We start from the raw sequence: 49314 nt of genomic DNA on the forward strand, positions 1-49314 counted from the left end.
GTAGTATTAAACCATTGTATAGTGAAAATTTATAAATAAAATAATAATTATTTATATTCTACAAATAATACTTATATAGAAATATGGAGGTATTATATGAATAAAGATATATTAGATAAATTAGCAGTTAAAGAAAGTGAAAACTTATCTGAAAAAAATTTCAAACAAAATACTGTTTTGGGAATGAATAGAGATTTACATAAATTAAAGATAAACGATGACTTTTCTAATGAAGATGTAATAAATAGCGAATATACAAGAAAAATTACTAATTCTTACATAGAATTAAAAGATACTATTAAAAAAGATAAATAAAAAAGTAAAGAACTAGAGTAACTAAAAGTCAGTAACTCTAGTTTTTTTATCTTTAATATAAGAAAAAATTATATATGACATATTTTAAGATTAGTTTAAGGTGAAAATGATACTATTTACTCAATAAAATTCTAGGAGGATGTATTATGAGTAAAAAGGTTATAGCAATATTATCTATAGTATCTGTTTTAGCATTTACTACAGGATGTACAAATAAAAACACTTCATTAAATAATAGTAATAATATTGTAGCTAGTGAGAGTGTTGAAAATGTAGATACTAATATTATATTAGGAGATTCAATATCTGTAGAAGGAGATGGAGTAGTAGTTGAAAACAATAAAGTTATTATAAATTCTGCAGGAACATATGGAATAAAAGGTACATTGAATGATGGTCAAATAATAGTAAATGCTGGTGATGAAGACAATGTAAAATTAGTTCTAAATGGTACTAATATATCATGTTCTAATAGTGCACCGATTTATGTTATGAATGCTAAAAATGCTTATATAGTTTTAGCTGATGGAAGTGAAAATGTAGTTACAGATGGTGAAAATTACGTATATGAAGATGAAAGTAGTGATGATCCAAATGCCACAATATTTAGCAAAGATGATTTATTTATTAGTGGAACTGGGAAATTAACAGTTAATTCTAACTTTAATAATGCAATAACTAGTAAAGATGATTTAGAAATAGGGGAAGCTACTATAGAAATAACTTCTGTTTCTGATGGACTTAGAGGAAAAGATTCTATAACTATTGTAAGTGGAAATATCAATATAAATGCAAATGGAGATGGAATGAAGTCTAATAATACTGAAGATACTGAAAAAGGATATGTACTTATTGAAGGGGGAGTTATAAATATAACTTCTGGAGAAGATGGAATACAAGCAGAAACTAAAGCAACTATAACAGATGGAGATATAACAATTAACTCAGGTGGGGGAAGTGAAAATAGTAGTAAATCAAGTAGTACATGGGGGAATTGGGGAAAAACTATTGTGTCAGGAGGTAATACTACAGCTACTACTGAGGATGATACAGCAAGTGCTAAGGCTATAAAAGGTAATGTATTGGTGAAAATAGATGGAGGAAATATTAATATAGATTCTTCTGACGATTCAATACATTCAAATGGAAATGTTGAAATTAATGGAGGAGTTATAAATATTTCTTCAGGAGATGATGGAATTCATGCAGATTCTATTGTAGATATAAATAATGGAGATATTAATATTAGTAAATCTTATGAAGGAATTGAAGGAGAAACAATAAATATAAATGATGGTATTATAAGCGTGGTTGCAAGTGATGATGGAATTAATGCCGCTGGAGGCAATGATGGCTCTTCAATAAATGGTAGACCAGGACAAAATAATTTTGCATCTTCAGGAAATGGAAGTATCAATTTAAATGGTGGTAAATTAGTTGTAGATGCAAGTGGAGATGGTATAGACGCTAATGGTAATATCTATATGAAAGATGGGATTGTTATAGTAAATGGACCAGAGGATAATGGAAATGGATCCTTAGACTATGATGGAACTTTTGAAGTTTCAGGAGGTACTTTAATAGCGGCTGGAAGCTCTGGTATGGCTCAATCCCCAAGTAATTCATCAACTCAAAACTCAGTTAATGTATTTACTTCAGTTTCAGCAGATACGTTAATTCATATTGAAGATGAAAGTGGAAATGAATTAATAACTTTTTCACCAAGTAAAAATGCTCAATCAGTTTTAATATCATCACCAAATATAAAAACAGGAACAACTTATAAGGTATATACTGGTGGAGAATCAACAGGAACATCAGATAATGGACTATACTCAGGAGGAAGTTATTCAGGTGGAACAGAAGGAGATAGTTTTACTGTATCTAGTTCAGTTACTACTGTAGGTCAAAGTACTGGAGGAATGGGAGGTCCTGGCGGCGGAAGAGGAAATCAAGGTAATATGCCAACACAAGGAGCAGGAATGCAACAAGAACAAAGACCAACAAGATAATAATTTATATTTAAATATAAGAAAGAATATTACGGATTATAAATGATTTGTAATATTCTTTTTAAATTGAATTTATATACATTTTTGTTTTTTTAATCACAATAGAATAAGGAGATTACTTTAATATATAGGTAAGATTTATATGCAATATAAAGATAGAATTGAAAATATTTCAAGTTAAACTATTGACAATATTGATACTCGATATTAGTATTATAATATGCAATTAACAATTTTTGTATGAGTATAATATCGATTATCGATATTGGAGGATAATAAATATGCCGAGAGAACAATTTCAAAATTTAACTGAACCTATGTATTATATTTTAATTTCTTTATTAGAAGAAAGATGTGGAGTAGATATAATGGCATCAGTAGAGGAATTATCTAAAGGAAGAGTGAAGGTTGGGCCAGGTACATTATATGCTTTACTTGGTAGATTTGAAAAGGAAGAAATTATTAAGGAAACTGAAGTTGTTGGAAGAAAAAGAAGTTACATAATTACTGAAAAAGGATTGGTAATACTTAGAGATGAGTATGAAAGATTAATTAAATTAGTTAGGGATGGAGAATTTTTTTTGAGGGGGGATAATGATGGTATTTGGAAATAAGAAATGGGTTATATTTAATTTTTTGCCTTATGAATATAAAAGTTTGGAAGAATATTTAGAAAAGATGGCCTTAAAAGGATGGTTTTTAGAATATATAAAAGGATACTGTTTAAAATTTACTAAGAGCGAGGCTAAAAGAATTAAATATTCAGTAGATATAATGGATAGTATATCATTTTTTGATGGCAAGGATACAGATAAGGCTTTAGAGTATAGAGAGTATTGTAAAGAAGCAGGATGGAAATTTGTTTGTGAAAGTGATAAAATACAAATTTATTCTAGTGAATTAGATGATATTAAAATAGATATTCATACTGATGAAACTGAAAAATTTAATACTATTTATAAAGCATCATTAAAATATATTTTTTTGAAATTAATAACAATTATACTGTTATTATATTCTCAATATATAGGAACAGTTGGCAGTTATAATGGACATTTTTTAGCAAGTTCATTAAGTTTAAGTAGTTTGATGTTTGTTAGTCTTCTATCTATTCATGAAATAATAGGTTTAATAATATTTTTTATATTCTTTATAAGAGGTAAGATATCATTAAAAAAGGAAGAAAAAGTTGATTATAACTTTAAAGATGTAGTTTTATTTAAGCGATCAATATATAAAATAGCTACTATTCTAGCTATTATAACTTTTATATATTTATCTATAGAAACAGATATATTTATTTTGAAATTAATGATTGTAATTATTTCTTTAATTTTTGTATTCAATTATATAATTAACTTTATAAAAAATAAGAATTATAAAAATAAAATCATAGTAATTTCAGTTACTTATTTAATGTTAACAATATTAATGATTTTTGCTATTACTAATATATTATTTAGAAATATAGGGAGTAGTAATGGCAATGAAAAAAATATAGATGAAGTTGCTTTAAATCTTGAAGATTTTAATGATATTAATAAGGATGATTCTGAATATTTTAGAGTAGATAAATCACCAATAGCTAAGTATATTTTTTATAGCAATGAAGGTAATAAAATGTATTTGAGCTATGAATTTTTTGAAAGTAAATACAAATGGCCAGTTAAGTATAATTTTAATAAAGAAATTAATTCCTCTAAAGAGTTTGGAATTAGTTATATAGAAAAAGAAACTAAATTACCGCAAAATATAAAAGTATATGTAAATGAAGAGAGGTTTAAGTATATAATTATATCTGAAAATAGAATGATAGAAATATATGAAGCCGATTTTGTAAATGAAGATGAATTAATTAATATTGTTTATGAAAAAGTATTTAAATAAAAACAAAGTAGGTTTGATATTTTAATATAACAAACCTACTTTCCTTCCTTTAGTTTACAAAGAGATAAACATTGTGTGAGGTTGACTTGGAGCGCATGCGACGGAGCAAGGAATATAATGTTTATCTCTTTTGTTATTAACTATAAACTTTTTCTTCAAATCCAGCAAAATTTAATGAAATATTTAAGTTTCCATTTTTACATCTTAATTCATCTATAAATTTCTTTTGATTAGCATCAAGTTTCATTTGTACTATATAATGAATTTCAAAAAGAGAACCAAAGTCTCTAGTTTTAATAGTTTCAATATACCAAGAATTTGTGTATTTATTTAGTATTTCATCAAAAATTCCATCATAATTTAAGTCTTCAGGAATTGTTATTTTAAGCTTTGAAGTTTTAGTTTTTGGCATAGCAAATTTTGTTGCATCTAATACTAATGTTAAAGCACAAAGAACTAATGTGAAGATAAAGGCATAGCCTATATATCCCATACCACAAGTTAAACCAACAGCTAAAGTAAAGAAAACATAAGTTATATCCTTTGGATCTCCAGGAGCACTTCTAAAACGAATAATTGAGAAAGCTCCAGCTAAACTAAAGGCTCTAGCTACATTATTACCTACTAAAAGTATAATAATTGATATTATAACGGGTAGCATAATAAGAGTTATTGTAAAACTTGGGGCATAACCTTCTCTTTTATGAGTTTTGATATATGCAAGGCTAATTATCAAACCTAGAATAATAGCTGATGAAATAATTAATAAGGTATTAAATAAAGTAAAGGACTCTCCATTTGTAGATGTTATTATTGTTTCTAACATATATTTTTCCTCCTATTATCATAAATTTTACTTAAACAATAATTCATATATTCGTTTCCATATTTAGAAAAGTGAGTATTATATATTTCTAAATCAGATAATACTTTTGTAAACCAAACAGGTATGGCACCGAGTATTTTTACTTCCATTAAATAATGATTTTGCTTTAATAAATTATTACCAAAACTACCAAGTTCAAGCTTAAGATTATCACGTCTTGTTAAAATATCAGAATCAAAGGTTATTCTAAAATCATTATCATCTTTAGCAAAAAAAGCTTTTCTACTATAGCTTATATATACAGTTGGATAAACTGAATTATTCTCTAAATGATATTCTATTTCATTAAGAACTTGATTATTTATATAATCATTAGTTTTAGGACGAATACCATGGTCTAAAAAATTGTAAGCTTCTTCTAAAGTTAAGGTTGCTCTACGTTTATTTACAATACCATTAATTTTCTTTTTTAATTCAAGAAAAACTATGTCAGTAGGGTTAGATGGTATAGTATAGCTTCTTAATCTTAATTTTTCTTTATAATAAGGTTTATTAATAGAATGTCTAATTATGTGGCTATCCTTTGTATCATAATAAATATTATAAATACTATAATTTTTTCCATGTTTACAAAACTTATCTGGATTCATATATTTACTTAAAATTGGAATAAGTAAATTATATTGAGCTTCAGTTAACATGAATTTTTTTTCATATCTCTGAAATGATTTTATTGCCATTAAAATACCTCCTGTAAGAATCATATCTTATGAGATAATTATATAAATGTAACCTTAAAGAAATCTTAAAGCTAGAAATAAAATTAATATATTTTAATAGTTTTGTAATGAAAAAGTAATAGGAAAATAGTAAATTAAAGGTAAACTTATATATAGAGTGAAAATATGGTAGGAGGGTTTTTAGGATGAATAAGAGGGGGAATAAAAATAAAATAATTATATTTATAATGGTAGTTTTATTAATAGTAATAGGAGTAATTAGTTTTAAGAGCTTTTATAAAAAGGATAAGTATGAAAATGAAGGAATTAATATGACAGAGGAAGAAATAGAAGTTATAAATAAAGTTATAGCCTTAGCAGAAGAAAAAATAGGATTTCAATATGTTTGGGGTGGAAAAGGAGAGATCATGACAGAAGAAAGACTTGATGAACTTATAGGTTATTATGGTGATAGTTATTATCCATTAAGTAGAGAAACATATGTGGGTAATCAAGCCTTTGATTGCTCAGGATTAACCTATTGGACTTATAGAGAAGTAACAGGAGTTGAAATAGGTTATTCAACCTTTGATCAAGAAGATATACTTCAAGGATATGAGGTAGATAAAGAAGATTTACAACCAGGGGATTTAATATACACTCCAGGGCATGTAGTTTTATATATAGGTAGAGGAGAAATTATTAATGCATATAACAAATATGTTTATCCAATTGGAGGAGTAAAGAAAAGCAATTTATATTTAAGTAAAGATAGTGTTATTTATAGGCCTATTGATTATATTAATTCTTTAAAATAAATTTAAGTTATAGAATATTATGAATATATTGACAGTAAATTAAATAAGTATTATAATGCATATTAATAAATAAGCAAAACTAAGAATTGTTTATATAATTCGGAGTATAAGATAATAAAAAGCTGTGATAAGAAGAAGTAATAATTAGTAAGGCTTACAGAAAGCTACCGGTTGATGAGAGGTGCAAGATAATCTAATTATGAATACATCTTTGAGCTTCACACCAAATGATGCTTAAGCATTTAGTAGGCTGTGACGTATTCCTGCACACGTTATAGTGCTAGAGTATTACCTAGTATAAACTAGAGTACTTGAAAAGGTAGGCAGCGTGAGTTGTCTATGAACTAAGGTGGTAACACGAAGATTTATCTCTCGTCCTTTTTTATATAAGGGGACGGGAGTTTTTTATTTTTTAAAATCACCTAAGGTTCTTATAGTAGCTTAATTTAAATCTTTCATACAGATGTAAAATATACTGTTTTAGATTATAACTTATGGCTTAATGAAAGTCAGTATATTTTATTCTATATTATTCTTATAGAACTTGCTTATATTTAAAAATATAAGAGGAGTGTTTAAAATTATGAAATCATTAGAGGAACAATTAAAAATTATTAAAAAGGGTGTAGATTTAATAGTTAATGAAGAAGACTTAAAGCTAAAGCTTGAAAAATCTATAAAAAATAATAAACCATTAATTATTAAACTAGGTCTTGATCCAAGTGCACCAGATATTCATTTAGGTCATGCTGTAGTTTTAAGAAAGATTAAACAAATGCAAGATTTAGGGCATAAGGCAGTTATTGTAATAGGTGATTTTACAGGGAAAATAGGAGATCCTACAGGAAAAGCAAAAGGTAGAAAAGCACTAACTGAAGAGGAAGTATTAAAAAATGCTGAAACTTACAAAACTCAAATTTTTAAAGTTTTAGATAAGAATAAAACAGAAGTTAAATTTAATAGTACTTGGTTATCTAAATTAAATTTTGATGATGTATTAAAGCTAGCAGCAACAACTACTGTAGCAAGAATGCTAGAAAGAGATGATTTTCAAAAAAGATATAAGAATAATGTTCCAATAGGAATTCATGAATTCTTTTACCCATTAATGCAAGCTTATGATTCCATAGCTCTAGAAGCAGATATAGAACTTGGAGGAACAGACCAAACCTTTAATATTTTAATGGGAAGAACTCTTCAAAAAGCAAGAGGACAAGAACAACAAATTGCAATGTTTATGCCAATATTAGAAGGGTTAGATGGAAAAGAAAAAATGAGTAAAAGTTTAGGAAATTATATTGGAGTTAACGAAGCTGCAAATATAATGTTTAAAAAGGTTATGGAAATTCCAGATGGGTTAATTATAAAATACTTTGAACTCGCAACAGATGAGCATCCAGATAATATAGATAAAATTAAAGAAAGACTTAAAAATGGAGAAAATCCGCGAAATATTAAGTTAGAATTAGCAAATATAATAACAAGTTTATACCATTCAGAAGAAGAGGTAAAAGAAGCTATAGAATTTTATAACATAGCTTTCACTAAAAAAGAAATACCAGATAATATACCAGAATTAAATTTTAATGGAAGTATATTAAAAGAATTAAGTGAAGATTTACTAAAGGAAAAAATAATTCCTAGTAAAAAAGAGTTTAATAGATTGTTAGAACAAGGTGGAATTCAACTTAATAGTGAAAAAATAAAAGATATTAATACAATTATTAAAGATAAAGATGTAATAAAGATTGGAAAGAAAAAATTTATAAAAGTAGTTAAAATTATATAAGAATAATATAGATATAAAAAATATATGAAAATACCCTGAAAATTAAATTTTTAGGGTATTTTTATTGTATTGTTAATTAAAAAATAATAAAATAAAAATATAAATAAAGTGTTAATTTTGTAAATAAAAAGGTAATTATATATAAGGAAATTGCTAAATATATTTGTAAAAAATATATAAAATGAGGAGAAAATAAATTAGTCTAGAAAGTGAAAAATATGGAGAAAGAGAAAAAATTAAAAAGTTGTAAAGTGGCAATTAGGAATATATTAGTTGTAGCTTTGATTTTAATGGCAATAGTTATGTTTCAAAAAATAAACTCTCTACAAGGGACTGCACGTATTATAAATTACGCAGGTGTTCTTCGTGGCGCAACTCAACGTCTTGTTAAATTAGAGATAAATGGCCAAAAAAATGATGAATTATTAAATAGAATAGATGAAGTTTTTTATGGATTAAAACATGGAAGTGAAAAGTATAATTTAATAAAAATAGAATACAATGATTTTCAAGAAAGTTTAAAGATGTGGGAAAATAATTGGATTAAGTTAAAAAATCAAATACAAAAAACAAGAAAAGATGAAATAGATAAATCTAATATAGTAGAGTTAAGTGAAGAAAATTTTGAAATTGCAGATGTTACTGTAAATGAAATAGAAGTTTATACTCAGCATTTAGTAGATCAAATGCATATTATAGAATTTTTAATAATATTAGATGGATTAGGATTTATATATTTATTAATAAATGAATCCATGAAAAGAAAGCAATTAAGTAAAATTAATAGTGAATTGGCTAAAAAAGCAAGCTTAGATTTGCATACTGGTTTAATGAATAAGGGAAAATGTAATGAATTATTTAATAATCAAAAAGTAATTTTAGAAGATTTAGCAGTTATTATGTTTGATTTAAATAATTTAAAAAAAGTAAATGATATGTATGGTCATATAAGAGGAGATAAGTTTATTAGTGATTTTTCTAATATTTTAAAGAAAACAATATCAAAAGGGAATTTTATTGGACGATATGGTGGGGATGAATTTGTTGTTGTGTTATACAATAGTAATGAGTATCAAGTAAAAAAACTTATTGAAAGCTTAGAAGATAGCATTCGTTACTTTAATGAAATAACTGAAAAACCAAATCTAAGCTTTGCATATGGATATGATGGATCTTGGAATTATGAGGAATGCAATATGAAAATGTTATTAGATAATGCAGACAGCAATATGTATTTGAATAAGCAAAATATAAAGTTAAAAGATAACGAAATTTAAAATAAAAAATAGTATAGAAGAGATATGTAAGTTTACTTTAAATTAAAGTTAATAAAAGTAAACTTACATACTCTATTTTTATTTATTATGAGATAATTTTGATCTCTTAGTAAATTTTTTTCCGTTAGAGTGAGAGCCTTTTTTTACTCCATTTTCAATTCCTATTTCAGATCCAGATTCAGAATACATCTTTCTAAGCTCTGCATTTGATTTTGGGCGATCTTTCATCCTATTTTTATTGTTGTCCATAAAAGTACCTCCTAAGTATAAGTTGTCTATATTAGTGTGCCACAATATAAATAAATAATATTATTAAAATATATCATAAAGTAGAATTTATTATTGTTAGAGGAAAACTATGAAGATAAATATAATTTTTGTTATAATATTATATATTTAAAGAAAATGATAATATTTAATTTAATAAATAAAATCTAATGATAAAATCGGAGGTTGAAATTTATGATAATAAGAGAAGAATTGTTAAATGATTATAAAGAAGTTGAGAAGGTAATAGAAGAGAGTTTTAAAACAGCAGAATTTACAGATAATCAAGAACATAACTTAGTAAAAAGACTTAGAAAAAGTGATGAATTTATAAAAGAATTATCTTTAGTTGCAGAGGGAAATAATAAAATAATTGGGCATATACTTTTAACTAAGGCTTTAATAAAAGATAATGATAAGAGTATTGAAACACTAGCTTTAGCTCCACTATCTGTTTTACCAGAGTATCAAAAGTCTGGGATAGGTAAAGCATTAATGAATAAAGCAATAGAATTATCTAAGGAATTAGGATATAAGTCTATAGTTGTATTAGGCCATGAAAATTATTATCCAAAATTTGGATTTGAGAAAGCTAGTACATATGGAGTTAAAGCTCCCTTTGAAGTTCCAGATGAAGCATATATGATTTTAGAATTAATACCTAATGCTCTTAAGGGAGTTAATGGTGTAGTTGAATACTCAAAAGCTTTTTTTGAATAATATATTTGAAAAGTATGTAGTAATTTTTTGTACATACTTTTTTTATACTTTCCATAATTAAGTTTTAAAATATTAAAATACTAAGTAATTTTAGAAAACATATCTTAATGATATAATTAATGTAATAATTTAAAAGAAAGGAAGAGGTATGAGTAAATTTATTAAAAAGGAAATTAACAAATTAAATAAAAAAGAAAATAAGATAATTAATAAGAAGAGAAATACAATCATTAAAAATAAATTAAATCCAATATCAGAAAAAATAGAAGAAAAAATTCCAGATAAGTTAAGAACAACCTTAGAAAGTGCTTTTTATAATGCTTTTAAGATGGTTTTTAAAGGTGGAAGTAAGTATATAGAAAAGTTATATAATAAAGAAAAGATAAAGTTGGATCATGATATTAATAACTATGCTTTTAATAAAAGAACCACAAAAAAAAGCTTGAAGTTAATTGATTTTCAAGGTAAAAGAAGCAAGTTAATTAATTCTACAATTTCAACAGTTGAAGGAGTAGGACTTGGGATTCTAGGGATTGGTATACCTGATATACCAATATTTATTTCAGTTATCTTAAAAACTATATATGAAATTGCTTTAAGTTATGGTTTTAATTATGAAAGTGAAGAAGAGAAAATTTATATTTTAAATTTAATTAATGTTGCATTAACAAGTGAAGAAGAAAAATTATATTATAGTGAAAAAATAAATGAAATAGAAAATAAAATAGATTTAGGAATAGTATTAGAAAATAACTTAGATGATGAAATTAAAGAGACAGCCAAAGTTTTATCCAATACTTTATTAATTGCTAAATTTATTCAAGGACTACCTATTGTTGGAGTATTAGGTGGAGTAGTTAACTATCAGTTTATAAGTAAGGTAAGTAAATATTCAAGCATTAAATATAAAAAGAGATATTTGAAAAAACAATAAATTTTAATTTTTAGAAGGTGACTAAATGAAAAAGACAATAGGAATACTTGCTCATGTAGATGCTGGGAAAACCACATTTTCGGAGCAGGTACTTTATCATACAAAAAGTATTAGAAATAGGGGAAGAGTAGATCATAAAAACTCTTTTTTAGATATAAATAGATTAGAAAAAGAAAGAGGAATTACAATATTTTCAGATCAAGCTATTTTTGAAATAGATGATTCAAAATATTATTTAATTGACACACCAGGGCATATAGATTTTAGTTCTGAAATGGAGAGAGCTTTAAGTATTTTAGACTATGCAATATTAATAATAAGTGGTGTAGAAGGAATACAAGGACATACGGAAACTATATGGAATTTATTAATAAAATATAATATACCAACCTTCTTTTTTATAAATAAGATAGATAGAACAGGTGCTGATTTAGAAAAAGTAATTAATGAAATAAATGAGGATTTAACTTCTAACATATGTTATATAAATACTTTAGAAAATTTAAATGAAGAGGTAATTGAATTTATTTCTGAAAGAGATGATTTGCTTTTAGAAAGATATTTAAATGGAGATTATAATGAAGAGGAGTGGATAATATCTTTAAAAAAGCTTATTAAAGAAAATAAAATTTATCCATGTCTTTCTGGTAGCGCTCTTCAAGATGAAGGAATAGATAATTTTTTAAGAATATTTAATAGTTTAACTTTTAGTAACTATGATGAAAATGAAAGTTTCTCTGGGAGAGTATATAAAATTAGACATGATGATAATGGTACAAGAATTACCTTTATTAAAGCTTTAAGTGGAAGTCTTAAGGTTAGAGATGAAATATCTTATGGAAAAAATAATGAGATAACTGAAAAAATAAGTAGTATAAGGCTATATAATGGCAATAAATTTACTACTGTAGATAAAGTTACTGCTGGAGATGTTTTTGCAGTTACTGGACTAAGTAGCTTAGGAGCAGGAGAAGCTATTGGAAATTTAAATAGTGATATAAGCTTTAATATGGTACCAACTTTAATGTCAAAGGTTATTTTTGACAAAAGTTATAATGTTAAGGATGTTTTAAAATATTTTAGAATATTAGAAAGTGAAGACCCTGCATTAAATGTTATGTGGAATGAAGTATTACAAGAAATACAAGTTTCAATAATGGGAAAAATTCAATTAGAAGTATTAAAGGAAGTTGTAGAAGAAAGATTTAATTTAAAAGTAGAGTTTGGTCCTTGTGAGATTATGTATAAGGAGACTATTGAAAATACAGCCTATGGATATGGACATTTTGAACCATTAAAGCATTATGCAGAAGTTCATTTAAAATTAGAGCCTAATGATAGAGATAAAGGAATAACCTTTGAAAATAAATGTCATGCAGATGATTTAACTACAGGAAATCAAAATTTAATTAAAACACATATATTTGAAAGAAATCATCACGGTATTTTAACTGGAGCATCTATTACAGATATAAAAATTACTTTATTAACAGGTAGGGCTCATAATAAGCATACTGAAGGAGGAGATTTCAGAGAAGCTACCTTTAGAGCAATTAGACAAGGTTTAGAAAAAGTAGAAAATATACTTTTAGAGCCATATTATAAGTTTAAAATAGATGTAGAATTGGATTATATGGGAAGAGTTATATCAGATATTCAAAGATTAAATGGTACTTTTAATCCACCAGACACAAAGCTTAATAAAGTTACTATAACAGGAAGAGGACCTGTATCTACTTTTATGGATTATAGTGCTGAGATACTTACATTTACAAAGGGAAAGGGAAGTATAAATTTGATTTTTGATGGATATGATGTATGTCATAATAGTGAAGAGGTAATAGAAAGAATAGGATATAATAAAAATGCAGATATAGAATATTCCTCTAGTTCTATCTTTTGTTCAAAAGGACAAGGTTTTGTAGTTCCTTGGAATGAAGTAGAAAACTATATTCATTGTGAAAGAAAAGAATAAAAAAATCACCATATTGGGTATGATACAAGAATTTTTAGTCATACAATATGGTGATTTTTTTAAAATAAATGAGCAACTAATTTATTTCCTTCTTCAAAAACTGTAATAGTAAAGTAATTCCAAGGAACCACTGTTGCTCCAACCCTAGATATTGCTACTCTTATTTTAAAGGATGAGCCTGAGTTAGTGTTAGAACTTGGACCTTCATAAGTAACTTTATCTAATCTAACAAGCATTTCAGATCCAGATGGAAGCTCCATTTGACTTCTAAGGGAATTTAAATCTTTAATAAGTTTTTCTTTATCAGCTTCAGTTATTGGAATATAGCCTTTTTCACTATTTTCATCATAGGAAACTAAAAAATCATAAATAGAAGAATCTTCATTTAAATATAAATACAATAAATCATTAGCAAAGTCTAGTTCTTTGTATTCTCCTTTAGTGTAATGAATAGACTGCTGATCATCATAAATATTACTACCTATTTCTATTTGTGATAAATCTTTTGAAGAAATATAAATTTTTTCTAAAGCGCTAAACTCAGTTATTTTTTCTGGTTCTTGAATTTCTTCAATTATTTCTGTTTCTTCAATAGTTATATTTTCTTCATTTACTTCTTTATTAGAAGAGCAGCTCACAAAAGACATAGAAAATACAAGTGAAAATAAAATTAAAAATAGATTTTTTTTCATTACATCCTCCTAAATATTATATAAAATACCATATAGTTTAATTTTATGATAAAAATTAGATAAAGTAAAACAATAGAAGAAAAATTAATAAAAGTTGATTAATTTAGCATAAATAAATATAATGGTTATATAAAAAGATGAAATGGGAGGACAAAATAATGTCAGTTAAAATGTTACATACTTGTATAAGAGTAATGGATTTAGAAAAATCTTTAAAATTTTATAAAGAAGCTTTAGGATTAATTGAAACTAGAAGAAAAGAATTTCCTGAACATAAATTCAGCCTTGTTTATTTATCAAATGAAATAGGTGGATATGAAATAGAATTAACTTATAACTATGATGTGGAAAAGCCATATGAATTAGGAAATGGTTTTAGTCATATTGCAGTAGAAGCAGTAGATTTAGAAGGAATGAGAGAAAAGCATATTTCTTTAGGATATGAAGTAACACCTTTAAAAGGACTTCCTGGAACTAAACCTTCATATTATTTCGTAACAGATCCAGATGGATATAAAGTAGAAGTAATTAGAGCTAAATAATTTATAAAATCTAGTAACTAGAAAAAGTTACTAGATTTTTTTTTAGGAATTTACATAAAATAAAACATAACTATATAATTGATAATTATTATTAATTAGTATATAATGTAAATAGATAAAAAATTCCAAAAAGGATGAAGGTGTATATTTATGAGTAAAATATCAATCATTGGTGCAGGAGCAATTGGAGCTACAACTGCCTTTGCCTTATTACAAAAAGAAATTGCAAGAGAAATAGTTATAAATGATATTAATCAAGAAAAGGCATTAGGAGAAGTTCTTGATTTAATGCATGGTAGTTCTTTGACTAGTCCTTGTAATGTTACTTTAGGAGCTTTAGAGGATACTAAAGATTCAGATATTATAATAATTACTGCTGGAGTTGCTCAAAAGCCAGGAGAAACTAGACTGGATTTAGTTGATAGGAATTATAAGATTTTTAAGAGTTTTGTACCAACATTAGCAAAGCTTAGTCCAAATGCAATACTATTAGTTGTTTCAAATCCTGTAGATATATTATCTTATATGACTTATAAACTTTCAGGATTTCCAAAAGAAAGAGTCATTGGTTCTGGAACAGTTTTAGATACTACTAGACTTAGAAGTTTACTTGGAAAGTATTTTGGTGTTGATGGAAGAATAGTTCAAGGATATGTATTAGGAGAACATGGAGATAGTGAGTTCGTTCCATGGTCATCTTCAACTATAGGAAATATTCCAATTAAAGATTTTTCAGAGCAGTTATCAATTGAATGGGATGAGGAAACAGAAAAGGTTATAGCAGATGATGTAAAGAATGCAGCCTATGAAGTTATTAATAGAAAAGGAGCAACAGAGTTTTCAGTTGCTGCTGTTTTAACAAGAATTGTTGAGGCCTTTTTAAAAGATGAAAAAACTATATTATCAGTTTCAACTTTATTAAATGATTACTATGGTGTAAGTGAAACTTATTTAAGTGTTCCAACAATAGTAGGTAAAAATGGAGTGGAAAAAGTATTAAATATTGAGTTTTCAGAAGAAGAAAAAGAAAAGTTTGTAACCTCAGCTAATTTAATGAAACAGTATATAGATAGAATAAATGAAAATTAATTAAGTGATTATTAAGAAAGTAGATTATATATTTTATAGTCTGCTTTTTTTTATATAGTAAATTATATAAATATTATCTTATCAGTAAATTTTCATAGGTAAATATTATGAAGAATGAGTTTTAAAAAAGTATAAATAAACATATTATACAATAGCTATCATTTTATTGGGGGAGGGAACGAGACATGATCAATAAATTTATAAGTAGAACTATAAAAAAGAAATTTATAGGCGGAACTATTATATTAATATCTTCTTTAATTTTAATATATATACTTTCATCAATGTATTTTATTAATCATTTTTTCTTTAATACTGAAGTTAATGGAGTAAATTTATCTTTAAAGAATTATAAAGATGCAAATGAGATTTTAAAAGATGAGATAAGTAAATACAATATAGAGATTATTGGGAGAGACAAAAGAAATGAAATTATTAAAGGAGAAGATATAAAAATATATTATAAAGAAAAAGATATAGGAGAAGAAATAAAAAAATATCAAAATATATTTAAATGGGGTTTATCTTTAATAAATAAAAAGGATTATTATATTGAAGGAATAATTGATTTTGATGAAGAAATTTTATTAGAAAAAGTAAGTGGTTTAGATATTGTAAATAATAATATAATAGATCCAATAAACGTAGAATTTAAATACATTAATGGAAGTTATGAAATTAATCCAGAAGTATATGGAAATAAAATAAATAAAAATAAATTTATAAAAGTTTTAATTGATAGTATTAAGAGTGGAAGGAAGACTTTGGATCTAGATAATGAGTTGTGTTATGAAAACCCAGAGTATACTATGGATTGTGAAATAGCAATAGAAACTAATGATTTATTAAATAAATACGTAAAAACAAAAATAACTTACTTATTTGGAGAAAATAAGGAAGAATTAAATGGAGATATTATATCTAAATGGATAACAATTAATGATGATTTGAGTGTAACAATTAATGAAAAGTATTTAAAAGAATACATAGCTAGGTTAAGTGAAAAGTATAATACTGTTGGTATAGAAAGAGATTTTAAAACTTCAATAGGAAAGAGTGTCAAAGTAAAAGGAGGATATTACGGTTGGAAAATAAATTCAATAGCTGAGGAAAAAATGCTTCTAGAAAATATTAAATTAGGGGCAGTTTTAGAAAAGGAGCCTATATATACTCAAAAAGCCCTATATAGAGATGGGGATGATATAGGTAATACTTATGTAGAGATAAATATAACAAGACAATATCTTTGGTTTTATAAGAATGGGCAATTAGTGACAGAAGGTTCAATAGTAAGTGGAGATCCGAGAAAAGGATATTCAACAGCTTTAGGAACATATATGCTAAATTATAAACAAAAAGATGCAGTTTTAAATGGACCAGGTTATGAAGCTAAGGTTACTTATTGGATGCCTTTCAATGGGAATATAGGTATCCATGATGCTAGCTGGAGGTATTCATTTGGATCTAATATTTATCAAAATGATGGAACTCATGGATGTGTAAATGCTCCAATAAGTTTAGCTAAAAAGATATTTGATAATATAGATTCAGGCACACCAGTTATATGTTATGAAGAATAAAAAAGGAAAAAGATATTTGTTAATACAAAAATTAAGAAAAAGTGAGTATAAGTGATAAAATAGTAATATATACCCTGGTAAATTATGTTATAATAAAAGCGAAAAGGGGGGATATTTATGAAGGATGAGCGATTAACAATATTAAAAAAATCATTTATTTGGGGATTAGTATGGCTTATCTTAGCAGTGATAATAGGCTTTATAATAACTAAATTTATGAGTTCTAGAAGCTTACAAGATATATTGTTTATTGAAGGATTAGTATTAATTTTTATTGGGATTTTTGCCTCTATATCTGGAGATCCTAGAGCTGTATCCATTCAAGGATTAGGTCAGAATAATGCTCAATATATAAATAATGCTAATTTAGAAGTAGCAAGGTTGGAAAAGGAAAAGGTTCATATAAAAACTGATATTAAATTTGCATTAAGTACTTTTTCACTAGTTATTGGTGGGGTTCTATCTATTATAGTAACCTTTATATTTTAATTATTAATAATAAATAGAAAAGGAGAATACTTATGAAAAATAATAGAATATCTTTAATTCAAAAAATTATAACTGGATCATTAGTATGGTTTGCTTTATCAATAATAGTAGGAATATTAATAACAAAATTTACTCAATTTAATAGTCTTCAAGATGTATTATTTGTAGAAGGATTATTACTAATATTTATAGGGATTTTTTCGTCTATATCAGCAGATTCTATATCATTTTTTTTGAATGGAGGTTTTAGGACCTATAGAAGTAAAATAAATTTACTATTTTCTTTAGGAACATTTTCTTTATTTGTAGCAGGGGTTATGTCTTCAGTAATAACATTTATAATGTAGTATTTTTAATTTATAATATATAGAAAATTAAATAATATATAATTAATGGGTTGGCTATGACAACCCATTTTTATTTTTATAAAATTATAATAGAATAATAAATATTTATTAGTTAATAAGAATTATTAATTAGACTTGATTTATTAGTATTTATTATAGTATTATTTAGTTATTAAATGAGAAATATAAATATATAGATATAGATTATGGAGGGAAAATGTTAAATATAGGATGTCACTTATCAACAACTAAAGGTTTTGAAAATATGGGAAAGGAAGCTTTAGAGATAGGAGCAAATACTTTTCAATTTTTTACTAGAAACCCTAGGGGAGGAAAAGCAAAGGATATAGATATGAAAGATATGGAAGGTCTTTTAAAAATAGCTAGAGAAAATAACTTTGCTACTATTTTAGCTCATGCACCATACACATTAAATGCATGCTCAGCAGATGAAAGAACTAGAGAGTTTGCAAGAGAAATGATGGAAGATGATTTAAGAAGAATGGAATTTATGCCAAATAACTTATATAACTTTCATCCAGGTAGTCACGTTAAACAAGGTGTGGAAATCGGAATAAACTACATAGTTGAGCTTTTAAATAATGTATTAAGAGAAGATCAAACGACAACTGTATTATTAGAAACTATGGCAGGAAAAGGTTCAGAAGTTGGAAGAACCTTTGAAGAGATAGCAGAAATAATATCAAGAGTTGAGCTTAAGGATAAAATGGGAGTATGTTTAGATACTTGTCATATTTATGATGCAGGATATGATATTGTAAATAACTTAGATGGAGTTTTAGAAGAATTTGATAGAGTTATTGGATTAGATAGATTAAAAGCAATTCACTTAAATGATAGTAAAAATCCGTTTAAAAGTCATAAAGATAGACATGAAAAAATCGGAGAAGGATTCTTAGGCTTAGATGCAATAACAAATATAATAAATCATCCAAAGCTTAAGCATTTACCATTTTTCCTTGAAACACCAAATGAATTAGATGGATATGCTAAAGAAATAGAGCTATTAAGAAGCAGATATGAGGAATAATTTACTTTCTTTAGTTTTAAAGTGGACATATTCAAGTTTTCGATAAATTGAATTAAATAAGATGATATATTATTTTATTTTATTAACTTGATATAATTTACTTTCTTGTGTATCATATTTGATAGTTAGAAAGGTGTGTTTTTAATGGAAGAGTTAATAAAGGCAATTAAAGAAATTGTAGCGGAAGAAGTTATAAAAATAGTTATTAGCAATAAGTTAAATAAAGATGTGGAATATAATAAAATTAATGTAGTCTTAAAGATAAATAATAAGGATAAGAAGTATTATCAAGTAGAAAAATTTACTGATAAACAAGTATTTCATGAAAATATTGAAGTTAATGAATTAGAAAAAACTTTAAATAATTTAGTAAATAATAAATATAAACAATTATCTGCATGGTCTAGTAATACTACCTTTGACTTAAAGATATCTAAAAAAGGTAAGGTTTTTCTTGGAAAGAAGAAATCAAATAACGAAAATTTATTTAATAAAAGTCATAATAAAGAGAAGAATTATATCTTAAAGGAAGGCATGATAATAGAACCTTTAATAGACTTAGGTGTATTTACTAAAGAAGGTAAGGTTATAAATTCTAAGTATGATAAGTATAAACAAATAAATAGATTTATTGAAATAATAGATGATGAAATAAAGAAAAATAATTATGAAGAGCTAACTATATTAGATTTTGGATGTGGAAAATCATATTTAACCTTTGTTTTATATTATTACTTTGTAGAAATTAAGAATATTAAAGTTAAAATGATTGGCTTAGATCTTAAGGCCGATGTTATTAAAAAGTGTAACGAAATTGCAAAGAGATATAAATATGATAATTTACATTTTGAATTAGGGGATATAAATGGTTATAAGTATGAAAATAAGGTTGATATGGTAATAACTTTGCATGCTTGTGATACAGCAACAGATTATGCCTTATATAATGCAATAAAGTGGAAGGCGAAAATGATTTTTTCAGTACCATGTTGTCAACATGAATTTAATACTCAAATGAAACCTGAATCATTATCCATTATTTCTAAATACGGTATAATTCAAGAAAGAATATCTGCTTTAATGACAGATTCAGTAAGAGGAAATCTTCTTGAAGCTTCAGGATATAAAACTCAGCTTTTAGAATTTATTGATATAGCTCATTCACCTAAAAATATTTTAATTAGAGCATCAAAAGCTAATATTTCAAAAGATAAGAAAGAAAAGGCTTTAAATGAAGTAGATACATTAATTAGAGAATTTAATTTTAAACCAACATTATTAGACTTATTAAAAAATGATAAATTAATATAACTTACAATGCTGTACTTGATTATTTAAGTACAGCATTTTGATTTATGATTAACTTAGTAAAATTAAGAAGATAATAATATTAAATAAACGTAAATGAATAGGAAAAAGGAGAATAGTATGGAAAATAAAGAAGTGAAATTAAAAATTGAAAAGAAATTGAATAAAGAATTTATAGGGCAAGAAGAGTATTTTAAATACATTACAGAATATTTTGTTGATAAAGTTGAGAAAAAAGAAAAGGGAATAATAATTGTATCAGGACAAAAAAATACTTTCAAAAAGGTAAGTATTAGAACTCTATTTGAAGAATTATATGAAGAAAAGATAATAAATAATAGAAATTTAGATGAAATTGATTTATCAGCTTATAATTTTAATATGGGATATAATGCTTTTTTAACTGATTTATATGAAAAACTTAATAATACATCTGAAGCAATAATGTTTAAAAATACAGAAAAGGCATCAAAAGAAATAATAGAATTGTTATCTAAAATTTATCCTAATTCCTGTATTAGGCTCAAAAATAATTATTCAGTAAAAAATAAATTTTTAATAGAAGCAGAAAAAGAAGAAAAAAATGTAATAAATGAAATGGTGTGTCATAATAAATTTTTTGTTTTTATTTTCAATTATGAAGATAGAAATGAATTAGATGAATTCTTAGAAGAAGCTTTAAAAAATGTAGAGAAGATTTTACATACTAAGGAACTTACAGATAAAGAAAAGAACATTATTATTAAGGATGATTTAGATGATGAAATAGAAAAAGTAAAAAAAGACTTTGGAATACAATTATTATTGGGCTATAAGGAAGGAACTGTAGAAAAAGACAATTATAGTGTATATGAATATTTACAAGAATCATTTAGAAGAAGAGGAAGCTTTAATATTACAGAATATATAAATTATATATTTAGTAATCCAATAAGAAGTTTAATAGTTAAAGAAGGATTAATACAAGGTGAAAAGATACTAATTTACGTTGAAAATAATAATTTAAGATGCCAAATTAATAATGAAATATACAACTTAAATAATTACTCAATACCTACTTTAGAGGAAGTAAAATATAAACTTGAGTCTATTATAGGTGTAAATGAACTAAAGGAATTCTTAGTGAACATAGAAAATAATAATAAGGTTCAAAAAATTAGGGAAAAGCTTGGACTTAAAACATCATATATATCATTAAATATGATATTTGCTGGTAATGCAGGGACAGGAAAAACTAATGCAGCAAGAATTACATACGAATATTTAAATGCTCTTGGACTGCTTTCAAAAGGAGTTTTAGTAGAGGTAAGTAAAGCTGATTTTATAACTGAAAATGCTAATGATACTGCTAAAAGAACAAATGACATTATTAATTCAGCATTAGGAGGTGTTCTATTTATAGATGAAGCTTATTCTTTATGTGAAAGTGAAGATGATAAGATTGGTAAGGAAATAGTAGATGCATTACTAAAAGGGATTGAAGATAATAGAAATAACTTAACAGTAATTTTAGCTGGTTATGAAAAAGATATGGATAAATTCTTAAGTTTAAACCAAGGACTTAAGTCAAGATTTCCTAATGTAATACATTTTGAAGATTATACTCCTAATGAAATGTATGAAATAGCTATTCAAATAGCAAAGTCTAAGGGGTATAGAGTTGCGAATAATGTTAAAAAAGAATTAATTGATTTATTTACTAGGAATCAGCTTACTAGCAAGAATGAACTAGGTAACGCAAGGTTTGTAAGAAATATAATTGAAAATGCAATTATATATTCTTCAAGAAAATATTTAAATAATAATAAAAGTGAAATAGATCTTTTAGAAAGAGAAGATTTTAACTTTAAAGCAAATGCAAAATTTGATTTAGAAGAAAAATTAAAAAATATTATAGGACTTGAAGAAGTTAAAAAATTATTAAGAAGTCAATATAAGTTATTAGTAGCTCAAGAAAAAAGAAAGTCAGTTGGAGTAAATACAGAGATTGAGCAAAATTTAAATATGGTTTTTGCAGGTAATCCTGGTACTGGTAAAACTAGTATTGCAAGGTTAGTAGCAGAAATGTTAAATAGTATGGGCTTTTTAAAGGTTGGACAACTAATTGAAAGTGATAGATCAAGTTTTGTATCGAATATACCAGGAGAAACTGCTAAAAAGACAGAAGAGAAATTTAAAGAAGCTATTGGAGGAGTTTTATTTATAGACGAAGCTTATACATTGGCCACAGATAGTTTAGGAAGAGAGGCAATAGAGACCTTATTAAAGTTAGTTGAAGACTACTCAAGAGAAGTAATAGTTATATTAGCTGGATACGAAGAAGAAATGGAGAATTTTTTCGATGTTAATATAGGTCTAAGATCAAGATTTCCATTATGGACTAACTTTGAAGACTATAATCCAAATGAATTATTGGAAATGGCAATTAGGTTAATTGAAGCTAAAGGATTTAAGCTATCTAAAAATGGATATAATGCTCTTAAGAAAAGTTTTGTGGATATTTATGAGAATTCAGATGCACAATCTGGTAATGGTAGAATGGTAAGAAATTATGTTGAAAACTTAATAAGAGTTCAAAGTATAAGAATAGTAGAAGAAGATACTAGTGTATATGAAATAAATTTAATTACTGCAAAGGATATAGAAAATCTTAATACTTCGCAAAATGATAATGAATTTGATCTAGAAAAGCGTTTAAATAATTTAGTTGGTAATGAGGAAGCTAAAGAGTTTTTAAGAAATCAATATAAATTAATTAGGGTTAAGGAAAAGAGAAAAAAATTAGGATTATCTACTGACATAAATAGATATATGAATATAGTATTTACAGGTGAGGTAGGAACTGGTAAAAAGACTGTATTAAATATATTTTCAGAAATATTATATAGTATGGGCATAGTAAAAGCTAAGAATATTGTAGAGATAAATAAAGATGAGGCTTTAGAGTGTATAAATAATAATACATCTTTTGAAGAAGTTTTAAATAAACAAATAGGAAAAGTAATTTATATAGATGGAGCTGAAGCTTTCTTAAAGCCTTATTCTAAGAAAATACTTAAAGATTTAATTAAATTTATGGATAAGCATAGCAATAATACTGTAGTAACATTATCAGGACGAGAAGAAGATATTAGAAAGTTAATGTATATAAATCCTGAATTAAATTATAGATTTTCCTCCATGCTAAACTTTAATGATTATAGTAAGGAAGATTTAATACATATGGCTTTAGGAATTCTAGAAAAGAAAGGATATATTTTAGATAAAACTTCAAAGAAACAATTATCAGACACTGTAACGGAACTTTATAATAATGAAAAATTAACTTTAAGAAATGCTCTTATGGTAAAACAATATTTAGATATATTAATTAGAGAGCAAAGTATTAGAATATTTGATACACGAATTAATAGTAAAGAAATTAATCTTATTAATTCAAATGATATTTATAGAAGTAAGGAGCAATTTATTATTAAAAATATATATAAATAACATAGTATTCATAATTTCCTTCCTTCAGTTAGCAAAGAGATAAACATTGTATGAGGTTGACTTGGAGCGCATGCGACGGAGCAAGGAATATAATGTTTATCTCTTATTTTATTACTTAGGAAATTATATCTATGTACAAATTGTAGATAATTTTATCAGAATAGTAAAATTCGTAGTGTAAGAATTAGAGTTCTTATAATTTCCTTCCTTCAGTTTGGAAGTGTTAAAATATCATAGCAAGGTGACTTGGAGCTTGCGACGGAACCTGGATATGATACTTTAACACTTTTTTACTGGTATTCTTTAATATTAATCACATTTATATTTATAGATTCATTAGCATTAAAAATAATATGACTACCTTCATAAGGTTTTCCATCAACTAAAATTATAACTTTGTTAACATTATAATTATAACTGTAAGTTAATGCTAAAGTTTTTAAAGCTGCAGCCTCAGTACCTGATCCAAAGTTTTTTAATAAATTATAATAAGATTCAGATAAATCTACAGTTAGTGTATCGTTATTTAGCTTAGCAGATTTTACAGCTAAGTTATCTCCGAATTTTAAAAGGTTATCATTTGGAATATTTTTAATTTCATTTGTTAAAGCTGTCACTAAAGCACTATCAATAACTTCAATTGATTTATCTTTGTAATAGTACATATCATCACTAGCATTATAATAATAGATTCTACAATTGATATTTGTTATATTTGAAGATGTTTTAATATCAGTAGAATAAGTTTCTTCAGAGTAGGGAATAGCACTAGTGTAATCAACATTAAAATAACCTTCTGGTAAATCGCCACGAAGAGATGAATATAATTCGTCTTTAAAGTATATAGCTACTTTTTTTATATTTAAATTATAACCATAAGTTGAAAGTAAAGAGCTTAAAAGGCCGCTTTCAGTAGCTGATCCTAGAAGCATTTTATCAATATAGGATGATGAAAAAACAATTTTTAAAAGACCTGTAGATTCATCTAATGATGCTGATGTTATTTCAACATCTTTAGTAAGATTTAAGAAATTTTTGTTTGGAGAATAATTTTGAAGTTCAGTTGTTAATGATTTAATTATTGCTTTATCAGTAACATCAACTTCCTTATCTACATAGTATAATTCATAATTTATCGTATCAAAGTAAAATAATCTAACATTTTTTTTTGTTAAACTTTCACTATTATTGGATATATTATTTTTTTCTTCATTAGTAATTGGAGTTTCTTTTTTATTATTTTCATTTTCAAAACTTTCATTTTCTTTATTAGGTAAATTAGAAATATCATTACTTTTATTACATCCAATTAGGATAAAAGAAAGTATAAATGAAAAAAATAATAAAAAGAATTTTTTTTGCATTGAATCACATCCTTTTTAGGTAATTAGTATATTCTATTTACTTATATTTAGATTATTGACAAATATAATATAAAATAATGTAAAATATATTAATAAATAATACTTTATGCAAGGAGAGGATTATGAAGAAGTTTTTGAAAATAGTAGGAATTATATTATTAATATTAATATTTACAGGTGGAGTGTATCTTTTTTCAATTAAAGATAAGATAAATTTGACTGTAAATATATTAAGAAAATATTCAGAGTTTATAAATGAAAATAATATAGATACAAAAAATATTGTGGCAATAGAATTAGAGAGCGATAAGGATTATAAGGAAGTTCAATATAAAAATACACATGGAGTTCCTTTAACATTAGATATATATGAAGCAAAGAAAACTTTAAAAAATGGTTCTCCAGTTCTTTTATATGTACATGGAGGAAGTTGGGTTTATGGCACTAAAGAAATTCCAAATGTCATATCTCCACTTCTTGATGCATTTAGAGAAGAAGGATTTGTAATAATAAGTACAAGTTATGAATTAATGAGAGGAGAAGAAAACTTTAATAAGCAGATATCGGATATTAAAGATACTATTAGATGGATATATAAAAATAAAGAAGAGTATAATTTTAATACCGATAAAATTGGTGTAATAGGTGCATCTTCAGGTGCACATTTATCATTAATTGCTACATATAGTAAAGAAGATGAATTTATTGATGATGAAGATCTTAAAAATTATCCCTCTAATATAAAATTTTTAGTTGATTTCTTCGGACCAACAGATTTAAACACTTTAGATATGAATAATGTTACTTGGGATTTACAACAAGTGATAGATTCTTTAGGAAATAATAAAGAGGAAATTTTCAACAAATATAGTGCTATTAATTATGTAGATAGTAATGAACCAAATACTTTAATAGTTCATAGTAAAAAGGATTCTTTAGTTCCATATAGTAACGCAGAAATTCTTTATAACAAATTACTTGAAAAGAAAAATAAGGTAAATATTATTACTTTAGAAGGAGCAAGTCATGATTTTTCAGAGTTTGATATAGATGAAATAATATCAGTTGGAACTAAAATGTTAAAGTTTATATTACAAAATATTTAGATACTAGAATATTATATTTATGTTTAGCTAATTATATTTAATGAAAGACTAGATTTCTTTTTCCAACCACATTTTAATAAGCCATGGGGTATTTTAAATTCAGTAGCATTAAAGAAAATAGATTAAAATATGAAAACGGTCTTATCAAAATGATAAAAAGCATATAAAATAGCTTTAAAGCTAAGAAAATACTATAAATAACCAAAGTGATAAAGAGTTATCAATATGATAATTCTTTATTTTTTTGCCTTTTAAAAGATATATATAACATTAAAATTCAATGAAAAAGGTAGAAAACAATCAAAAAAAGTTGGCACGGAAGTTGCTTATTAATATTAGTGAATCGAAAAGATTAAAAAATAATATTTTATATAAAACTAAAGGGGGAACAAAACATGGATTTTAAGCAAATTAAAGCAAGTGCAGAAAATTATGAGAAACAAATGACTAAATTTTTAAGAGATTTAGTTGCTATTCCTGGTGAAAGTTGTGAAGAAAAAGGTGTTGTAGAACGTATAGCAGAAGAAATGAAAGCTGTAGGTTTTGATAAAGTTGAAATAGACCCACAAGGTAATGTTCTTGGATATATGGGAACAGGTAAGACTTTAATAGGATTTGATGCTCATATTGATACAGTTGGTATAGGAAACAGAGCTAACTGGGAATTTGATCCATATGAAGGATATGAAACTGAAACTGAAATTGGAGGAAGAGGAACTTCAGACCAATTAGGTGGAATAGTTTCAGGGGTTTATGGAGCTAAAATAATGAAGGATTTAGGTCTTTTAAATGAAGAATATACAGCATTAGTTGTTGGTTCAGTTCAAGAAGAAGACTGCGATGGACTTTGTTGGGAATATATAATTAAAGAAGATGGAGTTAAGCCTGAATTTGTAGTTTCTACAGAACCAACAGATGGTGGTATCTATAGAGGACAAAGAGGACGTATGGAAATACGTGTTGATGTTCAAGGAGTTTCTTGCCATGGTTCAGCTCCAGAAAGAGGAGATAATGCAATCTATAAGATGGCTGAAATATTAACTAACATTCGTGATCTTAATGAAAATGATGCTGCTGATGATAAAGAAATCAAAGGCTTAGTAAAAATGTTAGATGAAAAACATAACCCAGAATGGAAGGAAGCTAACTTCTTAGGAAGAGGTACTGTTACAACTTCTGAAATATTCTATACTTCACCAAGCCGTTGTGCAGTTGCAGATTCATGTTCAATTTCATTAGACCGTCGTATGACTGCAGGGGAAACTTGGGAAAGTTGTTTAGAAGAAATTAGACAACTTCCAGCTGTTAAGAAATACAATGCAACAGTAAGTATGTATAACTATGATAGACCAAGCTATACTGGATTAGTTTATCCAATTGAATGCTACTTCCCAACTTGGGTAATTCCTGAAGATCATGTTGTAACAAAAGCAATGGAAGAAGCTTATGAAGGACTTTATGGAACAACAAGAAGTGGATCAGTTCAAACTGATGAAATGAGAAAGGCTCGTCCTCTTACTGATAAATGGACATTCTCAACAAATGGAGTTTCAATAATGGGACGTAATGGAATACCTGTAATTGGATTTGGACCAGGTGCAGAAGCACAAGCTCATGCTCCAAATGAAAAGACTTGGAAAGAAGATTTAGTTAAATGTGCTGCTGTATATGCTGCATTACCAACAATTTACTGTAAAAAGACAAAATAGAAATTTGTTTAAATAACATATAAAAATAAAGTGAATTAATAAAAATAATATAGATAAATGAAGGGTAGGAATATTAAAATGACTTTAATGGACAAACATATCAACGAACTTAACCAACTAGATTTTTCAAAAATGTATAACGATGATTTCATGGAAACTTGGAAGAAAAGTGATGATGAATTAAAAGCTGTATTTACAGTTGCAGAAGCTTTAAGAGATTTAAGAAAGAACAATATCTCAACAAAAATATTTGATAGTGGACTTGGAATTTCTTTATTCAGAGATAACTCAACAAGAACAAGATTTAGCTTTGCATCAGCTTGTAACCTTTTAGGATTAGAAGTTCAAGATTTAGATGAAGGAAAATCTCAAGTAGCTCATGGAGAAACAGTTAGAGAAACTGCTAACATGGTATCATTTATGGCTGACGTTATAGGTATCAGAGATGATATGTATATTGGAAAAGGAAATACTTACATGAGAGAAGTATCTAAGGCTGTAAGAGAAGGATATGAAGAAGGAACATTAGAACAAATTCCTACATTAGTAGATTTACAATGTGATATTGATCACCCAACTCAAGCAATGGCAGATGCTTTACACTTAATCAATGAATTTGGTGGAATTGAAAACTTAAAAGGTAAGAAAGTAGCTATGACTTGGGCTTATTCTCCATCATATGGTAAACCATTATCAGTTCCTCAAGGAATAATTGGATTATTAACAAGATTCGGTATGGACGTTGTTTTAGCTCATCCAGAAGGATATGAAGTAATGCCAGAAGTTGAAGAAGTAGCTAAGAAGAATGCTGAACTTTCAGGTGGAAAATTCACTAAGACTAACTCTATGGAAGAAGCATTTAAAGATGCTGATATCGTATATCCAAAGAGCTGGGCTCCATTTGTTGCTATGGAAAAGAGAACTGAATTATATGGAAATGGCGATTTCGATGGAATTAAAGAATTAGAAAAAGAATTATTAGCACAAAATGCTGAACATAAAGATTGGCAATGTACTGAAGAATTAATGAAGACAACTAAAAATGGAGAAGCATTATACCTACACTGCTTACCAGCTGATATAACAGGTGTTAGTTGTGAAACTGGAGAAGTTGATGCTTCAGTATTTGACAGATATAGAAAGCCTCTTTATAAAGAAGCTAGCTACAAACCATATGTAATTGCAGCTATGATATTCTTAAGCAAGGTTAAGAACCCACAAGAAGTTTTAGCTAAGTTAGAAGAAGCTAAAAAAGATCGTCAAGTTAAATAATTTTAACACTAAATAATAAAAGGGCTTTTATCCAAGAAATAAGAGGATAAAAGCCCTAAATATTCAAACTAATCATATATTCTGAAAAAAGTTGAGGGAGAGAATTATGAAAAAGAAAATTGTAATAGCATTAGGTGGAAATGCTTTAGGAAATAATTTAGAGGAGCAAATGACAGCTGTTAAATCAACTGCAAAAGCTATTGTTGATTTAATAGAAGAGGGACACGAAGTTGTTATATCTCATGGAAATGGACCACAAGTTGGAATGATTAATCTTGCAATGGATGCTTTAACAAAAACAGATAGTAAATATTCAACAATACCAATGTCTGTTTGTGTTGCAATGAGCCAAGGTTATGTAGGATATGATCTTCAAAATGCATTAAGAGAAGAATTAGTAAATAGAAATATAAATAAATCTGTTGCTACAATTATTACTCAAGTAGAAGTAGATAAAAATGATAAAGCATTTGAAAATCCAACAAAGCCAATCGGAAGTTTTATGACAAAGGAAGAAGCAGATAAATTAATCGAACATGGTATCAATGTTATTGAAGATGCTGGAAGAGGTTATAGAAGAGTTGTTGCTTCACCAAAACCACAAAGTATTGTAGAAATTGAGACTATTAAAAGTTTAGTGGATTCAGGAAGTGTTGTAATTGCTTGCGGTGGTGGTGGTATTCCTGTTCTTAAAGAAGGAAACCATTTAAGAGGAGCAAGTGCTGTTATTGATAAAGATTTTGCAAGTGCTACATTAGCAAAAGAATTAGATGCAGACTTCTTAATAATATTAACAGCTGTAGAAAAGGCTGCTATAAACTATGGTAAAGAAAATGAAAAATGGTTAGATAATGTTTCTGTAGAAGAAATGAAAACTTATGTTGAAGAAGGTCATTTTGCACCAGGATCAATGAAGCCAAAAGTTGAAGCTGGTATAGACTTTGCTCAATCAAAAGAAGGAAGACAAGCCTTAATAACATTATTAGAAAAGGCTAAAGATGGAATACTAGGTAAAACTGGTACAAGAATAAGTAAATAGTTTTGGGGGGAAATAAAATGTCAGAAAAGATTTTGTGGAAAGAAAATACAATGCCTAAAAGCGAAGTTAGCTTAGATTTCTTAAGTAATGAAGAAATTAATAAGGTAAGAAATTTTCATAAGAGTTTTCCAGAATATAGTGTAACACCATTAGTTAATTTAGATAATTTAAGTAAAAGATTAGGTGTTAGTGGAATTTATTTAAAGGATGAATCATATAGATTCGGATTAAATGCATTTAAGGTACTTGGTGGTTCCTTTGCAATGGCTAAATATTTAGCACAAAGATTAGATATGGATATTAATGATTTACCATATGAAAAATTAATTTCAGATGAAATTAGAGAAAAGCTTGGAGATATTACTTTCGTTACAGCAACTGATGGAAATCATGGTAGAGGAGTTGCTTGGACTGCAAATAGATTAAAACAAAAATCAGTAGTTTATATGCCAAAGGGTTCTTCTTTAACTAGACTTGAAAATATTAGAAAAGAAGGTGCTGATGCATCTATTACTGATATGAACTATGATGATGCAGTAAGATTAGCTGCTAAGTATGCAGATGAGCATAATGGAGTAGTAGTTCAAGATACAGCGTGGGAAGGCTATGAAGAAATACCTGCATGGATAATGCAAGGATATGGAACTATGGGATTAGAAGCTTTAGAACAATTAAGAAATGATTATAAAGTAAATAGACCAACTCATATTTTCTTACAAGCTGGTGTTGGATCATTAGCTGGTGGAATTCAAGGGTTCTTTGCATCAGTATTTGGAGAAGATTGTCCAACAACTGTTGTAGTAGAAGCTCAAGAAGCTGCATGCTATTATGAATCAGCTATAGCTAATGATGGAAAACCAAGAGCTGTTGGTGGTGATATGCCAACAATAATGGCTGGACTTGCATGTGGAGAAGTTAATATAACTGGTTTTGAAGTATTAAAGAATTATTCAAAGGTATTCGTTTCAGCACCAAACTATGTTGCTGCAAATGGAATGAGAGTTCTTGGAAACCCAATAACTGGAGATGATAAAGTAATATCTGGAGAATCAGGTGCTGTTACTTTAGGTCTTGTATATGAGTTAATGACAAATCCAGAATACAAAGATTTAAAAGAATCTATTGGCTTAGACGAAAATTCAAAAGTACTTTTATTTAGTACTGAAGGAGATACTGATCCAGACAAGTATAGAGAAATTGTTTGGGAAGGAAGTTATAATAGATAATACCTAATATAAAAAAATATATATAAAAGAGTAATTCGTAATTTTTAATGAATTACTCTTTTTTTACATATTAGTGGTTAAAATAATGGTTATAATTATAAATATATTTAATAATTTCATATTTAGTTCATAATACTAAAATATTATAGTAAATGTATTAAAAATTAAATAAAAATTATTGCAGAAAAAATTGTAGGAGGAGAAGCATGCTATCGCTAAAAAATATTAAAAAGTCATATATAACAGGTGATTTTAAACAAGTTGCTTTAGATGGGGTAAGTTTAAATTTTAGAGAAAGTGAATTTGTTGCAATATTAGGGCCAAGTGGGTCAGGTAAGACTACTTGTCTTAATGTAATAGGTGGATTAGATAAATATGATAGTGGAGATTTAATTATCAATGGAAAATCTACAAAGGAATTTAAGGATTCAGAGTGGGATGCATACAGAAATAACAGTATAGGATTTATATTTCAAAGCTATAATTTAATAGGTCATTTAAGTATATTAGATAATGTTGAGATGGGAATGACTTTAAGTGGTATTTCATCAACAGAAAAGCATAAAAAAGCATTAGAAGCTTTAGAGAGAGTTGGACTTAAAGATCATGTGCATAAGAGACCTAACCAATTATCAGGAGGACAAATGCAGAGAGTTGCTATAGCAAGAGCACTTGCTAATGATCCTGATATAATTTTAGCAGATGAACCTACAGGTGCCTTAGATACTAAAACGAGTATTCAAATCATGGAGCTTATAAAAGATATAGCAAAAGATAAATTAGTAATAATGGTAACTCATAATCCAGAACTTGCTAGAGATTATGCTGATAGAATAGTAGAGTTTAGAGATGGAAATATTATTTCAGATTCAAATCCTTTAGAAGAAGAAAAAAGTAATTCAGCCTATAGTCTTAAGAAAACAAGCATGAGCTTTGTAACTGCGTTAAAGCTATCAGGGATGAATATTAGAACAAAAAAATGGAGAACTTTATTAACTGCTTTTGCATCTAGTATTGGAATTATTGGAATAGCATTGATTTTATCTCTATCAAATGGATTTGATAAGCAAATTGATATATTTGAGTCAGATACACTATCAGGATTCCCGATAATGATAACACAAAAGGCAGCTGAAGTTGATATAAATCAAATGATGGAACAAAGTAAAGAAATGAGAAAAGAGGTATTAGGAGAAGATACTGAAGATGAAAGTAAGTATCCAGATACTAATGTAATATATCCATACAATAGTCAAGAAAATACATTTATGCATACTAATAAGTTGACTGATGAATATGTAAAATATATTGAAGACATAGATGGTTCATTACTTTCTGGAATTTCATTTACTAGATTAGTAAATATGAATTTATTGAAAAGTGATGGAAGTGTTGCAACACCAATTAATGCTTCGGATTTAAATTTATCTTCTTATCCAATAAATTTAGATAATAGCTCTGAAGGATATCTAGAAACTTCATATGAATTACTTGCAGGAGATTATCCTGAAACTATGAATGATTTAGTATTAGTAGTTGATGAGTATAATAAGATAGATACAGCAGTATTAGATGCATTAGGAATAGATAGTAATAAAGATGAAATTAATTTTAATGATATAATTGGTTATGAAATTAGAGCAATTTTAAATAATGATTATTATACTAAGGTGGGAAATTACTTTACTTTAGCAGGAAATCCAACAGATATGAGTGAAATATATAATAATGAAAGAGCTATTCCTTTAAAAATTACAGGAATTTTAAGAGTAAAGAAGGATGTTACTATTCCGGTATTATCAGCAGGTATAGCTTATTCAGATGAATTAAGTCAATATTTTATTGAGGATGCAAAAAGTTCAGAAGTTGTAAAAGCTCAAGAATCAGCAGTTTATAATGTATTTACTGGCGAAAGCTTTGATAAAGAAAGTGATAGAATGAATTCAGCAAATTCAAATACTAAAGAAAATGTACTTGCTTCTATAGGGGCAACTTCAACTCCATATATGATAACTTTATATCCTAAAGACTTTACTACTAAAGAAGCTGTAACTGATTATTTAGATAATTGGAATGCTGGAAAAGAAAAAGATGATGTAGTAATATACAATGATATGGCAAGTACATTTGTAAGTTTATCAGGGGGAATTATGGATGCAATAACTATGGTATTAATAGCTTTTGCAGCTATATCATTAATAGTTTCATTAATTATGGTAGGTATAATAACATATATATCTGTATTAGAAAGAACTAAAGAAATAGGAGTTCTAAGGGCATTAGGAGCCAGAAAGAAAGATATTACTAGGGTGTTTAATGCAGAAACATTTATAGTTGGTAGTTGTTCTGGTATTTTAGGAATATTAATTGCATACCTATTAACCTTCCCTACGAATAGTATATTATACAAGATTACTGATTTAAAAGGAGTAGCAGTACTAAATCCTGTTCATGCTATAATATTAGTAATTATAAGTGTATGTTTAACTATGATTGGTGGATCTATACCAGCTAAGATGGCATCTAAAAAGGATCCTGTAGAAGCATTAAGAACTGAGTAAGATATTTTATTATTGTTTTGTTTAGTATTTAAAGTATATAAATATACTATTAGAATTAAAAATGAATGAAACAATATCAATGCTTTAGAAATTTATATATGTAAATGGTGATATCATATTGTTGTAACTTGTAATATTTACACCTTACAACAATATGATATTCTTATTTTACTCTTTAGGAAATTATAATCTATACATAAATTTAATATTTTAAATGAATAAGAACTTTAGTAACAATTTTTTATATTAGAGGTGGATAAATGATTAATATATTAATTGTAGAGGATGAGAAAAATTTAAGAAGATTAATGGAAGTATTTTTAAAGGAAAATGGCTTTGAGGTATTTTTAGCGGAAGATGGAGAAAAAGCAGTAGAAATTTTTTTTGAATATCATATAGATTTAGTATTATGTGATATAATGATGCCCAAAGTTAATGGTTATGATTTAGTAAAAGAGTTGAGAAGATTTAATTATGATTTACCTATAATTATGGTTACGGCAAAAGAAAGCTTTGAAGATAAGAAAAAGGGATTTTTAATAGGTGCAGATGATTATATTGTAAAGCCAATAGATTTAGATGAAATGTTACTTAGAATAAATGCTTTATTAAGAAGAGCCAAAATATCAAATGATCATAAACTTGTTATTGGAAACGTAGTGCTAGATTATAATACATTAACAATTACTAAAGAAAAAAAGATTATTGAACTGACTAAGAAAGAGTTTTATTTATTGTTTAAATTGTTAAGCTATCCTAAACAAATATTTACTAGACATCAATTAATAGAAGAAATATGGGGTGTAGATATAGAAAGTGATGAGAGAACAGTAGATGTACATATTAAAAGAATAAGAGAAAAATTAGGAGATCTTGAGGAGTTTAAAATTATTACAGTTAGAGGATTAGGATATAAAGCGGAGAAAATGATATGAGAAAAATATATAATTACTTTAGAAATACGCTTCAAGGTAAGATAATAATATACTTTTTTACAACTATACTTTTGAGTAATATAATTACTTTTTTTGTGGTTTCACCAATAATAAATAAAATGATTTCTAAGAATGGTAAAAATTTAATTTTACTTTTAAAAGAATTTCATGGAATAAAATTTTTAATTCTATCAATTAGCTTTATAATTTGTGTAACTTCTTTATGTTTTATTTCAACAATAGTTGTTAAGGAAATAAAAAAAATAACTAAGGCTATGAATGAAGTAGCAGAAGGAAATTTTGATATATATTTACAAACAAAAGAAAAAGATGAAATAGCTCAATTAATTTTTCACTTTAATGAAATGACAAAAAAGTTAAAAAATACAGCTTATATACAAAAGGATTTTGTAAATAATATTTCTCATGAACTAAAAACTCCTATTGCTTCTATTCAAGGTTTTGCTAAAATACTTAAGAATAATAATTTAAAAGATAAGGATAGAGAAGAGTATATAAATATTATAATTGATGAATCAAAAAGACTTGAAAATTTATCAAGTAATATTCTAAGAATATCTAAACTTGAAAATCAGGATGTTTTAGAAAATCAGAGTAAATTTTCTTTAGATGAAAATATAAGAAAGTCAATATTATTATTACAAAATAAATGGATTGAAAAGAATATTGATTTTAATCTAAATTTACCGAAAACATATTATTATGGTGACGAAGAGCTTTTTATACAAGTATGGACAAATATTATTGAAAATGCTATTAAATTTTCAAATGAAAATACACAAATTAAAATTAACATAGAAAAAAGTATTGATTTAATCAAGGTTTATATAGAAGATGAAGGAATTGGTATGACTGATGAAGTTAAAGAGTATATATTTGATAAGTTTTATCAGGAGGATAATTCAAGAGGGAGTAAGGGGTATGGATTAGGCCTAGCTATTGTTAAGAGAATTGTGGAGCTCTCAAATGGTAAAATTGATGTAGAAAGTGAAGTTAATAAAGGAAGTAGGTTTATTATATCATTAAGAATGGATTAATGAGTAATAAATCTCGTAAGTATATTTTCAAAAATTAAGAATAGAATAGTTTTTAGATAGGAAACGAATTAAATGTATAATTTGTAGATAATTTGTATAAATATATACATTATTATATATAAAATAGGTGTTTACTATGATAATAAAAGGGGATATAATAAAAATAATATATAGAAATATTAATAGATTAAAAATCAGACTATTAAAATTTATTTAAAAAACTCCTAAAGGAGTTTTTTCCTTAATTAATTTTAGGGAAGAAGGGAGAGTGCTCTTATGAGATTAAAAGATAAAGTTGTATTAGTAACAGCTTCAACTAGAGGAATTGGTTTAGCTATAGTTAAAGCTTGTGCTAAAGAAGGTGCTATAGTTTATATGGCAGCTCGTAACTTAGAAAAAGCAGGGGAAGTAGCTAAAGAACTAAATGATAAAGGTTATAGAGTAAAAACAGTATATAATGATGCATATAAGAAAGATACTTATGTTTCTATGATCGAAGAAGCAGTTAAAAATGAAGGTAAAATAGATGTACTTGTTAACAACTTTGGTACATCTAATCCTAAATTAGATTTAGATATTAAAAATACAACTTATGAAGAATATATAAATACTATTGATACAAATTTAGCTAGTGTATTTATATCTTCACAAAAAGCAATAGAATATATGAGTAAAAATGGTGGAGGATCTATAATTAATATATCTTCAATTGGAGGGATAGTTCCAGATATTTCACAAATTGCTTATACTACAAGTAAAGCTTCAATAAATTATTTAACAAAGCTTATAGCTGTTCAATGTGCTAGAGATAATATACGTTGTAATGCAGTATTACCAGGTATGACTGCTACTGATGCAGTTAAAGACGGTTTAACTGAAGAATTTAAAGAGTTTTTCTTAAAACATATACCAATTAAAAGAATGGGAGAACCAGAAGAGATTGCAGCAACAGTAGTATATCTTGCTAGTGATGAAGCAGCATATACAACAGGTCAAATTATAGATGTATCAGGTGGTTTTGGATTAGCAACACCAATATATGGAGACATGATTAATTTAAAAACTAAGAGATAATATATAAAAAAATAGTCTGTGTAAACTTTAAGATATAATTAAAGAATTACACAGACTATTTTGATTTATCTTTTAGATAAAAATTCTTTTAAAGTATTAACTACCTTAAATACATCGTCTTTTGATATCCAATAATGAGTAACAAATCTCATAAGTCCATTTTCTACATCATTTATTTTAATGTTATTTTCTAAGAAATAATTAACTAATGCTTTAGTATTTATGGAATTATCATTAAATTTAAAAAATACCATGTTTATTTTTAAGTTGTTTAAATCTACATCTATTTCAGGAAGTTTATTTAATTCTTCAGCAAGTAACTTAGCATTATCATGATCCTCATTTAGTCTTTTACTCATTTCTTCTAATGCAACTATACCAGCAGCAGCTAGGAAACCAGCTTGTCTAAGTCCACCACCCATTAATTTTCTTTTCTTTCTTGCTTTAGCTATAAAATCCTTATTCCCAGCTAAAATAGAGCCGACAGGGGCACATAAGCCTTTAGATAGACAAAACATAATTGAATCACAATAGTTACTAATATCTTTAACATCAACATTCAAATATGTAGCAGCATTAAATACTCTTGCACCATCTAGATGAACTGGTAGATTATATTTTTTTGCAGTATCATAAATTTCCTTCATTTCATCAAGGTTTAAAACATTACCGCTTGAATGAGCATTTTCAACACATATTAAAGAGGTAGAAGGAAAATGAATATCCTCATTTTCAAATCTAATTCTTTTTTCTATATCTTTAGCTTTTAAAACACCATTAATTGAATCAATAGCTCTTAATTGTACACCAGCTATAACAGAGCTTGCTCCAACTTCATGTGCAATAATATGATTAGAGTCAGCAATTATAACTTCACTACCTCTATTACAATGAGTAAATAAAGCAAGTTGATTACCAAAAGCACCACTTGGTACAAATAAAGCAGCTTCTTTTCCAACAATTTTTGCAGCTAAAGCTTCTAATTTAATAACTGTAGGATCATCACCATAAACATCATCTCCAACTTCAGCATTAAACATAGCTTCTTTCATAAATAGAGGTTGTTCAGTTACTGTATCACTTCTTAAATCGATAAATTTCATAATTTTCATTCCTATCTTCATAAATTTTTAGTATTTATTCTAATTATAGTATAATAAATATAGGTAGTTAAGAAAAATTTTTCTAATAAGAAATGTTTATTATGAATTATAAAATAAATAAAGAAGTGCTTATATATTAAATGATAGTAAGATGGGCATAGAGGGACAAGTATTGAGGTGGACTTTATTTACATAGTTAATTTGAAGATTTTTTAATTTATATGTTATTATAAATATAAAATATTTAAATAATTTTAAACAAAGGATAGGTGAAAATATGAAAACTAATTACCATACCCATAATTATAGATGCAACCACGCAGTTGGAACTATAGAGGAATACATAGAAGAAGCAATTAAAGAAGGATATGATGAAATAGGTATATCTGATCATTTACCTCACCCAGGTAAAAATATAGATAATGGAAATAGAATGTCCTATGAAGATTTAGAAGTATATTTTAAGGAAATAGATGATGCAAAAGAAAAGTATGGTGATAAAATATCTATAAAAAAAGCTATAGAATGTGAATATTTTGAAGATTATCATTGGTTATATGATGAGTTTAAAGAGAAACATAAAGTAGATTATTTAATACTTGGAGTTCATTTTTTCCCTTACAAAGGTGAATGGGAATATGTAGGTGCAATTAAATTAAATCCAAAGCTTTTAGAAATATATGTAGATTATGTTATAAAGTCAATGGAAAGTGGATATTTTGATTGCTTAGCACATCCAGATTTATTTGGGGTTAGATATAGAGATTGGGATGAACATGCAATAAAAGTATCTAAAAGAATATTAGAAGCTGCTGAAAGGCTAAATATACCAGTAGAAGTTAACATAAATGGATTTAAAAGAGGGAAAGTTAAATATAACTTAGGAGAAAGAAATTTCTATCCAATAGAAGAATTTTGGAGTTTATCTAAAGAGTATAATGTAAAAAGAATTTTAGGGGTAGATGCACATCTTCCAGAAGATTTAAGAAATAGATATATTGGAGAAGAATTTGCTGAAAAATTAAATTTAGAATTAATAGAGAAATTATAATATGTAACATAAGTTACTGAATAGCAATATAACTTATGTTAAACTATGTACATAAAATTAAATTGTTGGAGGAATAATATGAGTTTATTTTTAGGAAAAATACATTATTGGTTATTTAACAAAATAGTTTGGTTTGAAGATCTTGAAGAAGAAATAATAAAACTAGCTAAAGAAAAAGGATTAGATGTAGATAATTTATCAAGAGAAATTAATAGTAGCTATGGTGAAAGATTACCTAAGCTTCCTTTAGAAGAAATGATAGATACTTCTAATATACATGGTTGGTTACAAGATAAAATTCATAGAGCAGAGTATAGACTTGCAACTTGGACAGTTAAACTTACTGAAAAAGAAGGAAGTAAAGAAAAGTTAGAAGAGTTATACAAAAAGCAAGGTATAAAAGCTGGTAAGGAAGCATTAGAAGAAGGTAAGGACTTAAATAATGCAATTGATATATTTAATGCTATGAATGACTATATCTTAGATGGAATGCCATGTGATAGAGTAAATGAAGTTATTGAAAAAGAAGAAAATAAAGTTTTATGGAAAAGAATGCTTTGCGTTCATAAAGATATTTGGGATAAGGTCGGCGGAGACGTAGAGTTATTTTATGAATTAAGAAATTTATGGGTTGAAAGCTTTGTAAAAGAAGTTAATAGCAATTATAAATATAATTTCCTAGGAAATAATAAATTTTCAATAGAAAGAGCATAGGTAATTATATGAATGCAATTGAATTAATGATGGAAGAGCATAAAAATATAAAGGTTATGCTAAAGATAGTAAGAAAAGTATGTTTTTCTGTATTAGAAGGTAATGAGATTAACTATGAAGAATTTAATAAAATAATTTACTTTATAAAAAATTATGCTGATTCTCATCATCATAAAAAAGAAGAAATAATGCTGTTTAATAGGATGGTAGATGAAATAGGTGAAACAGCAGAAAAAGTAGTTAAGTATGGAATGTTAGTAGAACATGATCTTGGAAGGTTATATATTTCAAGTTTAGAAGAAGCTTTAAATTCTTTTAGAAATGGAAATGAAGAGGCTAAATTAGATATAATAGCAAATGCAATTTCATATACAAATCTTTTAGAAAGACATATTCATAAAGAGGATAATGTAATTTATAAATTTGCACAAAGAAGCTTAAAAGAAGAAACCATAAATTTAATTAACTCAGAATGTGTTAATTTTGAAGATAATTTCATTAATATAAAAAATGAAAATTTATTAATTTTATCAGAATTAAAGGAAAAATATTGCATATAAAATTTAATGCATTTAAAATTAAATAGTAATTTTAAAATAAATATAAGGATAGGTGATAGTAATGATTACTAAGGATATGACAATAGGTGAAGTAGTAAGAATAAAGGAAAATGCTGCAGAAATATTAATGAGCTTTGGAATGGGTTGTATAGGATGCCCTTCATCTCAAGCAGAAAGCGTTGAAGATGCTGCAAATGTTCATGGATTAAATTTAGATGAATTATTAGAAGCGTTAAATAAATAATAAAAACTGTATTAATTAATAGAATGTACCCTATAGTGTAGATAATAAAAAAGTCTACATTATAGGGTTTTTATATTTATTATAAATATTAATACTTAATAAAAAATAAAATATAAAAATGCAAATTACTATTATTTAATATCACAACTTTTATATTCCGACATAATATGTACTATAATTAATAAATTAATTTGAAGTATTATAGTTTTTGTGAAAGGAGAATATATGGCCATTAACTTTAAGAAATTCGTGCCACGCCCTGGATTAGTAAACCAGCAAGGACGTTTACCTGACCCATCAGAGTTAGTTTGTATCGAAGTTCCTAAGGTATTTGATCAATGCCTAATAAAGAGGTGTTTGGTATATGCCGAAGGACCAGATACTGTAACTACTGATGAAGAGCTAAGGAGTAATCCTCTAGTTAATCCTAAAAGATATCTTTCTAGTAGGGACTTTAAGGTTAAATTATTATCAGTTGATAAAATTCCATTAAAATTAGATCCCAACTTTAAAAAGATAATTCTTAATTATGTAATAAGTTTTTATTCAGATTATATCGATGAAAATGGAGCAACTCAAAGTGAATTTTATGAAATTTATAGGACAGATATTATAGGAAGGTTTTATTGCCCAGATTCTATAGCTCAAATAACATCAACTAGTGATGAAGAGTGTAATTGTGTAGAAGATAATATAATAAAACTTGAAATGGTAGCAGAAGCATTAGATGGACAAATACTTGAAGATGAAGCAGGAGATCAAGTTTTAGATATTACTTTAGGATACTTTATAGTAGTTAAATGTCAACTTTTAGTTCAACTTTTAGTTCCAGCATATGATTACTGTCCAGTACCAAAAGAAGCTTGTGAAGAAGAGCCAGAAGAAGATCCATGTGAAAGATTTGAAAGAGCTCCAGTTCCTAAGTTCTATCCAGATCAGAACTTAGAGCCATTATTCCAAGAATATGATGAAGTCGAAAGATAGTTAATTAAAATATGAACAAAAGCAAAAATAAGAATATTATTTATAAGAATATTAAAAAACTATTAATACTAATTTAAAACACTATAAAACTTAATTATAAAAGGGAGGATTCTATTTATGAATTCAATGTCAAGAGGATATTATGATCCATGTGGAAAAGAAAAAAAGAGAGAAGAAGAGAAATGTCCAACTATTTTAAAATGTGGATGTCCTAGTACTGTACAGCTACCAGTTGTAACTACAGGTACTACTAATATAACAATTGCTTCACTTAATTTAGATACTTCTTGTTTATGTGATCCTGTTGTTAGAATATCTTTCTCAGGAGCATTTACTTCAACAGTTTCTATAGTAACTGGAGGAATAAGTCTACAAGTATACAAGCAATGTAAAAATCAATTAACTCCAACTCCAGTTGGACCTTCATGGCCTGTAGTTGGACTAGTATCAACAGCATTAGCATTACCAGGACCAGTTTACCCATCATTTACTATTTGTGATAACGATAGTTGTTTTGATGAGTGTTGCACTTATACAGTTGTTGCAACAATTTCTGGTGTTGTTGGGGCTACAGCAGGAGCAGCATTTAATAACTCATCATTAAATGCAATAGTAACTTGTCAAAATAGTTGTAATAAATGTAGAAGAGATAAATAATTAAAATATTAAATAAGGGGACTATATAAAAGTCCCTTTATTTAAATTTATTATATTAATTGAAAATTTTTAGAATGGAGAAATATATGATAAAAAAAGAAGATAATAAAAAACTTTATATTAAATGTAGTGGTTATTCATCTATGGAAGTAAAAGGAGGGAATAGCAAAATATCTTCTTTTATAAGATTGAGGAGTATATGTAGTGATGAAATAAGTGTACAATATACTGCTTATTTAGATATAAGTAATTATAGGGTAAATACCCCTATAGTGTTTAATTTATATAAAAGATATAAATTTTCTTTTAATTTTTTACCTGTAGGAGATAGTTATTTAGCTTTTCCAGGAGTAAATTTTTCCTCATTAAAATTTATAATTTGTGATAAGGATTTAATTAATGGAGATGTAGAATATTTTGTTGAAGTAAAAAATAATTCTGCATTTGTAGAAGATACTATTAAAATTTTAGATTCATATTTAGCAGTAATATTTAAAAATGATTTAGAAGGAAGAAAAAATGATTGATTTTAATAATATTATTTATATAAAAAGTGGAGATCCAAGAAGAATATTAATAAATAATGAAATAAAAGAGTATGTAGTAGCTGAAGTTAATGTTAAATTAAATATTGAAAGATGTAAACACATTATAGTTGATTATTCTGTTAATGTAGATTCTAATGATATTAATTTTTTTAGACCATTAGATTTTAAATTATATAAAATAAGTAAAAATTTTATTCCGCAACCAATAGGAAGTACTAGGAATATTATAATAATTCCTCAAATAATAAATATACAATCATTTTTTTTATGTGACTATGAAGTTTCAGAAGAAAATTTCAAATATATAGCAGTTGTTGAAAATACTAATAGTATATCAAGTGGAATAGCTATATTAAATAATTCAAATTTAAGGGTAACGATTTTTTAAAAAGAGGTGAATATTATAATAAATTCTAATTTCATAATGAAGTGTAGTGATTTAAGAAATTTTAATATAAATAGAACTGGAGAATATATAGCGAATATTATAAAATTAGATAATTCTAATAAAAATATATGTAAAGTTAATATTGATTATTCAGCTAATGTAATAGCTGATAATACCAATTATGTAGTTATGAATATAGGTATATATCGAAAAGATGAAACAAATAATAGTATGCAGCTTATAGGAAATATTTATAGATATGCAGTAACAGGAGATTTCAAAGAATATTTTTCTGTTTTTTTAGTAGATAATGAAATTTGTAAGGGATGCTATAGTTATATAGTTATATATAATGTAAATAATGAAGTAACAACAGGAACTTTAAAGGTTATAAACTCTAATATAAGGTTAATAGTAGAAACTATATAGTAAGATGGATTTATTAATGTAAATCCATCTTTATTAAATTTGTTATAAATACTATTAAATTTAATTATATAGAACTAAAAATTATTATTTTTAATATAATGTATTAGATTAAGTAATATAAGGTGGTAAAATGATTTATTTAGATAATGCGGCTACATCATTTCCAAAGCCTTCAAAAGTATATGATGAAGTAATGAGGTGTATGAAAAATTACTGTTCAAATCCAGGAAGAGCTTCTCATGATATGGCAATTGAGTCCTCTCTAAAGGTCATGGAAACAAGAGAATTAATCTCTGATTTATTTAATATAGATAATCCTTTTAATATAATTTTTACATCAAATGCTACTGAAGCTTTAAATATAGGTATTAAAGGAATTTTAGATAAAGGAGATCATGTAATTAGTACAGTAATAGAACATAATTCAGTTTTAAGACCACTTAAAACTATGTCAAAAATAGGTGTGGAGGTGACATTAATAGCTTGTGATAAAGCTGGTTTTATTAATCCTTTGGATATAAAAGATGAAATTAAACATAATACTAAAGCAATAGTTATTAATCATGCATCAAATGTTTTAGGAAGTGTACAAGATATCAATACAATAGGGAAAATAGCAAAAAAATATGGAGTAATATTTATGGTAGATGCATCCCAAAGTGCTGGATGTATAGATATAGATGTAAAAAGAGATAATATAGATTTACTTGCTTTCCCAGGACATAAAGGACTTTTAGGACCTCAAGGAACGGGAGGACTTTATATAGGAGAAGGGTTAAATTTAAAAACCATAAAAGAAGGAGGAACAGGAAGTAGTTCTAATTCAATGAATCAGCCTATTGAACTTCCAGATAAGTTAGAGAGTGGAACTTTAAATACTCCAGGAATAGCAGGGCTTTGTGAAGGTGTAAAATTTATAAAAAAAATAGGGATAGCTAATATTTATAAAGAAGAAATGTTATTAATTGAGCACCTTCTAAAGGAATTAAAAAAACTATCCTTTGTTAAAATATATGGAACGAAAGCATTAAATAATAATTTATCTGTATTGTCTTTTAATATAGACGGGGTAGATGCTTCAAGAGTAGGAGAGGAATTAAATGAAGCTGGAATTGCAATTAGGACAGGCTATCATTGTGCAGCTTTGATTCATAAGGTAATTGGAACTGAATACTTAGGAACAATTAGAGTTAGTCCAGGGTGTTTTAATACTAGTAACGACATAGAAGAATTAGTAAAGTATTTAATAAAAATTTATAAATCTAATTAGATGAAAAATATACATATATTTATTATATGTAATAAACACTTTAGGATGTGAAGTTATGCCAGGAGATAATAAAATAAATAAGGATTATAATCCTAGTGATTATGATAGATATAATATTTTAAAAGATGAACTAAAGAAAGAAAATAGAATTGAAGATTTAGAAAATATTATAAGACTTATGAGTCCGCCAGAGGAAATTATTAATATTTGCAAAAGTGAATTAGGTAAAAATATTAAAGTGGCTATAGTAGGGGCAGGTCTTTCAGGACTTTCCGCTGCTTTTGAATTAAAAAAAATAGGGTGTAATGTTACAATTTTTGAACAAAGTGGAAGGATAGGTGGAAGAACATACACTTATTACTTTGATAGAGTTAATAATAAATATGGGGATTTTGGAGAAACTAGCATTCCCATATCACATTATACTACATGGCATTATATAAATCTTTTTAATTTAGAAACAGAAGTAATTAATACAGATATTAATTATTATTATCTAAGAGATTCGTTGGATAGTATTATAGAAAATAAGAAGCTTAAAAATGTATATGCCAAATATGATTTAACTGAAGAGGATATAAAAAAATTAAATAGAAAGGATTATCTAAAGGTTTTAAATAAATATATAAAATATTTAAGTCCAAAAGAGAGAGAAGAATTAATATCGATTAAAGAAGTTTATTCTAAGAAAATTATAGAATTAGATAAGCTAACTTTAAAAAAGATATATGAAAAAGAAGGATACAGTGAAGATGCTATAAATCTTATAGGATATCTACTAGGAAATAAAGAGTATTTTAACTATAGTTTAATAGAAATTTTAGAACAAGAATATACATTGGATTTTAAAAATAATTATGCTATAAAAGGTGGAATGATAAAGCTTCCTTTTGCTATATATGAAGCTCTTATTAATAATGAATCACAAGTGTATATTAATATAAATAAAGAAATATTAGGGGAGGTTGATATAAAATTTGGATTTTCTATAGAAGAAATAGATTGCATAGAAAAAATTAATTTGAAATATAAAGATTTAGAAAATAATATTTTATATAAAGATGAATTTGATTATGTAATATATACAGAGCCTATTAGAAATTTAAAGAGAATATTAATTAAAACAAATATAAGTAGTGTTAAATTAAGAGCTATAGATGATATAAATTTAGTAAATTCACAAAAGATATACTTATATTTAAAGAATAAGTTTTGGAAAGAAGAAGGTAATGAAGATAAATTTAAATATGGAAGATTAATAACAGATTTACCAGTATATTCGATTTATTATTTTTCAGAAAAAACTAATGAATCAGTAGTTTTACTTGCAAGTTATGGATTGTCTGATAAATCTGTAGGTTTTACAAATTTAGATGAAGAAATAAAAATTCAAGATACAATAAAGTATATAGAAAGAATTCATAATTTACCGAGTGGATATATAGATAGCATATTATTAGATTATAATGTATTATCTTGGGAAGATATAAGGTATATTTGGGGATATTCAACAATGTTTAAACCAGAAGAGAAAACTTTATATTCTTATGGAATTAGTAAACCTGAATTTAATAATAAATTGTTTTTTGCTGGTGAAAATACATCTGGAAAACATGGAACCCAGCAAGGTGAACTTCAAAGTGGAATGATAGTAGCAAGTAAAATTGTAGAAGAAATATTAAAGAAATAAAAATTAAGTGGGATACTGAAAGGTAGCCCACTATTTTAATAACTTTTATAAAAGTATAAAATTATAATTTTTATTAAAACTACTACTTATTAAGTAGAAAATAGTTTAAAGTATATCCTCTTCATCTATACAATCAGGATCTGGGAATAATGGTTCTAAATTTTGATCAGGATAGAATTTAGGAATTGGTGCGCGTTCAAATATTTCGCATGGATCTTCTTCTGGTTCTTCTTCACATGGTACTCTTGGTACTGGACAATAATCATAAGCAGGAATTAATAATTGTACTACTAGCTCACATTTAACAATTATATAATAACCTAAAGTTATATCTAGAACTTCATCTCCATGTTCATCTGTAAGTATTTCACCATTTAATGCATCAGCAACCATTTCAAGTTTAATAATATTTTTATCACATTGATATTCTTCAAGAGTAGTTGTAGCCTGAGAAATTGAATCTGGACAATAGAATTTTCCTATTACATCAACTCTATTAATTTCAAAGAATTCACTTTTAGTTCTTCCATCACAGTCAATATAGTCTGCATAAAAAGAAATTAAATAATGTAGAACTATTTTTTTAAAGTCTGGATTATTTTTTAGTGGAATTTTATCTACATTCAATAATGAAATTTTAAAATCCTTACTAGAAATATATCTTTTAGGATTAATAAGTGGATCACTTCTTAATTCACAGTCTGTTGTGGTTGTATCTGGTCCCTCTGCATAAACTAAGCATCTTTTTATTAAGCATTGATCGAATACCTTAGGGACTTCAATACATACCAATTCAGCTGGATCTGGCAAACGACCTTGTTTATTTACTAGTCCAGGCTTAGGTACAAATTTTTTAAAGTTAATGGACATATATATCCTCCTTTATAAAATAATATAATCTTATTTTAATACTCACAATATATGATATGAAATTAAGTGAAAGTGGTGATATTAAAAGAATGTAAAATAATAACTTTTTATAAAGTAATGGCGCATAATAATTTAAATTTATAAATATAATTTTATAAGCAGTTTATATATAAATAAGTTTTATATATTTTGAAGGTTTATAAAGGAGAGGGTGATTATGAGAAGAGTATATCCATGGCTATATGTTGACTATAAGGAAAGATTATGGAAATTTTTAATTAATGAAGATGGTGAATTAATATATAGAATAATGTATAGAGAAGGAAAATGGACAAAAGATAATTTAATTGATAGTAGGATAACTAGCTTTGGATTATTTGTAGATGAAAATGAAGGAATCCATATAGTATATTCAAATATAAAAGGCGAATTAAGATACTGTACTTTAAAGGAAAAACAATGGCTTGGAAAAGTTTTGTATAACATAGAAAATGATAATTATGATATAGAAAGCATAAAAATAGAAATAGTTGGAGCAATAATGCATATATTTTTTGTGTTATATAGTAAAGATGGTAGTGATCATGGAATATTAATGCATTGTATATGGAATGGAAATAAAGTTACTATTAATAAATTACAAGATATAATTTTAAAGTCCGAGTTAAAAGAATATTATCTAATTAACATAAATAATAAGACCGAAATTTACTTATTTTACTTATCAGATGAAGGCGATGAAATATCATTAAATTATTCTATATATAAAAGAAATAAGTGGGGTGCTTCAAAAAGGCTTTATGGAATTCAAGGAGAAGAAATATATTTTGAAGTACAGATAGATGATAATAATATTAATATTCTTAATAAGTCAAAAGAAAATTTTGTTTATTCTTTAGATCATGTAGTAATAAGCCAATTAAATGGGATTGAAAGTTACAATTTATATAGTGGAGAAAATGAATTAAAGGACCCATTAATATTTAAAGAAGAAGGTAGACTTTGTGCATGCTGGATAGAAGATAATAGTATATATTATTCAACTTTTAATATTATGAAATGGGATAGACCTAAAAAATTTATAAATGAAAATATAAATATTATAGAAGGATATAATGCTTATATAAGTGATATTAGAATGTTAACTATAAATGAGGTTAAGCTTTATGGAACATTGGGAGTTGATTTATATTTATATCATCCAAAGGATTTTATAATTAATAATAAAGAAAATAAAAATAATTCATATAGCGAAGAAGTTAAGGAATATAAAGATGACAAAGAGTTAAGAAATAATGAAATATATAAGTTAAAACAAGAAATTAAAGTCTTA

At 26.2% G+C, this 49314-nt stretch carries 46 protein-coding genes and 1 other annotated feature; of the genes, 39 read left to right on the forward strand and 7 right to left on the reverse strand.

The window, feature by feature from the left end; genetic code table 11:
* Positions 1-96 precede the first annotated feature (96 nt).
* From H9660_RS07240 to H9660_RS07255, 4 genes are all read left to right on the forward strand, one after another.
* Entirely contained in the window at positions 97-315 is a 219-nt protein-coding gene (locus tag H9660_RS07240) for a hypothetical protein (protein WP_191749703.1), read from the forward strand.
* A 146-nt stretch (positions 316-461) separates the two neighbouring features.
* On the forward strand, positions 462-2327 hold the full coding sequence (locus H9660_RS07245; RefSeq protein ID WP_191749704.1) for a carbohydrate-binding domain-containing protein: 1866 nt from the start codon (positions 462-464) through the stop codon (positions 2325-2327).
* Between the two features lie 281 nt (positions 2328-2608).
* Positions 2609-2941, forward strand: coding sequence for a PadR family transcriptional regulator (locus tag H9660_RS07250; protein WP_191749705.1), 333 nt, complete (start codon positions 2609-2611; stop codon positions 2939-2941).
* Complete coding sequence (locus H9660_RS07255) at positions 2922-4214, forward strand: DUF2812 domain-containing protein (protein WP_191749706.1); 1293 nt, start codon at positions 2922-2924, stop codon at positions 4212-4214. Before H9660_RS07250 ends, H9660_RS07255 begins: the two co-directional genes overlap by 20 nt.
* Positions 4215-4350: 136 nt before the next feature.
* Here the strand turns inward: H9660_RS07255 and H9660_RS07260 are convergent, their stop codons facing one another.
* On the reverse strand, positions 4351-5040 hold the full coding sequence (locus H9660_RS07260; protein ID WP_191749707.1) for a DUF4956 domain-containing protein: 690 nt from the start codon (positions 5038-5040) through the stop codon (positions 4351-4353).
* Positions 5034-5780 (reverse strand): polyphosphate polymerase domain-containing protein, encoded by a 747-nt coding sequence (locus H9660_RS07265; protein ID WP_191749708.1) that lies wholly within the window; start codon positions 5778-5780, stop codon positions 5034-5036. The genes H9660_RS07260 and H9660_RS07265 overlap by 7 nt, the downstream gene beginning before the upstream one ends.
* A 185-nt stretch (positions 5781-5965) precedes the next feature.
* Between H9660_RS07265 and H9660_RS07270 the strand changes: the two genes are divergently transcribed.
* From H9660_RS07270 to H9660_RS07280, 3 genes are all read left to right on the forward strand, one after another.
* Positions 5966-6577 (forward strand): C40 family peptidase, encoded by a 612-nt coding sequence (locus tag H9660_RS07270; protein ID WP_191749709.1) that lies wholly within the window; start codon positions 5966-5968, stop codon positions 6575-6577.
* Between the two features lie 115 nt (positions 6578-6692).
* Positions 6693-6960: a binding site (T-box leader), on the forward strand.
* Between the two features lie 200 nt (positions 6961-7160).
* A complete protein-coding gene (gene tyrS, locus H9660_RS07275; protein WP_191749710.1) occupies positions 7161-8366 on the forward strand; it encodes a tyrosine--tRNA ligase in 1206 nt (401 codons plus the stop codon).
* Positions 8367-8584: 218 nt separating this feature from the next.
* A complete protein-coding gene (locus H9660_RS07280) occupies positions 8585-9643 on the forward strand; it encodes a GGDEF domain-containing protein (protein WP_191749711.1) in 1059 nt (352 codons plus the stop codon).
* Between the two features lie 78 nt (positions 9644-9721).
* On the opposite strand, the gene H9660_RS07285 is transcribed toward H9660_RS07280, so the two are convergent.
* Complete coding sequence (locus H9660_RS07285) at positions 9722-9892, reverse strand: hypothetical protein (protein WP_191749712.1); 171 nt, start codon at positions 9890-9892, stop codon at positions 9722-9724.
* A 213-nt stretch (positions 9893-10105) separates the two neighbouring features.
* On the opposite strand from H9660_RS07285, the gene H9660_RS07290 reads away from it, so the two are divergent.
* The 3 genes from H9660_RS07290 to H9660_RS07300 all read left to right on the forward strand — a co-directional run bounded on the left by H9660_RS07290 (position 10106) and on the right by H9660_RS07300 (position 13539).
* A complete protein-coding gene (locus tag H9660_RS07290; protein WP_191749713.1) occupies positions 10106-10630 on the forward strand; it encodes a GNAT family N-acetyltransferase in 525 nt (174 codons plus the stop codon).
* A 148-nt stretch (positions 10631-10778) separates the two neighbouring features.
* Complete coding sequence (locus H9660_RS07295; protein ID WP_191749714.1) at positions 10779-11564, forward strand: EcsC family protein; 786 nt, start codon at positions 10779-10781, stop codon at positions 11562-11564.
* A 25-nt stretch (positions 11565-11589) separates the two neighbouring features.
* Positions 11590-13539: a GTP-binding protein gene (locus tag H9660_RS07300; RefSeq protein ID WP_191749715.1), complete on the forward strand. Its 1950-nt coding sequence runs from the start codon at positions 11590-11592 to the stop codon at positions 13537-13539.
* A 59-nt stretch (positions 13540-13598) separates the two neighbouring features.
* Here the strand turns inward: H9660_RS07300 and H9660_RS07305 are convergent, their stop codons facing one another.
* Positions 13599-14231 carry a hypothetical protein gene (locus tag H9660_RS07305; RefSeq protein WP_191749716.1) on the reverse strand — a complete coding sequence of 211 codons (633 nt, stop codon included), beginning with the start codon at positions 14229-14231 and terminating at the stop codon, positions 13599-13601.
* 158 nt (positions 14232-14389) lie between these two features.
* On the opposite strand from H9660_RS07305, the gene gloA reads away from it, so the two are divergent.
* From gloA to H9660_RS07345, 8 genes are all read left to right on the forward strand, one after another.
* On the forward strand, positions 14390-14773 hold the full coding sequence (gene gloA / locus H9660_RS07310; RefSeq protein ID WP_191749717.1) for a lactoylglutathione lyase: 384 nt from the start codon (positions 14390-14392) through the stop codon (positions 14771-14773).
* Between the two features lie 150 nt (positions 14774-14923).
* Positions 14924-15862, forward strand: a complete 939-nt coding sequence (locus H9660_RS07315; RefSeq protein ID WP_191749718.1) for an L-lactate dehydrogenase — start codon at positions 14924-14926, stop codon at positions 15860-15862.
* A gap of 185 nt (positions 15863-16047) precedes the next feature.
* A complete protein-coding gene (locus H9660_RS07320; RefSeq protein ID WP_191749719.1) occupies positions 16048-17442 on the forward strand; it encodes a L,D-transpeptidase family protein in 1395 nt (464 codons plus the stop codon).
* 117 nt (positions 17443-17559) lie between these two features.
* Positions 17560-17931 (forward strand): hypothetical protein, encoded by a 372-nt coding sequence (locus H9660_RS07325; protein ID WP_191749720.1) that lies wholly within the window; start codon positions 17560-17562, stop codon positions 17929-17931.
* 32 nt (positions 17932-17963) lie between these two features.
* Positions 17964-18278 (forward strand): hypothetical protein, encoded by a 315-nt coding sequence (locus H9660_RS07330; RefSeq protein WP_191749721.1) that lies wholly within the window; start codon positions 17964-17966, stop codon positions 18276-18278.
* Positions 18279-18495: 217 nt separating this feature from the next.
* Complete coding sequence (locus H9660_RS07335; protein WP_191749722.1) at positions 18496-19329, forward strand: deoxyribonuclease IV; 834 nt, start codon at positions 18496-18498, stop codon at positions 19327-19329.
* Positions 19330-19473: 144 nt separating this feature from the next.
* Positions 19474-20640 (forward strand): class I SAM-dependent methyltransferase, encoded by a 1167-nt coding sequence (locus H9660_RS07340; protein WP_191749723.1) that lies wholly within the window; start codon positions 19474-19476, stop codon positions 20638-20640.
* A 117-nt stretch (positions 20641-20757) separates the two neighbouring features.
* On the forward strand, positions 20758-24129 hold the full coding sequence (locus H9660_RS07345) for an AAA family ATPase (protein ID WP_191749724.1): 3372 nt from the start codon (positions 20758-20760) through the stop codon (positions 24127-24129).
* A 290-nt stretch (positions 24130-24419) separates the two neighbouring features.
* Here H9660_RS07345 and H9660_RS07350 read toward each other — a convergent pair whose 3' ends face one another.
* Positions 24420-25493: a GerMN domain-containing protein gene (locus H9660_RS07350; RefSeq protein WP_191749725.1), complete on the reverse strand. Its 1074-nt coding sequence runs from the start codon at positions 25491-25493 to the stop codon at positions 24420-24422.
* Positions 25494-25615: 122 nt separating this feature from the next.
* On the opposite strand from H9660_RS07350, the gene H9660_RS07355 reads away from it, so the two are divergent.
* The 9 genes from H9660_RS07355 (at position 25616) to hdhA (ending at position 37473) form a co-directional block, all read left to right on the forward strand.
* Positions 25616-26599 carry an alpha/beta hydrolase gene (locus tag H9660_RS07355; protein ID WP_191749726.1) on the forward strand — a complete coding sequence of 328 codons (984 nt, stop codon included), beginning with the start codon at positions 25616-25618 and terminating at the stop codon, positions 26597-26599.
* Positions 26600-26994: 395 nt separating this feature from the next.
* The gene (locus H9660_RS07360) at positions 26995-28308 is read left to right on the forward strand and encodes a YgeY family selenium metabolism-linked hydrolase (RefSeq protein ID WP_191749727.1); all 1314 of its coding nucleotides are present in this window, start codon (positions 26995-26997) and stop codon (positions 28306-28308) included.
* A 78-nt stretch (positions 28309-28386) separates the two neighbouring features.
* The gene (gene ygeW / locus H9660_RS07365) at positions 28387-29580 is read left to right on the forward strand and encodes a knotted carbamoyltransferase YgeW (protein WP_191749748.1); all 1194 of its coding nucleotides are present in this window, start codon (positions 28387-28389) and stop codon (positions 29578-29580) included.
* 106 nt (positions 29581-29686) lie between these two features.
* Entirely contained in the window at positions 29687-30619 is a 933-nt protein-coding gene (arcC, locus tag H9660_RS07370) for a carbamate kinase (RefSeq protein WP_191749728.1), read from the forward strand.
* A 17-nt stretch (positions 30620-30636) separates the two neighbouring features.
* Positions 30637-31845, forward strand: coding sequence for a diaminopropionate ammonia-lyase (gene dpaL / locus H9660_RS07375; protein ID WP_191749729.1), 1209 nt, complete (start codon positions 30637-30639; stop codon positions 31843-31845).
* Between the two features lie 206 nt (positions 31846-32051).
* The gene (locus H9660_RS07380) at positions 32052-34406 is read left to right on the forward strand and encodes an ABC transporter ATP-binding protein/permease (protein WP_191749730.1); all 2355 of its coding nucleotides are present in this window, start codon (positions 32052-32054) and stop codon (positions 34404-34406) included.
* 260 nt (positions 34407-34666) lie between these two features.
* Positions 34667-35341 carry a response regulator transcription factor gene (locus H9660_RS07385; RefSeq protein WP_191749731.1) on the forward strand — a complete coding sequence of 225 codons (675 nt, stop codon included), beginning with the start codon at positions 34667-34669 and terminating at the stop codon, positions 35339-35341.
* Positions 35338-36399: a HAMP domain-containing sensor histidine kinase gene (locus H9660_RS07390; protein ID WP_191749732.1), complete on the forward strand. Its 1062-nt coding sequence runs from the start codon at positions 35338-35340 to the stop codon at positions 36397-36399. The genes H9660_RS07385 and H9660_RS07390 overlap by 4 nt, the downstream gene beginning before the upstream one ends.
* A gap of 276 nt (positions 36400-36675) precedes the next feature.
* Entirely contained in the window at positions 36676-37473 is a 798-nt protein-coding gene (hdhA, locus tag H9660_RS07395; RefSeq protein ID WP_191749733.1) for a 7alpha-hydroxysteroid dehydrogenase, read from the forward strand.
* Positions 37474-37538: 65 nt separating this feature from the next.
* Here hdhA and ltaE read toward each other — a convergent pair whose 3' ends face one another.
* A complete protein-coding gene (ltaE, locus tag H9660_RS07400) occupies positions 37539-38576 on the reverse strand; it encodes a low-specificity L-threonine aldolase (RefSeq protein WP_191749734.1) in 1038 nt (345 codons plus the stop codon).
* 277 nt (positions 38577-38853) lie between these two features.
* Here ltaE and H9660_RS07405 point away from each other — a divergent pair, with 277 nt between their 5' ends.
* The 11 genes from H9660_RS07405 to H9660_RS07455 all read left to right on the forward strand — a co-directional run bounded on the left by H9660_RS07405 (position 38854) and on the right by H9660_RS07455 (position 47111).
* The gene (locus tag H9660_RS07405) at positions 38854-39627 is read left to right on the forward strand and encodes a histidinol-phosphatase (RefSeq protein ID WP_191749735.1); all 774 of its coding nucleotides are present in this window, start codon (positions 38854-38856) and stop codon (positions 39625-39627) included.
* A 78-nt stretch (positions 39628-39705) separates the two neighbouring features.
* Entirely contained in the window at positions 39706-40341 is a 636-nt protein-coding gene (locus H9660_RS07410; protein ID WP_191749736.1) for a hypothetical protein, read from the forward strand.
* Between the two features lie 8 nt (positions 40342-40349).
* The gene (locus H9660_RS07415) at positions 40350-40901 is read left to right on the forward strand and encodes a hemerythrin domain-containing protein (RefSeq protein ID WP_191749737.1); all 552 of its coding nucleotides are present in this window, start codon (positions 40350-40352) and stop codon (positions 40899-40901) included.
* Positions 40902-40962: 61 nt separating this feature from the next.
* Positions 40963-41145, forward strand: coding sequence for a DUF1858 domain-containing protein (locus tag H9660_RS07420; protein ID WP_191749738.1), 183 nt, complete (start codon positions 40963-40965; stop codon positions 41143-41145).
* A gap of 225 nt (positions 41146-41370) precedes the next feature.
* On the forward strand, positions 41371-42129 hold the full coding sequence (locus H9660_RS07425; RefSeq protein WP_191749739.1) for a hypothetical protein: 759 nt from the start codon (positions 41371-41373) through the stop codon (positions 42127-42129).
* A 117-nt stretch (positions 42130-42246) separates the two neighbouring features.
* On the forward strand, positions 42247-42786 hold the full coding sequence (locus tag H9660_RS07430) for a DUF4489 domain-containing protein (RefSeq protein ID WP_191749740.1): 540 nt from the start codon (positions 42247-42249) through the stop codon (positions 42784-42786).
* 86 nt (positions 42787-42872) lie between these two features.
* Positions 42873-43313 (forward strand): DUF4489 domain-containing protein, encoded by a 441-nt coding sequence (locus tag H9660_RS07435; RefSeq protein WP_191749741.1) that lies wholly within the window; start codon positions 42873-42875, stop codon positions 43311-43313.
* Entirely contained in the window at positions 43306-43722 is a 417-nt protein-coding gene (locus tag H9660_RS07440) for a DUF4489 domain-containing protein (protein ID WP_191749742.1), read from the forward strand. The genes H9660_RS07435 and H9660_RS07440 overlap by 8 nt, the downstream gene beginning before the upstream one ends.
* Before the next feature lie 6 nt (positions 43723-43728).
* Positions 43729-44151 (forward strand): DUF4489 domain-containing protein, encoded by a 423-nt coding sequence (locus H9660_RS07445; protein ID WP_207729439.1) that lies wholly within the window; start codon positions 43729-43731, stop codon positions 44149-44151.
* Between the two features lie 130 nt (positions 44152-44281).
* Complete coding sequence (locus tag H9660_RS07450) at positions 44282-45421, forward strand: aminotransferase class V-fold PLP-dependent enzyme (RefSeq protein WP_191749744.1); 1140 nt, start codon at positions 44282-44284, stop codon at positions 45419-45421.
* A gap of 55 nt (positions 45422-45476) precedes the next feature.
* Positions 45477-47111: a flavin monoamine oxidase family protein gene (locus tag H9660_RS07455; RefSeq protein WP_191749745.1), complete on the forward strand. Its 1635-nt coding sequence runs from the start codon at positions 45477-45479 to the stop codon at positions 47109-47111.
* Positions 47112-47216: 105 nt separating this feature from the next.
* Here the strand turns inward: H9660_RS07455 and H9660_RS07460 are convergent, their stop codons facing one another.
* Positions 47217-47981: a hypothetical protein gene (locus tag H9660_RS07460; protein ID WP_191749746.1), complete on the reverse strand. Its 765-nt coding sequence runs from the start codon at positions 47979-47981 to the stop codon at positions 47217-47219.
* Between the two features lie 217 nt (positions 47982-48198).
* Here H9660_RS07460 and H9660_RS07465 point away from each other — a divergent pair.
* Positions 48199-49314, forward strand: a 1116-nt coding sequence (locus tag H9660_RS07465; RefSeq protein ID WP_191749747.1) for a hypothetical protein, incomplete at its 3' end; no start/stop codon positions are given.

It is taken from the genome of Clostridium gallinarum (assembly GCF_014836325.1).
Taxonomy (GTDB): Bacteria; Bacillota; Clostridia; order Clostridiales; family Clostridiaceae; genus Clostridium; species Clostridium gallinarum.

Coding starts and splice junctions, on each gene's coding strand:
- H9660_RS07240 (WP_191749703.1), top strand. CDS start 97: ATGAATAAAGATATATTAGATAAATTAGCAGTTAAAGAAAGTGAAAAC.
- H9660_RS07245 (WP_191749704.1), top strand. CDS start 462: ATGAGTAAAAAGGTTATAGCAATATTATCTATAGTATCTGTTTTAGCA.
- H9660_RS07250 (WP_191749705.1), top strand. CDS start 2,609: ATGCCGAGAGAACAATTTCAAAATTTAACTGAACCTATGTATTATATT.
- H9660_RS07255 (WP_191749706.1), top strand. CDS start 2,922: ATGATGGTATTTGGAAATAAGAAATGGGTTATATTTAATTTTTTGCCT.
- H9660_RS07260 (WP_191749707.1), bottom strand. CDS start 5,040: ATGTTAGAAACAATAATAACATCTACAAATGGAGAGTCCTTTACTTTA.
- H9660_RS07265 (WP_191749708.1), bottom strand. CDS start 5,780: ATGGCAATAAAATCATTTCAGAGATATGAAAAAAAATTCATGTTAACT.
- H9660_RS07270 (WP_191749709.1), top strand. CDS start 5,966: ATGAATAAGAGGGGGAATAAAAATAAAATAATTATATTTATAATGGTA.
- tyrS (WP_191749710.1), top strand. CDS start 7,161: ATGAAATCATTAGAGGAACAATTAAAAATTATTAAAAAGGGTGTAGAT.
- H9660_RS07280 (WP_191749711.1), top strand. CDS start 8,585: ATGGAGAAAGAGAAAAAATTAAAAAGTTGTAAAGTGGCAATTAGGAAT.
- H9660_RS07285 (WP_191749712.1), bottom strand. CDS start 9,892: ATGGACAACAATAAAAATAGGATGAAAGATCGCCCAAAATCAAATGCA.
- H9660_RS07290 (WP_191749713.1), top strand. CDS start 10,106: ATGATAATAAGAGAAGAATTGTTAAATGATTATAAAGAAGTTGAGAAG.
- H9660_RS07295 (WP_191749714.1), top strand. CDS start 10,779: ATGAGTAAATTTATTAAAAAGGAAATTAACAAATTAAATAAAAAAGAA.
- H9660_RS07300 (WP_191749715.1), top strand. CDS start 11,590: ATGAAAAAGACAATAGGAATACTTGCTCATGTAGATGCTGGGAAAACC.
- H9660_RS07305 (WP_191749716.1), bottom strand. CDS start 14,231: ATGAAAAAAAATCTATTTTTAATTTTATTTTCACTTGTATTTTCTATG.
- gloA (WP_191749717.1), top strand. CDS start 14,390: ATGTCAGTTAAAATGTTACATACTTGTATAAGAGTAATGGATTTAGAA.
- H9660_RS07315 (WP_191749718.1), top strand. CDS start 14,924: ATGAGTAAAATATCAATCATTGGTGCAGGAGCAATTGGAGCTACAACT.
- H9660_RS07320 (WP_191749719.1), top strand. CDS start 16,048: ATGATCAATAAATTTATAAGTAGAACTATAAAAAAGAAATTTATAGGC.
- H9660_RS07325 (WP_191749720.1), top strand. CDS start 17,560: ATGAAGGATGAGCGATTAACAATATTAAAAAAATCATTTATTTGGGGA.
- H9660_RS07330 (WP_191749721.1), top strand. CDS start 17,964: ATGAAAAATAATAGAATATCTTTAATTCAAAAAATTATAACTGGATCA.
- H9660_RS07335 (WP_191749722.1), top strand. CDS start 18,496: ATGTTAAATATAGGATGTCACTTATCAACAACTAAAGGTTTTGAAAAT.
- H9660_RS07340 (WP_191749723.1), top strand. CDS start 19,474: ATGGAAGAGTTAATAAAGGCAATTAAAGAAATTGTAGCGGAAGAAGTT.
- H9660_RS07345 (WP_191749724.1), top strand. CDS start 20,758: ATGGAAAATAAAGAAGTGAAATTAAAAATTGAAAAGAAATTGAATAAA.
- H9660_RS07350 (WP_191749725.1), bottom strand. CDS start 25,493: ATGCAAAAAAAATTCTTTTTATTATTTTTTTCATTTATACTTTCTTTT.
- H9660_RS07355 (WP_191749726.1), top strand. CDS start 25,616: ATGAAGAAGTTTTTGAAAATAGTAGGAATTATATTATTAATATTAATA.
- H9660_RS07360 (WP_191749727.1), top strand. CDS start 26,995: ATGGATTTTAAGCAAATTAAAGCAAGTGCAGAAAATTATGAGAAACAA.
- ygeW (WP_191749748.1), top strand. CDS start 28,387: ATGACTTTAATGGACAAACATATCAACGAACTTAACCAACTAGATTTT.
- arcC (WP_191749728.1), top strand. CDS start 29,687: ATGAAAAAGAAAATTGTAATAGCATTAGGTGGAAATGCTTTAGGAAAT.
- dpaL (WP_191749729.1), top strand. CDS start 30,637: ATGTCAGAAAAGATTTTGTGGAAAGAAAATACAATGCCTAAAAGCGAA.
- H9660_RS07380 (WP_191749730.1), top strand. CDS start 32,052: ATGCTATCGCTAAAAAATATTAAAAAGTCATATATAACAGGTGATTTT.
- H9660_RS07385 (WP_191749731.1), top strand. CDS start 34,667: ATGATTAATATATTAATTGTAGAGGATGAGAAAAATTTAAGAAGATTA.
- H9660_RS07390 (WP_191749732.1), top strand. CDS start 35,338: ATGAGAAAAATATATAATTACTTTAGAAATACGCTTCAAGGTAAGATA.
- hdhA (WP_191749733.1), top strand. CDS start 36,676: ATGAGATTAAAAGATAAAGTTGTATTAGTAACAGCTTCAACTAGAGGA.
- ltaE (WP_191749734.1), bottom strand. CDS start 38,576: ATGAAATTTATCGATTTAAGAAGTGATACAGTAACTGAACAACCTCTA.
- H9660_RS07405 (WP_191749735.1), top strand. CDS start 38,854: ATGAAAACTAATTACCATACCCATAATTATAGATGCAACCACGCAGTT.
- H9660_RS07410 (WP_191749736.1), top strand. CDS start 39,706: ATGAGTTTATTTTTAGGAAAAATACATTATTGGTTATTTAACAAAATA.
- H9660_RS07415 (WP_191749737.1), top strand. CDS start 40,350: ATGAATGCAATTGAATTAATGATGGAAGAGCATAAAAATATAAAGGTT.
- H9660_RS07420 (WP_191749738.1), top strand. CDS start 40,963: ATGATTACTAAGGATATGACAATAGGTGAAGTAGTAAGAATAAAGGAA.
- H9660_RS07425 (WP_191749739.1), top strand. CDS start 41,371: ATGGCCATTAACTTTAAGAAATTCGTGCCACGCCCTGGATTAGTAAAC.
- H9660_RS07430 (WP_191749740.1), top strand. CDS start 42,247: ATGAATTCAATGTCAAGAGGATATTATGATCCATGTGGAAAAGAAAAA.
- H9660_RS07435 (WP_191749741.1), top strand. CDS start 42,873: ATGATAAAAAAAGAAGATAATAAAAAACTTTATATTAAATGTAGTGGT.
- H9660_RS07440 (WP_191749742.1), top strand. CDS start 43,306: ATGATTGATTTTAATAATATTATTTATATAAAAAGTGGAGATCCAAGA.
- H9660_RS07450 (WP_191749744.1), top strand. CDS start 44,282: ATGATTTATTTAGATAATGCGGCTACATCATTTCCAAAGCCTTCAAAA.
- H9660_RS07455 (WP_191749745.1), top strand. CDS start 45,477: ATGCCAGGAGATAATAAAATAAATAAGGATTATAATCCTAGTGATTAT.
- H9660_RS07460 (WP_191749746.1), bottom strand. CDS start 47,981: ATGTCCATTAACTTTAAAAAATTTGTACCTAAGCCTGGACTAGTAAAT.